This is a genomic window from Crateriforma conspicua, from assembly GCF_007752935.1.
Classification (GTDB): Bacteria; Planctomycetota; Planctomycetia; order Pirellulales; family Pirellulaceae; genus Crateriforma; species Crateriforma conspicua.
In genome coordinates this window covers 3,574,368-3,632,038 of sequence record NZ_CP036319.1, presented here as the reverse complement: position 1 = coordinate 3,632,038, position 57,671 = coordinate 3,574,368, and the positions used below count along the sequence as shown (strand labels likewise).

40 protein-coding genes (2 of these 40 cut by a window edge) are annotated in these 57,671 nt (G+C 58.1%); 26 read left to right on the top strand and 14 right to left on the bottom strand.

The window, feature by feature from the left end:
- The 3 genes from Mal65_RS13535 to Mal65_RS13525 all read left to right on the top strand — a co-directional run.
- Positions 1–588, top strand: the 3' end of a protein-coding gene (locus tag Mal65_RS13535) for a hypothetical protein (RefSeq protein ID WP_145298468.1). Its footprint begins 2,160 nt before the window's first position; the window shows 588 of its 2,748 coding nt (coding positions 2,161–2,748); the start codon falls outside the window, past its left edge; its stop codon occupies positions 586–588.
- A gap of 1,255 nt (positions 589–1,843) precedes the next feature.
- Positions 1,844–2,395 (top strand): transcription termination/antitermination protein NusG, encoded by a 552-nt coding sequence (nusG, locus tag Mal65_RS13530; RefSeq protein WP_145298465.1) that lies wholly within the window; start codon positions 1,844–1,846, stop codon positions 2,393–2,395.
- Positions 2,396–2,756: 361 nt separating this feature from the next.
- The gene (locus Mal65_RS13525; protein WP_145298463.1) at positions 2,757–3,737 is read left to right on the top strand and encodes a GDP-mannose 4,6-dehydratase; all 981 of its coding nucleotides are present in this window, start codon (positions 2,757–2,759) and stop codon (positions 3,735–3,737) included.
- Positions 3,738–4,204: 467 nt separating this feature from the next.
- On the opposite strand, the gene Mal65_RS13520 is transcribed toward Mal65_RS13525, so the two are convergent.
- On the bottom strand, positions 4,205–5,377 hold the full coding sequence (locus Mal65_RS13520) for a hypothetical protein (RefSeq protein ID WP_145298460.1): 1,173 nt from the start codon (positions 5,375–5,377) through the stop codon (positions 4,205–4,207).
- A gap of 978 nt (positions 5,378–6,355) precedes the next feature.
- Between Mal65_RS13520 and Mal65_RS13515 the strand changes: the two genes are divergently transcribed.
- The 15 genes from Mal65_RS13515 to Mal65_RS13445 all read left to right on the top strand — a co-directional run bounded on the left by Mal65_RS13515 (position 6,356) and on the right by Mal65_RS13445 (position 26,367).
- Positions 6,356–8,920, top strand: coding sequence for an O-antigen ligase family protein (locus Mal65_RS13515; protein WP_145298457.1), 2,565 nt, complete (start codon positions 6,356–6,358; stop codon positions 8,918–8,920).
- A gap of 403 nt (positions 8,921–9,323) precedes the next feature.
- Positions 9,324–10,346: an NAD-dependent epimerase/dehydratase family protein gene (locus Mal65_RS13510; protein WP_196784137.1), complete on the top strand. Its 1,023-nt coding sequence runs from the start codon at positions 9,324–9,326 to the stop codon at positions 10,344–10,346.
- A 292-nt stretch (positions 10,347–10,638) separates the two neighbouring features.
- Complete coding sequence (locus tag Mal65_RS13505) at positions 10,639–11,547, top strand: class I SAM-dependent methyltransferase (protein WP_145298451.1); 909 nt, start codon at positions 10,639–10,641, stop codon at positions 11,545–11,547.
- Between the two features lie 7 nt (positions 11,548–11,554).
- Positions 11,555–12,763: a prenyltransferase/squalene oxidase repeat-containing protein gene (locus Mal65_RS13500; protein WP_145298448.1), complete on the top strand. Its 1,209-nt coding sequence runs from the start codon at positions 11,555–11,557 to the stop codon at positions 12,761–12,763.
- 106 nt (positions 12,764–12,869) lie between these two features.
- Entirely contained in the window at positions 12,870–14,330 is a 1,461-nt protein-coding gene (locus Mal65_RS13495) for a lipopolysaccharide biosynthesis protein (protein ID WP_165701258.1), read from the top strand.
- A 30-nt stretch (positions 14,331–14,360) separates the two neighbouring features.
- On the top strand, positions 14,361–15,320 hold the full coding sequence (locus tag Mal65_RS13490; protein WP_145298442.1) for a glycosyltransferase family 2 protein: 960 nt from the start codon (positions 14,361–14,363) through the stop codon (positions 15,318–15,320).
- Positions 15,321–15,340: 20 nt separating this feature from the next.
- Positions 15,341–16,630, top strand: coding sequence for a glycosyltransferase (locus Mal65_RS13485; protein ID WP_165701257.1), 1,290 nt, complete (start codon positions 15,341–15,343; stop codon positions 16,628–16,630).
- A gap of 27 nt (positions 16,631–16,657) precedes the next feature.
- On the top strand, positions 16,658–17,971 hold the full coding sequence (locus Mal65_RS13480) for an O-antigen ligase family protein (protein ID WP_145298436.1): 1,314 nt from the start codon (positions 16,658–16,660) through the stop codon (positions 17,969–17,971).
- A 331-nt stretch (positions 17,972–18,302) separates the two neighbouring features.
- Complete coding sequence (locus Mal65_RS13475) at positions 18,303–19,061, top strand: glycosyltransferase family 4 protein (protein WP_165701256.1); 759 nt, start codon at positions 18,303–18,305, stop codon at positions 19,059–19,061.
- 8 nt (positions 19,062–19,069) lie between these two features.
- Entirely contained in the window at positions 19,070–19,924 is an 855-nt protein-coding gene (locus tag Mal65_RS13470) for a glycosyltransferase (RefSeq protein WP_165701255.1), read from the top strand.
- Entirely contained in the window at positions 19,914–21,101 is a 1,188-nt protein-coding gene (locus Mal65_RS13465; RefSeq protein ID WP_145298427.1) for a glycosyltransferase family 4 protein, read from the top strand. Before Mal65_RS13470 ends, Mal65_RS13465 begins: the two co-directional genes overlap by 11 nt.
- A 176-nt stretch (positions 21,102–21,277) precedes the next feature.
- Positions 21,278–22,000 carry an FkbM family methyltransferase gene (locus Mal65_RS13460; protein ID WP_231131132.1) on the top strand — a complete coding sequence of 241 codons (723 nt, stop codon included), beginning with the start codon at positions 21,278–21,280 and terminating at the stop codon, positions 21,998–22,000.
- 26 nt (positions 22,001–22,026) lie between these two features.
- On the top strand, positions 22,027–22,815 hold the full coding sequence (locus tag Mal65_RS13455; protein ID WP_145298421.1) for a glycosyltransferase family 2 protein: 789 nt from the start codon (positions 22,027–22,029) through the stop codon (positions 22,813–22,815).
- Between the two features lie 171 nt (positions 22,816–22,986).
- A complete protein-coding gene (locus Mal65_RS13450) occupies positions 22,987–24,321 on the top strand; it encodes a nucleotide sugar dehydrogenase (RefSeq protein WP_145298418.1) in 1,335 nt (444 codons plus the stop codon).
- Positions 24,322–25,353: 1,032 nt separating this feature from the next.
- Positions 25,354–26,367 carry an NAD-dependent epimerase/dehydratase family protein gene (locus Mal65_RS13445; RefSeq protein ID WP_145298415.1) on the top strand — a complete coding sequence of 338 codons (1,014 nt, stop codon included), beginning with the start codon at positions 25,354–25,356 and terminating at the stop codon, positions 26,365–26,367.
- A gap of 156 nt (positions 26,368–26,523) precedes the next feature.
- Here Mal65_RS13445 and Mal65_RS13440 read toward each other — a convergent pair whose 3' ends face one another.
- Complete coding sequence (locus tag Mal65_RS13440; protein WP_165701253.1) at positions 26,524–27,981, bottom strand: PQQ-binding-like beta-propeller repeat protein; 1,458 nt, start codon at positions 27,979–27,981, stop codon at positions 26,524–26,526.
- 342 nt (positions 27,982–28,323) lie between these two features.
- Between Mal65_RS13440 and Mal65_RS13435 the strand changes: the two genes are divergently transcribed.
- The 4 genes from Mal65_RS13435 to Mal65_RS27495 all read left to right on the top strand — a co-directional run bounded on the left by Mal65_RS13435 (position 28,324) and on the right by Mal65_RS27495 (position 34,236).
- Entirely contained in the window at positions 28,324–29,481 is a 1,158-nt protein-coding gene (locus Mal65_RS13435; protein ID WP_145298410.1) for an aldose epimerase family protein, read from the top strand.
- 57 nt (positions 29,482–29,538) lie between these two features.
- Positions 29,539–32,505 (top strand): CRTAC1 family protein, encoded by a 2,967-nt coding sequence (locus Mal65_RS13430; protein WP_145298408.1) that lies wholly within the window; start codon positions 29,539–29,541, stop codon positions 32,503–32,505.
- A gap of 135 nt (positions 32,506–32,640) precedes the next feature.
- Complete coding sequence (gene dapA / locus Mal65_RS13425) at positions 32,641–33,546, top strand: 4-hydroxy-tetrahydrodipicolinate synthase (protein WP_145298405.1); 906 nt, start codon at positions 32,641–32,643, stop codon at positions 33,544–33,546.
- 279 nt (positions 33,547–33,825) lie between these two features.
- Entirely contained in the window at positions 33,826–34,236 is a 411-nt protein-coding gene (locus Mal65_RS27495; RefSeq protein ID WP_145304899.1) for an endonuclease domain-containing protein, read from the top strand.
- A 244-nt stretch (positions 34,237–34,480) separates the two neighbouring features.
- Here Mal65_RS27495 and cysK read toward each other — a convergent pair whose 3' ends face one another.
- The 4 genes from cysK to Mal65_RS13400 all read right to left on the bottom strand — a co-directional run bounded on the left by cysK (position 34,481) and on the right by Mal65_RS13400 (position 40,987).
- Positions 34,481–35,422: a cysteine synthase A gene (gene cysK, locus Mal65_RS13415; RefSeq protein WP_145298402.1), complete on the bottom strand. Its 942-nt coding sequence runs from the start codon at positions 35,420–35,422 to the stop codon at positions 34,481–34,483.
- A gap of 410 nt (positions 35,423–35,832) precedes the next feature.
- Entirely contained in the window at positions 35,833–36,843 is a 1,011-nt protein-coding gene (locus tag Mal65_RS13410; RefSeq protein ID WP_145304898.1) for a 2-oxoacid:ferredoxin oxidoreductase subunit beta, read from the bottom strand.
- Between the two features lie 148 nt (positions 36,844–36,991).
- The gene (locus Mal65_RS13405; RefSeq protein WP_145298399.1) at positions 36,992–38,917 is read right to left on the bottom strand and encodes a 2-oxoacid:acceptor oxidoreductase subunit alpha; all 1,926 of its coding nucleotides are present in this window, start codon (positions 38,915–38,917) and stop codon (positions 36,992–36,994) included.
- Positions 38,918–39,766: 849 nt separating this feature from the next.
- Positions 39,767–40,987 carry a glycosyltransferase gene (locus Mal65_RS13400; RefSeq protein WP_145298396.1) on the bottom strand — a complete coding sequence of 407 codons (1,221 nt, stop codon included), beginning with the start codon at positions 40,985–40,987 and terminating at the stop codon, positions 39,767–39,769.
- Positions 40,988–41,193: 206 nt separating this feature from the next.
- Here Mal65_RS13400 and Mal65_RS13395 point away from each other — a divergent pair, with 206 nt between their 5' ends.
- Both Mal65_RS13395 and Mal65_RS13390 read left to right on the top strand, forming a co-directional pair.
- Entirely contained in the window at positions 41,194–41,673 is a 480-nt protein-coding gene (locus Mal65_RS13395) for a hypothetical protein (protein ID WP_145298394.1), read from the top strand.
- Positions 41,674–41,783: 110 nt separating this feature from the next.
- Complete coding sequence (locus Mal65_RS13390; protein WP_145298391.1) at positions 41,784–42,014, top strand: FmdB family zinc ribbon protein; 231 nt, start codon at positions 41,784–41,786, stop codon at positions 42,012–42,014.
- A gap of 140 nt (positions 42,015–42,154) precedes the next feature.
- On the opposite strand, the gene ndk is transcribed toward Mal65_RS13390, so the two are convergent.
- Positions 42,155–42,613 carry a nucleoside-diphosphate kinase gene (gene ndk / locus Mal65_RS13385; protein ID WP_145298388.1) on the bottom strand — a complete coding sequence of 153 codons (459 nt, stop codon included), beginning with the start codon at positions 42,611–42,613 and terminating at the stop codon, positions 42,155–42,157.
- A gap of 167 nt (positions 42,614–42,780) precedes the next feature.
- Entirely contained in the window at positions 42,781–44,073 is a 1,293-nt protein-coding gene (locus Mal65_RS26820; RefSeq protein WP_174820166.1) for a hypothetical protein, read from the bottom strand.
- 378 nt (positions 44,074–44,451) lie between these two features.
- Here Mal65_RS26820 and Mal65_RS13375 point away from each other — a divergent pair, with 378 nt between their 5' ends.
- Positions 44,452–44,952: a hypothetical protein gene (locus Mal65_RS13375; RefSeq protein ID WP_145298385.1), complete on the top strand. Its 501-nt coding sequence runs from the start codon at positions 44,452–44,454 to the stop codon at positions 44,950–44,952.
- A gap of 66 nt (positions 44,953–45,018) precedes the next feature.
- On the opposite strand, the gene Mal65_RS13370 is transcribed toward Mal65_RS13375, so the two are convergent.
- From Mal65_RS13370 to Mal65_RS13360, 3 genes are all read right to left on the bottom strand, one after another.
- Positions 45,019–45,684 (bottom strand): Maf family protein, encoded by a 666-nt coding sequence (locus Mal65_RS13370; RefSeq protein WP_145298382.1) that lies wholly within the window; start codon positions 45,682–45,684, stop codon positions 45,019–45,021.
- Positions 45,685–45,728: 44 nt separating this feature from the next.
- A complete protein-coding gene (locus Mal65_RS13365) occupies positions 45,729–46,409 on the bottom strand; it encodes a DUF3467 domain-containing protein (RefSeq protein WP_145298379.1) in 681 nt (226 codons plus the stop codon).
- Positions 46,410–46,524: 115 nt separating this feature from the next.
- The gene (locus tag Mal65_RS13360; RefSeq protein WP_145298376.1) at positions 46,525–48,768 is read right to left on the bottom strand and encodes a sigma 54-interacting transcriptional regulator; all 2,244 of its coding nucleotides are present in this window, start codon (positions 48,766–48,768) and stop codon (positions 46,525–46,527) included.
- Between the two features lie 248 nt (positions 48,769–49,016).
- Between Mal65_RS13360 and Mal65_RS13355 the strand changes: the two genes are divergently transcribed.
- On the top strand, positions 49,017–50,438 hold the full coding sequence (locus Mal65_RS13355; protein WP_145298373.1) for a DUF1598 domain-containing protein: 1,422 nt from the start codon (positions 49,017–49,019) through the stop codon (positions 50,436–50,438).
- Positions 50,439–50,521: 83 nt separating this feature from the next.
- Here the strand turns inward: Mal65_RS13355 and Mal65_RS13350 are convergent, their stop codons facing one another.
- The 3 genes from Mal65_RS13350 to Mal65_RS13340 form a co-directional block, all read right to left on the bottom strand.
- Positions 50,522–51,997 carry a DUF1501 domain-containing protein gene (locus Mal65_RS13350; RefSeq protein WP_145298370.1) on the bottom strand — a complete coding sequence of 492 codons (1,476 nt, stop codon included), beginning with the start codon at positions 51,995–51,997 and terminating at the stop codon, positions 50,522–50,524.
- A gap of 99 nt (positions 51,998–52,096) precedes the next feature.
- On the bottom strand, positions 52,097–57,370 hold the full coding sequence (locus Mal65_RS13345) for a DUF1549 domain-containing protein (RefSeq protein ID WP_196784821.1): 5,274 nt from the start codon (positions 57,368–57,370) through the stop codon (positions 52,097–52,099).
- Positions 57,371–57,549: 179 nt separating this feature from the next.
- On the bottom strand, positions 57,550–57,671 hold the final stretch of the coding sequence (locus Mal65_RS13340; RefSeq protein WP_145304896.1) for an alpha/beta hydrolase family protein. It continues 688 nt past the right edge of the window; 122 of the gene's 810 nt are visible here — the last part of the coding sequence; the start codon falls outside the window, past its right edge; the stop codon is at positions 57,550–57,552.

Here is a 57,671-nt window from a genome sequence, read left to right as displayed (position 1 = left end):
TGGTTCACGCTGGAAGACGAAAGCTTGACTGCGGTTCAGCAGAGTGCCAGGGACGGATTGCTGGCGTTGATCGAACCTGAGAACGATTTAATTCTGGAACTTCGCGAGGCCCTGGACTTTCGCCGCAGCGAAGTCGGCGCACTGGCGGGCCAGACCTTGTTGGCACTGGGGCAACCCGACGTCTTCTTCGGATCCGCGGGGCTTTTGAACCGTCCGCGTCAGCGTCTGCATTGGCAAAGTCACTTCGAAGCGTTGCTGGATTACGTCAACACCAGCCCGGAACACGCACAGGCGGTGTTCGACGCGATCGGGCGGATGGAAATGGCGGACCAACCGATTTTGACGGAATTGCTGATCGGGCTGACCAACAAGCAGCTGGCGGCCGGTGCCGATGCGGGCTTGGTGGGGAATCTCGACTCGCCATCGATGTCCGTCCGCGTCCTGGCCGTAGAGAATCTTCGCCAGATCACCGGCACGACCGCCTATTTTAACGCTGCGGAGACCAATCAGTCGAAACGTCAGAACGACCTCAAGAAGTGGCAAATCCGTGTCCGCAAAGGCGACATCCGCTACCCGGATTCACCCTGACGCCCCCCAACTTCCTTCACCTCCCCGTAAGCCGTGACGCGTCAGCGGCCGGGCCCCCATCCATGCACCAACCCGAACCCGCGGCTAGCGCCATGCGGCTCATAAAGACACCCTCACCCCGTGAGCCGTGACGCGTCAGCGGCCGGGCCCCCATCCATGCACCAACGCAAACCCGCGGCTAGCGCCACGCGGCTCATAAAGACACCCTCACCCCGTAAGCCGTGACGTGTCAGCGGCCGGGCCCCCATCCATGCACCAACGCAAACCCGCGGCTAGCGCCATGCGGCTCATAAAGACACCCTCACCCCGTGAGCCGTGACGCGTCAGCGACCGGGCCCCCATCCATGCACCAACGCAAACCCGCGGCTAGCGCCACGCGGCTCACATCGTCGCCTTTCGCTCCGCCGAAAGTAGCGAGCCACTGCCGCCACCCTCCCCGGAATCTCGTCCCTCGATCCCGACCCTCCCGCAAAGCAGGAGGGTGATTCGCATTTTCTTTCACCCTCCCTCCGGGAGGGTCGAGCCTAATCGAGGGGTGGGCCGTTCCCGCAAACCAACCCAAACCCGCGGCTAGCGCCATGCGGCTCACAAAGTGCCATCACCGGCCGGGCCGTTCCCGCAAACCAACCAAACCCGCGGCTAGCGCCATGCGGCTCACAAAGGCCCATCACCGTCCGGGCCCCCACACCCATCAACCTCCCTCCGCGATCCGGTCAATTCCGCCGGCGAAGTTTGCCAGAAATACCGTTCAGGAATTGCCGGTTTTTCGGTTTGCGATCTTTCTTCCTTACCGGCTCGCGCGGGTGGGCCCATTCATCGAAGATTCTCTGACCGGTTCCTTGCGGAACTAACTGCGCGAAGGCAAGCTACAGAGCGCGGCGGATGAAGCTTATCTGAACGACCCGTTCGGGTCCCAAGGGACGTCTTCCCCGGCCGTCGATCCAAATGGCCAACGCGTAAGCACAAACTCAATGTTTCACGCGTTCTTCCAGTAACGATCGATTTAGTTTGGCAATGGAAATATTGAGATGGACCCGGCAGCAAGCACAAACTTGCCGGCGAAGTCCACAGAGCCGCATCGGACGGCTGAGGTGTCACCCAAGGGGACGAAGTCCGCGCCGACCGAACGCCCCGACCCACGAAACATGATCCGGATTCAACCGGTTCGCCCACCTTGCTAGGCTTGATGCCAGCACAGGTGCACTGGTTCGCCACCGGCGGACACCAAACGCTCACACACGCACGACCGCGACACATGCCGATTCTTGCTGCCGAGCCCGACCGACTGCCAGACAACTTGTTTGAACTGGACGAAGTCACCGAACAGCCGTGGTGGATGGTCTACACCAACTCACGGCAAGAAAAACAACTGATGCGTCACCTGCGAAAGCACAACGTGCCGCACTACGGACCGCTGATCCCGAAACGATACCGGTCCCCGGCCGGACGCATCCGCACCTCGTTCTTGCCCCTGTTCACGAACTATGTGTTCGTCATGGGCGACAACGAAGCACGATACCAAGCCGTCTGCAGTGGTTGCGTTTCGACGGCCGCAGAAGTTCCCGACTCGGCGGAATTGGTGCACGACCTGCGACAGATCCATGATCTGATCGAGATGGATGTGCCGCTGACGCTGGAAAGCAAAATCGAAGCGGGCCAACTCGTTCGTGTCCGTAACGGTGCGTTCGCCGGATACGAAGGTACGGTGGTCCGCCGCGAAGGCGAAACACGCCTGCTGGTCGCCGTTCGATTCATGGAACAAGGCGTCAGCGTCGCCCTGGAAGACTGCCAAGTCGAAGCGATTTAATCCCAAAGTCGCCTTTCGCTCCGCGAAAGTAGCGTCCGCCCCTCACCCAAACACCCTCCCCGGAATCTCGTCCCTCGATCCCGACCCTCCCGCAAAGCAGGAGGGTGAATCGCAACATCCTTCACCCTCCCCCCGTGAGCCGTGACGCGTCAGCGGCCGGGCCCAAACGCACGCCACCGCCACCCCAACACAAACCCGCGGCTAGCGCCAAGCGGCTCACAAAGTCACCCTCCCCCCGTGAGCCGTGACGCGTCAGCGGCCGGGCCCAAACGCACGCCACCGCCACCCCAACACAAACCCGTGGCTCACATCGTCGCCTTTCGCTCCGCGAAAGTAGCGTCCGCCCCCAACCCACCATTCCTTGACCACCACCTCCCTGATCACCGGCATCACCGGTCAAGATGGCTCCTACCTGACCGAACGCCTGCTTTCGCAAGGCCACACGGTCCACGGAATCGTTCGCCGCAGCAGTACAACCGCCCGAGGCCGAATCGATCACCTGTATCACGACAAGAACATCTATAACCAACGGCTGTTCCTGCACTACGCCGACCTGAACGATTCCACCACCATCCGGCGAATCCTGGTCAAGACCCAGCCGGATCACATGTACCACTTGGCGGGCCAAAGTCACGTCGGCACCAGCTTCGAGATTCCCGAGACCACATCGCAGTTCACCGCGATGGGAACGCTGAAGATCCTGGAGATCCTGCGCGACCTAGAAAAACAACCGCGGTTCCTGCACATCAGCAGCAGTGAGATCTTTGGCCGCCCGGAACATTCCCCCCAAGACGAATCGACCGCGATGCGACCGGTCACGCCCTACGGTGTTGCCAAGACCTTCGCGACCCAGATGGTGCAACTATATCGAGAATCCTTCGGTTTATTCGCTTGCAACGCGATCTGTTACAACCACGAATCGCCGCGACGTGGTGAATCATTCGTCACACGCAAGATCGCTCGAGCCGTCGCTGCGATCCACGCCGGCCACAGCGATAAACTTCGACTGGGCACCATCGATTCACGCCGTGACTGGGGCTACGCACCGGAATACGTCGACGCGATGCACCGGATGTTGTGCCAAGACCAACCCGACGACTTCATCATCGCCACCGGACGCCAACACAGCGTCGAAGACTTTCTAGCGTTCGCATTCGACTCGGTCGGTTTGAACTGGAAAGACCATGTGGAACATGACGCGAAGTATGTGCGTCCAAGCGAAGTGTCCAACCTGGTCGGCAATCCCGCCAAAGCCGAACAACAACTCGGCTGGACCGCCCAAACGCAACTGCCCGAACTAGCCGCGCTGATGGTCAAACGCGAAATCGAAAGAATCACCTAACCAGAATCAACCCCCGTGAGCCGTGACGCGTCAGCGGCCGGGCGTTCCCAACATCCACCAACACAAACCCGCGGCTAGCGCCATGCGGCTCACAAAGTCGCCTTTCGCTCCGCGAAAGTAGCGTCCGCCCCTCACTGAAACACCCTCCCCGGAATCTCGTGCCTCGACTCCGACCCTCCCGCAAAGCAGGAGGGTGAACCCCAACATCCTTCACCCTCCCCGTGAGCCGTGACGCGTCAGCGGCCGGGCGTTCCCAACATCCACCAACACAAACCCGCGGCTAGCGCCATGCGGCTCACAAAGTCGCCTTTCGCTCCGCGAAAGTAGCGTCCGCCCCTCACTGAAACACCCTCCCCGGAATCTCGTGCCTCGACTCCGACCCTCCCGCAAAGCAGGAGGGTGAACCCCAAATTCCTTTACCCTCCCTCCGGGTGGCCTGACGAATCGGTGATAACTTTCGTTTTCCATCATTGTTGTGCGAAAGCCTCTCGGTAGGCGGCATTTCGTCGGGCGGTGAGGGTATTCGGTAGCGTATCACGGATCCATTGCTGAACGTCGCCGGCTTGGACGTGTTTGAATCTGGAACGGACTCTGTCGGCGGTGACTCGCCTGCAGAGTGTCGGAAGGCACGCCAACAAGCGAGTGAATCCTCCTTTGCTGTGTTGCCGTTCAAGCTGTTTGAACCGCCCGAAGAGCGATTCCAAGATCTCCGTCGAAAGCCACGCGCGAGAGCCCGCGGGAAGTTGCTGCTCGCTCGCGGCGACAAAGTCCACAAGCTTCTCGGCCATCTGCCGACCGGATTGACCTAACGGCAACTCTAACCACGACGCGAGCAGATCACGCAGCTCAGCAGTGCTATCACATCTCAGCCCGCTTTGATTGATCCACGACAGAGTTTCATTGATCACTTCCTGACACTGATTCCACTGCGCCAAGTCGTCAGCGAAGTCACGCAACCAACCAAGCTTCTCATCGATTCGCTCCTCGGTGACCCCTGCTCTCGAATCGCTTTCGGGATGATTCAGGTGGTGCATGACCATGGTCGACCAACGCAGCAGGGAGCCCAGATTCATAAAACGCGATTTCTGTTTCAGCGGTGGCGGCATAAAGTGCCCCAGTTCGGTTTGTTGAACTCGGTTTCGTGTCAGCCCGACCTGCGTCATGAACGCTTTGAACCGCTCGGATCGCCCAACCTGTTTCTCGAGCAAGTTGGCCGCGTGGTGTTTGAGGTCTTGAAGAACGATGGCTTGTTTGCCGTCTTTGACGAGATTTTTCGCCGGATCGCGAAGTTCCACCGCACCATCGCAAAGAAGATAAACCGGCGGGCCGATCTTTTCGGCCAGTCGCTGATACTCGCGATCGACATCCTCCTTCTTCCATTTCTCCCCCGGCACAATCGCGAGCACTTTGAGTTTTTCCAGATCGAGTGTTTCGCCCGGCGGTGGCAAGTCGTCGACCCGCATCCCGATGATCAGCAGGACTTTCTCTTTACCGATTTGGCTGGAGTGATCGGCCATCCAGAGAACCTCCTGAGTGCTGTCAAATGTCTCGGCCAACTCGGCAACTCCCAACCGCATCGTCCACTGAGCGATGGCATCGTGGGAGGGAACCTTCTGATCGACACCCAAAAATTCAAACATCAACTTCACAACAAACGCCGTGGCGCGAAAACCGACCCGCTTTGCCAGCTCGATGCACAAGGCGATCAACCGAACTCCAAATTGATGTCCCCGAAGAGGTCGGTCGTTGGGAAGTGCTGCAACCGGATCGGAGGGCGTGGCCAAAGAGCGATAATGCTCCAACTCGGCTCGCAGTGAATGTAGTTCTCTTTGCAGCTGCTGAGTTTTCTTGCGGTCACACGAAGTCGAAGGGTCGGCGGCCGCCCCCGGCTGACCACGCCGCGGGCTGACGACCTGCATGGCCCGATCGCCTCGAACTGATCTTCTCGCCGGAGCATTCCTATCGGATACTTGACTCATGGTTGCGTTCCTTCGCGGTAGTGATTTGGTAACCAATACCTAGCGAGGGGACGCAACCGTTTTCAATCCAGAAAAAGCCCCAGAACTCCCAGATTGCCACCGATTCGTCAGGCCACCCTCCGGGAGGGTCGAGCCTAAGCGAGGGGAGGGCCGTCCCCAACATCCACACCAAACCGCGGCTAGCGCCATGCGGCTTACAGAGTCGCCTTTCGCTCCGCGAAAGTAGCGTCCGCCCCTCACTGAAACACCCTCCCCGGAATCTCGTACCTCGACTCCGACCCTCCCGCAAAGCAGGAGGGTGAACCCCAAATTCCTTCACCCGCCCTCCGGGAGGGTCGAGCCTAATCGAGGGGAGGGCCGTCCCCAACATCCACACCAACCCGCGGCTAGCGCCCAGCGGCTCACAAAGTCGCCTTTCGCTCCGCGAAAGTAGCGTCCGCCCCTCACTGAAACACCCTCCCCGGAATCTCGTACCTCGACTCCGACCCTCCCGCAAAGCAGGAGGGTGAATCGCAACACCCTTCACCCTCCCCCAATCCGCAACCCGTCACCGGCCCACCCGTCACCCGAAAACCCTAGTTCCCAACCACCTTGTACCTCTTCCGCAACCTCACCGCCTGGACCTCCGCGACGATTCTGATGAGTCTTCCGCTACTGCTGGCGTTGGACTTCGGCGGAGTGTTGTACTGGACGCAATTGGTCGCCGCACTCGCGGTCTTCCTCGCGTTCCTGCTGGCGATCCCCAGCCTTTTCGGGCGCGACAATTCCCGAGGCCTCCGACAGCACTTGTTCCTGCTGCCGCTGGCCATCTGGATCGGGTACACGTTCTTTCAATCCGTTCCGCTGCCCTCCAGCATCGTCGGCCTAATCAGCCCCGGGTCACAAACCGCTTACACCCAGTGGATCGAACCGTTCGTTGCCGCCGACGACATGCCGTCGCTTTTCCCGATCACCGTGGACCAGTACCGCACCCGTCACGGTTTGGCGATGCTGTGCATGCTGGCCACCGTCCTCTGGACCGCGACCGTCGTCTTCAACACACGAATGCGTTTGACCGTGCTGTTGTCAGTCCTGGCCGCCAGCGCCGCGACGGTCGCCGCCATCGGTATCGGCCGGCGGTTGATCCCCGGCTTTGAAATGTGGAGTTTTGCCGGTGACATCAACGCAGGCTTCGGAACCTTCATCAACCGCAACAACGCCGCGCTGTTTTTGAACCTTGGGATCGGCTGCGGTTTCGGGTTGCTCGCTTGGCGGATTGCCGCGTTGACCGGCCAAGACCTGGATGACCCGGAATTCGACTTCAGCGACGCCTTTGCTCTGATCGGTGACCGAACATCGTTGATCGGAATCCTGGCCGTCGTCTTTTGCGGAACCGGCCTGATGATCGGCGGGTCTCGTGGTGGCGTCGTCGCCGCGATCATCGGTCTGATCCTGGCCTTCGGTTGGGTCCGCCAGCGACGTGGATTCTCCACCATCTTCGTCGTCGGACTGACCGCAGTCCTTGGCGTCGCCGTGCTGACCGTCCCCACCGATCTCAGTTTGGAATCGATCGAGCGGATGGATTTCCAAACCCAGTCCAATCAGTCGACGATTCTGCGAAACGGACGCCTGGACCACTGGCCCGACGGATGGCGAACCGCAATGGCCCACTTCCCCGGCGGATCGGGAATGGGCAGCTACGGCCACGCCTACCTGCCACACCAAGAAACGACCAAAGGCGGCTGGTTCAAACACGCCGACAACCTTTGGCTGGAATGGTTCACCGAACAAGGCGTGATGTCGATCCTGTTACTGATCGCCGGCTATGCGATCGCGATCTACGGTTTGAATCTGCTAACCGATTCACCCGATGCGATCGACCATGGAATCCGCATCGCCGGCTGGTATTGTTTGGGAGCGATCCTGATCAGCCAGTGCTTTGATTTTGGTTTGATCATTCCGTCCTGCAGCGTTTTCGTCTGCATCTTATTCGCAGCCATTTTGAACCGAGGCGTCCAGCAGGACTTGGCAACACCCGACGAAGAAAAGCGTTTTGCCGATCAACCCCGTGATAAGAAGCCGGTCAACCTGTTTGAAAAGAAACACGTGATGGTGGCTTCATGGGTCGTGCCCGGCCTACTGGTCATCCCCACCCTTTGGTCGGCCACCGTGTTGCGATCCTTGGCGACCGACCAAAGGATCGCCCGTGCCAGCGAAGCAGAATTCGAAGCGGTCAAGTACGACGTCGATCAACTGGATCAGCTCAGTAAACGCATCGACGAACGTCTCGGTCCGGTCACCAGTACCGACCTATTGCAAGTCGGCGCGTTGTACCGTGTCCAGCTGGCGCGTTTCCGCGAAGTCGAAGCGGCGGGGCCGGTCAACCGCGAACAGCAAGTCAGTTTCTATTCGCTGACCGATCCGACGACACGCAGTCCGGCCGACTATGACGACAACAGCAAGCCATTGTGGTTGCGAAATCGATCGTCCGCCGATCTGTATCGGCCGGTGCTGCAAGACGCACAATCCCAGCTGCTGGCCAACCCGTTCAGCCGTACCGCCCGCTGGCAATTCGCACGCCTGGATTTCGCCCACAGCGACGAAGAACAGGCGGCCGAGGCGGTCGAGCAGTTGATCCTGTTCAACCAAGCCGATCCGGTTCGCCTCGTGACACTAGGCCGCGAAGCAATCAACCAAGGTCAGTATGAATTGGCCAAGCAATCGTTCCGCAAAGCGATCGAAGAACGTTGGCAATACGCCCGCACACTGTTCCCTGACATCGTTGATACGCCGCAACTGACGATTGCCGAAGTGTTGCCCGACGATCCGTTGGCGTTTCGAACGATCGCCGATTTGACGGCACGCGAAGCCCTGAAGTCGGATTCGCTGATTCGCGACGGGTCGGTTCAGTTGACCCGCGACTCAGTCGACTGTGATTCCTGTGACTTGGTGAAAGACCAAGTGCGTTGTCTGCTGAATCGCTTGGAACTGGATTATGTGATGGGCGATCACGACCAGGTGTACAAGACATACGACCAGATCATCAACCTGGTGCCGGGCAACGCCAGCGTGCGATACCAGTACGCTCAACGACTATTGGAACAAGGCGAGACGGCCAAGGCGCGCAATGTCTGCCGCATCGCCCGCGACCGCTTCGGCGAGACCGATCCCCGCTTCGACCGGCTCATCACCGAAATCGCCGCCCTCGAACTCTCCGCCGAGTAGACCGCGCCGGATATGCCCCCTGAGCCGTTACGCGTCAGCGGCCGGGAAAAAATTACCGGCAATGGCCCCAGTGAGCCGCGACGCGTCAGCGGCCGGGCCAATACGGCTTTGTTCCCCCAGTGAGCCGCGACGCGTCAGCGGCCGGGCCCGCTCATCGACCTCGTCCGCGATATATCAGTCAGTAACTCACCAGCTGCCCGGGCCATCCACATCCTTCACCCTCCTTCCGGGAGGGTCGAGCCTCAGCAAGGGGAGGGCTGCCAAACGCCTAATCTCTCTCAGGCCCTACCGCACCCGATCTACCCCACCATTAATCGACGAAGATTCCCAGGTTCAGAAGATTCACGAGTATCCCAAAGACGCTCGACATCTGAAACTTCTACCGGCTCCTAGCTAGACCAAAATGGAACGCAATCCAAGTCAATCGCCAATGAAAGTTTTCGTTACAGGAGCAGCTGGTTTTATTGGGTCGCACGTTTGCCTTCGCCTCGCCGAAGATGGCCACAACGTAGTTGGAATTGACAACTTTAATGATTACTACTCACCCATTCTAAAGCGTCACCGCTCAAATGAATCGGCAAAGCATGGTATCGAAGTCATCGAAGGGGACATCGAAAACCTAGAAGTGCTCGATGGCATTTTTGCGCAGAACGGCTTCGACGCGGTCATCAACCTGGGGGCACGAGCCGGGGTGCGTTACAGCACCAAAAACCCTCACGTCTACATGAAGACCAACGGACACGGAAATCTGAATCTGTTGGAATGTTGCCGCAAACATGGTGTCGGAAAATTTGTTCTCGCATCAACGTCTTCTCTGTACGCGGGGCAATCCGCGCCGTTTGATGAAGCCAATCCAACGGTCAGGCCGCTCTCTCCCTATGCGGCCTCGAAACTTGCCGCGGAATCCATGGCCTTTTCCTATCATCACCTCTACGGCTTGGACGTCTCCATCCTCCGTTACTTCACCGTTTACGGCCCAAGCGGACGTCCCGACATGGCAGTCTTTCGGTTCATTGAATCCATCCTATCTGGGACCCCAATCACGCTCTACGGTGACGGAAAACAGTCACGCGATTTCACTTACGTAACAGACATTGCCGACGGCACTGTAGCCGCTTTGCGGCCCGTCGGATACGAACTGTTCAACTTAGGTGGCGGCCAGACTCCCGTGCCAATGAACGATGTCATTGAAATGCTTGAGCGACACACCGGCGAAAAGGCCAAAATCGAATACAAACCATTTCACGACGCCGACATGCACGTTACGCATGCCAAGAACCAAAAGGCTGAAAAAATACTGAGTTGGAGTCCTAAGGTCAGCCTAGATGAAGGGCTAAACGAAACCGTCGCCTGGCATCTCAGCAGCCGCAATCTTTTTCAGGAAATGGATTCTACACCCCTATCGGCTACATCTTTGCGAAGCTGACACGCCCATCGAACGGCAGCGAAGCAAAGGCATCGGACGGAAGCGAAGTTGCGACTTTAAACTCATTGGTTCACCTTCGGACATTCATCGTGTCTTCCTATCCAGCCAACAGAGATGAAGTTGTCCCGAAACAAGATACGATCTTTTTGGCGTCTAAGAATTGGCAACTGCACTCTCTTACTCAACCCGAAGCGAATGTCAACACGCGTGCCTAATGAACCGAACTAACGGAATACGTTTGCACCCGCATTGCTGTACGGAGCGATAGCAAAAACGCATTCAATCGCAAAACATGAGCAAGAAACGCAAAATCATAAACGATGCCAAGAATTTCTCGAGGGCGGTAAAGACTCGTTGGTACTTGCGTCATCGTCGCAAGATTGAGGCGATCCTGCGTGACGGAACGCCGCCGGACACCAGGGAGACCGATCGGAACTTTGATGCCATTCAAAACCGAACTCCAGCGCGACGTTTCGTCTACGGATACAGCCCGCTTGAGTGCTGGACTCGAGCCTCTGAACGTGTCGCAGAGTTGCTCAAGCTCGATTGTCTGCAAGAACCCGGTGCGAAGACGCTTGAAGTGGGCTGTGGTGACGGCCTAGTCTCCTTGCAGTTGTCCGCATACGGACACGACGTTGCCTGCACCGACCTGGAAGACTGGCGTTCAAAACAATGCAGGCATCTACCAAGCCACATCGGAAAGATGGAGGATGGACTGCCCTATGAAGACAATGAATTTGATTGTGCCTTCAGCTACAACACTTTTGAACATGTCGAACAGCCAGACCAGTGCTTGGCAGAGATGTCTCGCGTGGTCCGCCCGGGAGGATTGATTCTGATCTCATTCAGTCCGCTCTACTGTAGCCCTTGGGGACTGCACGCCTACCGGACGATCAACGCGCCATACGCACAGTTTCTGTTTTCTGAGAGCACTATCATCGAGAAACTCAATGAGATCGGCCATCGCGACCTAGGCCGCGAATCAACTGTGCTGCAACCACTCAACAAGTGGCGTATTGAGTCATTCTCCGAGACGTTTGGAGCAGCGTCCCAAACAAGAATCCACACGCTAGTTCGCACTTATGATTTTCTACACCTTGACTGGGTTCTGCGGTTCCCCCAGGTTTTCACCGGTCAAGAGCTAGAACTCGACGACATCACAGTGGCGGGAATCTCGTGCATATTAAGGCGTTGCAAGTAAATTCGCCATGAATTGGAAAACTCGAGTTCTTGAGTATATCAACTCGCTGAGAATCAAAGATGACGCAGGCTTTGCATCTGTCGAGGGAAAACGCAGGACTGTATATGGAACAGGATATGCGTTACAGACGTTGCACTTTCTCAACGCTCTAGATGACAGTCACAACAACGACCTCGATTGGCTACTCGATTGCCAGGACGCAGAAACGGGCTGGTTTGTCGGAGACGAATTCTCCACCATTCCTAAAGGGCAACAGCACGACATTTCGCATTTGAGCCTGCATCTCACCTGCTCATCTGCTCTTCCGGCGATTGACAACATGGGGGCACGCCCCACCCATCCATTTCGCTCGTTCGAAAGATTCCTAGATCGCTCTCACTTGCTCCAGTGGCTAAATGAAAGAGACTTATCGAACCCTTGGTATGAAGGTAATAACCTGCTATTTGTGGGGCAACTAATTGATTGGCATCAGCGAATCGAGGAAGGCAAAGAATGGAAGGAAAGACTAAGGGATTGGTTCGACTTCCACGATCAGCATTTTGACATTGAAACAGGAATGTGGGGCACGGACGAGGGAGCTTCAACGCGTGCTGCTATGTGCGGTGCCTATCATCAACTGATCTTGTATTGGCATCACAGCCACCCTGTTCGTCATTGGCAAAGACTTATCGATTGCACCCTTTCTCTCCAACATGCCGACGGAGGCTTTTCAGAAACTCTTGGGGGCGGCGCCTGTGAAGACATCGATGCCATCGACATCCTCGTCAATTGCTATCACCGTTTTGATTATCGACGCAGTGAAATTCGAGATGCACTCTTGGCGGCCAGGCGATTGATACTATCAATTCAAAACTCTGATGGCGGTTTTCCGTATAAGAGGGGCGCAACCAACGTGCATATGGGGATGAAAGACACGCGTACATCACGTGGTGGATCAGGGATTTTCCCCACCTGGTTTAGGGTACACGCACTCGCATTAATTGACCGAGTTGTTCAACAGGAAAATTTCGGCATGCAGTTCAATAACTCTGTTTGCATGGGTGGGTACTGCCAACCTGAAGGCGAACTACTTCCTTGCAGTGTAAGTCTCAGCGAACAAGAGCGTCTTCGCCGCAGGGTAAGGAACAATAAGCTCACCCGTGCAGTCAAGGAGTATTCGAAGTTGACTGTGAAGCTCCCATTCAGGGCCGTAAAGCGACTACTTGCAACGGGATAGCAACAAAACGCTCACGACACAAATGAGTAGTGCAGCAAAGCTAACGATCAATTCAATCGCGAATTACCTTCGTTTGGTCATAGTGCTCGTCGCGGGAATAGCAACCATGCGTTTTTTGCTTGACGTCATGGGAAAGCCCGGCTACGGCTTGTATTCTGCAATCTCAGCAAGTGGAACACTTCTCACTTTCATTTCTTCAGCGCTTTTGGTTGGATCTCAGCGGCAAATTGCCTATTCTATTGGGATCGACAATTTTGAAGAGCGTCGTAGGACATTCGCCGGCGTTGTCTTTTCATTTCTTGCCATAGCGGTTCTTATCGGTGGTGTAGGATTTGCGATTCGAGATACAGTCTTAAGTTCACTCGATCTCGGTGACATCTCATTTTCTGTTGCTTCGGCTACCTACTCCGCGGCAATTGTCGCTTTGGTTGTGAATGTTGCTTCAACTCCTTATCGGGCAGCCTTCACTGCGCGACAACAATTCGGTTTTACGTCAACTGTCGACAGCGGCTCCAAAGTCATCTTGTTGTTTGGAGCACTTGCCCTTCCGCTGTTCGCGACGTCGCCACTGGTGTCGTACAGTAGAATCACAGTGCTCGTTGGCTTACTGAACCTTGCACTTTATGCTTCTCTTGCAATGCGTCGCTTCAGCGAAACGCGCGTTAGGCCAAGCGATTTAAGCTTATCCACTTTGACGCCGATAGTCACTTTTGCAGGCTGGAAGCTTTGGGAGTCTATTGCTCAAGCTCTTAGGCAACAAGGATCCATTGTGGCTGTCAACTCCTTCTTTGGCCCAACGGTTAACGCAGCATATTCCATTGGTCAGCAATTCGCGGGACATATCGTCAACGTGGCGGGCGCAATAAGCGCCGTGATTGCTCCTGCTGCGGCGACAAGTGAGGGCAAGGGGCAGTCACAGCGACTTCTGCAAATGTCGGTCGTGGGAAGCAAGTACCCGGTCTTCGCGGCAAGCTTCATCGCCATTCCACTGCTGATCTGCACCAAGGAAACTCTAGAGCTGGCAATTGGCACCAAGGCGGACCAATGGATGGTAGCGTTTCTCCGCATCCTGATCATCACACGGGTAATCGGAATGATCAGCTGGGGAGAGGCTTTGGCTGCGGATGCAAAGGGAAAAGTTGCCGTTCTTTCGCTCGCTCACACCTTCCCATTCTTCCTGGCATTCGGACTTGTCATCGCGTGTTGGACAGCTGAGAAGCTGTTCTCGCCATACGTGATGCCCATCACCATGCTGATAACAACGGCACTTATCGCCGTTTGGTTCAAGCCTTGGTGGGTCGGTGCTATGCTGAATCGTCCTTACCAGAAGTATCTTTCGGACACGATTCTTCCAGTAACCAGCAGCCTGGCCGCTCCATTCGCCGTCGCGTTCGCCGTCAATGGCACGGTGCAGCACCCCTTCGCAAAGCTTATCCTCGTTTCGCTAGTCTCTGGAATCTCGCTAGTCGGATCGATATGGTTCTTTGGAATGTCACCCTGGGAACGCGACAAGTGGATCCCGCTGATCCGCTCAGCGAAAAAGCGGCTATCAACTGGTCTCCGCTGATCTGCCACGCCTAAATTTCTCCTGAAGCGAATGGCGATTACAGATAACCACAACGTGCCCAAGGTAAGCGTGTTGATGGCAGTGCGGGATGGAATGCCGTTCTTGCCATCTGCGTGCGACAGCATCTTGAAACAGAACACTGTTTCATTGGAACTGATCGTCGTGGACGATGGTTCACAGGATGGATCTAGTGACTTTTTGGCAGATTTGGAACAGCGGGTTCCCCACGTACGTTGTATCACCGCTGTGCGTCCCGGGCTTGCGGCATGCCTAAACCAGGCGGCCAGGCTGGCCGAAGGAGAGTACTTGGCTCGAATGGACGCTGACGATGTGGCGATGCCACATCGCTTCGCTGTGCAGACAAAGGTTCTGGAATCAAATCCGCAAATGGTTGCCACGTTCAGCCGGGTATTCTGTATCGATTCAGACGATGTCACAGTCGCGCCCGCTTTCTCCATCCCGTCAGAACAAATCGACCAAAAACATATCCAATCTGGATTCGGAGCCGTTTGCCACCCAACCGCTCTGATTCGTCGCTCGGCGTTTGAAGCAGTTGGTGGCTACACTGAAAAGCTCCAGACATCTCAAGACCTTGATCTCTGGCTCCGATTGGCAGAAATTGGCGAACTACACAATAACCATCAGATTCTACTCAAATATCGAATACACGACGGGCAGGTATCGACAACAAAAGCGGATAGACAGCGTGAAGACGGACGCCTGGCGGTGGAATATGCGATTTCAAGAAGAAAGATTCGCGGCATCCGCACTACGCAGCCGGCAAAAGCAGCCACAGAATATAGACCATCCCCATTAGCGCACCGCGTGATCGGAAATGGATTTCCGCAATCGCTGTTCTACTCGATGCGGTACATTGCGTACAGCAAAGCGTCAAGGCGATCATGGTCTACGCTTTCCGACGTCATCAACTACTATTTCAACGCAATACTTGTGCGTCTTCCACAACGCAAAAACCTTTCCGAGAAGTAGCTGGAAATTACGGTAAACTGTTGAGCCTTTTGAATCCGCACTGCCGAGTCAATATTGTTTCACCGAAGTATTGGAGCGGTGGCGCCGAGCGTGCCTCACGAGAATTGTCGGCTGCACTGCACGCATCCCAAGCAAATGTCACACACTACGTTGCTGTCGAGCAGTCGGACACTCCGGCGTATGTCAAGGGCATCCGAATTCCGCTAGAGAAGTACCTACGTTCATGTGATTCATCTCATAGCTGGGGTGACTGGCGTTGCATTGGCTCTGCGATGCTATTCAACAGACTGGCGAAGGAATCCAGCCGCAGCTCCGCTTCGAACCTCTTGCATTTGCACAACATTGCGCACAATCGCGGAAATTGGTGTTCATTAACCGCGCTAAAGAATGCTTGCAAAGAGATTCCCGTGGTCTGGACCTTGCACGACGAATGGGCGACTCATCCAGGCATCAGCTACGATTTGGGAAAAATCTACGCATCCGAATTTTTGAAAACAAAGTACCCCGATATCTGCCAGTACCTGGACAGATCGCATCCAATGGCGCAAAAACGAGTCAATTCCATTCTGCCCAGGATGCCACGTCCGGATGCCCTTATCACGCCGTCTGTCTGGCTCGCGGATCTTGCACAAAGTGCCGAGCATTTTTCTGGAATTCCGGTTCACGTGGTTCCCTACGGACTTTCGTTTCTTAACCAACCGGAAGTATCATGTCCTCAATTGGCTGCTAGATCGCGGCTGGGCCTGCCACAGAAGGCCAGCATCATTTTAGTTATTGCTGCCAACATGATGTCGCCCTTTAAGGGAATGGGCCATGCGATTCAGTTATTGTCTCGACCGGAATTATCAGAATACGACGTATTGATAGCCGGAAATAACGGACGATTTATCTCAGAAAGTGTACAACAACGTTGCTTTGACCTGGGCTTCATCGACGGAGATGAGAACTTAGCACTTTGTTATCGTGCTGCTGATCTTGTGCTACTACCTTCCGCGGCCGACAATCTTCCCTATACAGCTCTCGAGGCTATGGCATGCAGCCGAGCTATCGCTGCATTCGAAGTCGGTGGAATGACCGAACTTGTGGGAAATGATGAACGCGGTGTGGTTTCTAAACCATTCGACACCGACTCGCTTGCCGCGAAAATTGACAGTGCATTCCGAAGTCCGGGCATGCTTTCCGCAATGGGCGATGCCGGAAATTCATGGGTGAAAGCGAACTGCGATCCAGATCTGTACCTAAAAAGGACGACAGAAATCTATTGTGACGCATTTCGGGCAAAAGGCTTTTCGCACGTCTGTGAAGCATAGACATTTCTCCGTCGATAAAGACATCCAATGTCCAGCGCAACTTTAAAACGAAAAACCAGCGGCAATGTCCTCACCTTCGAGAATCTGTATTTCTTCGTTATGGGACTGACCGTAACCTTGCCGGTCGTCCTTGTTGGAAAAATTGCCGTTGCTGAGATACTTACAGCCCTATTCGCGGTTCATTGCCTGTTTTTTGGAAAACGCCTCGCAACTCGTGAACTCCACACATTCTTAGTTCTTGGTGGTCTCTGGCTTGCTGGAACGGCCATTTCCGGCTGGGCAAATGACTCGGATCCAGACAAGGTGCTGCGTACTTCGGCAAACGCCGTTTTCTTTATGACAAGCCTACTGGTGCTAACAACGGCATTCCAGCAAAGCCAAAGCCGCATTTTTGCATATGTGTTTGGAACGCTAATCGCTGCGTTTTTGACACCTGTTACTGATCCTGACCTAATACGCACCACCACAGACTACCGCCAAACCGTTCTCCTGCCGATGGTGTCGTCCGGTGTGTTCCTATTGCTTCTTCTCAACTGGCGGCTTGCGAAGCATTACAGCGTGCACATGGTTTTGCTGCTTTCGGCTACTGCAGTCTTCTCTGACGCACGCCTGAACTTTATTGGCTACACACTGACTGCCATCGCTCTCTTGCTTGGAGTTTCGCGTACAGAAGAATTGTCATTACGAATTCGCAAGTCATTGACGTCGCCGCGATTGATATTCTTTCTTTTCGCCACCTACATGGGGTACCTGGCGCTCGTCTTTATCTCCGAGCAAGGAATCCTAGGAGAGCATAGAAAGTCCCAAATAGCAAGAATGTACAACAAATTCAATCCTCTTGAATACGCGATGTACAATGGAAGAGGAGGCTTGGCAGTGGGTTACATCGCCATCGCAGAAAAACCACTGTTCGGGCACGGAAGCGGTGCCGATGGACGCACCTATGTCGCGAAGGCACGAAGTCGGTTTCGAGTCACTTTCGAACGAAGCGAACTGGAGAAGTACGACTGGGTTATTCCAACACACTCTATGTTGCTATCGGCATGGGTGGACGGAGGAATCTTGGGAGCGGCCTTTTTCATTTACACAATCTACTTTTTCGCAATTCGCGCTTTCGTAGAAGCCCGCCCACCCGACCGAATCAAAGCTTGGCTTACCCACGGGATCATCGCAGCTGGGCTAGCAATCATACTTTCGCCGACCACATATCGGTCACGTCAGCTCATTCCCGCGACTATTGCCGTTTGCGTCGCTACGGCACATGCGACAAGGCAATCCACAGCGTCCGCTCGCAGATTACGTTCCACAGACGGATTTGCGGCGCATCTACAGCGCGCCTGATTTTTCCATAACACTTTAGTGTCTGTGCAGTCAATTGCGTGAAATTCTAGTGCTTTACACGCGTCTCGCGCCCTATTTCCGAGACTGTCTAGAGCAGTTTTGCAATAGTCACGGGTATCGCGCTCACATTTTTCATTACAGCCCCAACCCCGATGCACCGCTAGAGTTTGAGAGCACATCGAAGTTGCAGTTGTACGACCGCGGGAGGTACCGGAGGGCGGATCTGTTGGCGTTCGCAAAGGACCTGAACCCCGACTGCGTCCTTTGTGTCGGTTGGAGCGATTCGACCTACAACTATGTCTGTAGGCACATGCGAACACCGACCATCTCAATGATCGACAACCCGTACACTCACTCGCTACGCCAGCGCGTGCTTTGTCGCGTTGCCAGACGCCATTTACTGAAGACATTTTCGCATGCCTGGGTTTGCGGTCGCTCCCACTACATGTTGATGAGGAAGGCTGGGTTTCCAGACCAGAGAATCATCCCAGGACTTTATTGCGCATCAGCGAAAACGTTTTCCCCCAATTTTGATCAAGGCATCGATGGAGAAAAGAGAATTCTCTACGCAGGACGCCTTTTGGATTGGAAGGGCGTGGAGGACCTCGTCGTGGCGTTCATGAGAATTCCTGAGTCCGAGAGAAACGGATGGAAGCTAAGAATTGCAGGGACCGGTCCATTAGCGGAGCGCATTAATCGAATAGCTTCGCAAGAATCTAGCGTCAAAGTTCTCGGATTTCTGTCGCCCGAACAACTGGCGAAGGAAATGAAGAATGCAGACGCCTTTTGCCTTCCAAGCTGGCATGAGCACTGGGGAGTGGTCGTACATGAAGCCGCTCTCTCGGGTCTATTGCTAGTGCTTTCCACCGGCGTCGAGGCCGCTTCTGAATTTCTGATCGATGGGTATAACGGCTACTCGTTCGAGCCAAGTGACACGAAGGACCTAGAAACTGCAATACGAAAACTTATTTCGACTGACGACCTCTCACATCTAAAACGTCACAGCAGAGAGCTAGGTGAACGGCATCGAGTCGAACACTGGTGCCAGCGTCTTCTATCCGTGATCCAATCAGCACACGCTGGGGATTGATGCCAAAGATGGATCAACCTGACTTTCCTGTACTCACGATCGCAACGATTTCATTCAACCAGGCTGAATTCCTCGAGCAGGCCATTGTTTCTGCATTGGAAGCCATTCCAGATGGTAAAACCGTTGACTATATCGTTTTGGACGGCGGGTCCACCGATGGGTCCGTCGATATAATCCGTCGCTATAGTGATCGATTATACCACTGGGACTCTAAGCCCGACGGCGGGCCGGCAGCGGCGCTGAAGGAAGCTGTCGAAAGGTCTCGAGCTCCTTGGTTCTACTACTTGAACGCCGATGATCTCGTTTCAAGGAAAGGATTCCGTTTGGCCTTTGATCGAATTTCCAGAGACGTCAATACCGACGTGTACTATGCCAACGGATACACGTTGAACGAAGCCACTGGTAGAGTCTGTCGCCGCGTTAGCGACACGTGGCATCTATCTAGCTATGCACGTGGCACGTGCTCGATTATTCAACAATCAACGTTTATTCGCCGAAGTACACTAATTGAATCCGGCAACTTCAATCCTGAAAATCGCTCTTGCTGGGACGGAGAAGCGATCTTTGAAATTGCGAGAAACGGCGGCCGATTTTGCCGACTCCCATTTCCCGTTGGAGTATTCCGCATCCACGAAAACTCTATCACCGGATCGCAGCAAATAGTCGATCGCTACATTAGCGATCGCCGGAAGATTGCTAGACGCATTGACCAAAACTACCTTCACCCAAGTGGCCATTCAATTTTGGCATACCTAGCTACAAGGCTCAAGCAGCCGAGTGATGCTATTCGTCGGCTTAACGCCTCCATTGCAGATCTCATCAAGCCCGTTCATTTGCAAGAGATCCTAAACGATGTCAACTAAGTCTCGCCCCTGTCTTGTCACGTCACAATTCGATAGACAGCTTGGCGGGGCGGCGAACACAATTGACAAATTTCGAAATGCACTGAATGCTGCGGTGCTGTCCTATGGGGGGGAAGAGGACTCAGATTACCCCGCCGACTATCGTGTTCCCATCCCAAAGGGGATTATGGGAAGAGCTTTCGGAATGCCTCGAGCATGTGATAGGCACTTGCCAACGGAAAATTTCAACCTGGTTTCGAGCCACCTCCTTTATCGATATCACTGTGAAGCTGCCTACCAAATCCACCGAAAGCAAAAGGCGCCGTTGTGGATCGTGCCTCACGGTGGTCTCGATCCATATGTATTCTCGTACCGACGAGCACAAAAAGCGTCATGGCTGAAATATGTTGCTTCTCGATACTTTCGATCTGCCAGCCGCGTTATCTTTGCAACCCGTGCGGAAAAGAATAAGGCGCTGAACTATGTTGCAGTTGACAAGACGGCGGTAATCAACTGGCCTGTTAGCCCAATCGAACTGTCTGATGCTCAAATCCGACGGAAGGCATTCCGTCGATCCCTTGGGATTTCAGATTCATCGCATGCCATGCTTTATTTGGGGCGAGTTTCACCAATGAAGCGGCCAGAAGAGACCATAGCTGCATTCGCGGCAGCCAAGAGGAACCAAGAAGCTGATCTTATTATCGTCGGTAACGAGTCGGGCATTACACTTTCTGATTTACATGCTTCGATACCTCCTTCTGTGAAAGATCACGTGCACATCGTAGGCCCACTATGGGGCCGTGACCGGGACAACGCTTTTCTTGGTTGCGATTCGTACATTACACTTTCGTTTCGCGAAAATTTCGGACATACCGTCGCCGAGGCGCTTTCCGCTGAATTGCCGATTGTTTCTGCGCCAGGTATCGACCTGCTTGGTGAGTTGCCGGCGAATCCGTTTGGTATTTATCTGAAATCAGATGATTTTGACGAAGCGGTTGCGGGGATTGAGGCAATGCTCGACATGGCCTACCGAGATCGCAAGCAGATCGGATCTGACGCGTCTGCTTGGGTCCGAACACATCTGACAGCTGAACGCTTTCGATCCCAGCTTTTGGACATTTATCGTCAAGATATATCATCCCCAGAATCAGCAACCTACCTTGGGCAGCGATCTGCGGCCGAGGGGACGTCTATATGACACACAAACACGGCATCTCAAACTTGTTGCGGAATGTCCTCGGACATCCCTTGAATCGTGATCGGAAAATGCACGCTGCATGGACCGTGATCGCTTGGCAATTAAGCCAGCGTCTATTTCCTTCCCCATCTATAGTTCCATTTACATCCAAAACACGACTGGTTGTATCGAAGGGCATGACCGGTGCGACGGGCAATATATATTGCGGTCTCTATGAGTTTGCAGACATGGCATTCCTATTGCATTTTTTGAGACCTGAAGATTTCTTCCTAGACATTGGGGCAAACGTCGGTGTGTACACTGTGCTGGCATCTGCACACGTCGGCGCAAGTTCGATGTGCTTCGAACCAGTTCCGGACACCCTAAAGCAGTTGCGCGACAATATTTCCACGAATGGAATCGAGCAACTCGTCGAGGTTGCTCCATATGCATTAGGCGAGTCCAATGGAAGCGTGGCATTCTCGAATGAAGAGCTCGACACCGTAAATCATATCGTCTACGATCAATCCGAGAATGCGAATGCCTTAATGATTGAAATCCGAACGCTGGATGGCCTGGAGTTGGCCCAGCAGCCAGATCTTATCAAAATGGATGTTGAGGGATTTGAATCTGCAGTGATAGCGGGTGGTGGATTCACGCTAAAGAGCGACCGCTTGGCCGCGATACTTGTGGAGCTAAACGGAAGCGGCGAACGTTATGGTTTTTCAGACACCGACACTCACAATAAGCTTTTGGACATCGGATTTCATCCGTGCTCGTACGATCCATTTGAGCGCAGTTTGACGCGGCTTGAGAATCGCTCTGGTTCAGTGAACACGCTTTATGTACGCGACTTCAATCGCGTTTCAGAGCGTCTATCCTCCGCTAGCCCAGTGCATCTACCATTTTGCACGGTGTGACTTAATTCTAACCTGCAGATTTTCCTGTGCGTCCACCTGTTAAGTTTGAGTGCATTACGGCGGTTTTCAACCGGGCGTTGACAGTCACTGATTGCCTGAATTCTATTGCGGAACAGACGCTGGAGTTTTCGATGTCGCTTGTCGTAGACGGTATGTCGACCGATGGCACGGAGGCGGTGATCGCTGAGCTTCGAGGTCCCACGACAACGGTGATCCGTGAGCCGGATGATGGGATCTACGATGCGTTGAATAAGGGGATTCGACATTCGACCGGGGATGTGATCGGGTTTTTGCATGCTGATGACATGCTGGCCGATGCGGATTGTCTGGCGGCTGTTGCCAAGGCCTTTGAGGATCCCGATGTCGATGCGGTGTTTGGGGATCTGGTGTATGTGGATTCCGTGGATACCAACCGAATCATTCGGTATTGGCGGGAGAAACCTTTCGATCGGCGGCGATTCCGAACCGGTTGGATGCCGCCGCATCCGACGGTCTATATTCGACGCGAGATCTATGAACGCTATGGTGGGTTTCGCGACGACCTGAGAACGTCCGCCGACTATGAGCTGATGGTGCGTCTTTTCTACAAACATCAGGTGCGGCTAAAGCACATCCCGAAAATCCTGGTCAAGATGCGGATGGGTGGTCAAAGCAACGCGTCTTGGTCCAACCGAAGATTGGCAAATCGTGAAGATCGCATGGCTTGGATCGTGAACGACCTGAAGCCTCCGTCCTTCCTGCGTTTGACCAAGCCGATGCGGAAACTGCCGCAATACTGGCTTCGCCCAAGCGAACCGCTGCCAAAGTTTCCGTGAAGCCGAAGTTCAGAATTGGTCAACCTTCCTCAGGCACTCCTCTAGTCAACGTCGTGAGAAGCCTATCTTCGGAATCCTAGGCAACCGCATGGCATGTTCGAAGGCTCGCGCCGGTTCGAACGACTGAACAGAGGATTTCCGACGATGGGCATCAACACGTTATCGCAGCCAATGAGTGCATCTGAACTTCTTCGCGAACGTATCGCTGATGGGACGGCGAAGGTGGGGGTGGTTGGTCTGGGGTATGTGGGCCTGCCGCTGATCAGCGCGTTTACCAATGCGGGATTCCAGTGCATCGGGTTCGATGTGGACCAGAGGAAGGTGGACGCTCTGCTGAAGGGCGAAAGCTATATCAAACACATCGCCGACAAGACGATCGGTGAGTGGATCGAGAAGAAAATGCTGGATCCGACCGCCGATATGAGCCGGCTGGCCGAGGCGGATGTGGTGCTGATCTGTGTTCCCACGCCACTGTCGGATACTCGCGATCCCGACCTGAAGTACGTGACCAGCACCACCGAGGCGATCGCAAAGGTGCTGCGTCCCGGGCAAATGGTCATCTTGGAAAGCACCACTTACCCGACCACCACGCGGGATGTGATGGTGCCGATCCTTGAAAAGAACGCCGGCGGTCTGAAGATCGGCGAAGACTTCTTCGTCGCCTACAGCCCCGAACGCGAAGACCCGGGCAACGCGAACTACACCGCCGCCGGTATCCCCAAGGTGGTCGGTGGCGTGGATGAGGCGTCCACGAAACTGGCGTGCGATCTGTATTCCAAAGCGATCGTGCAGGTCGTCCCGGTGTCATCGGCCGAGGTCGCCGAGGCGTGCAAGATTCTGGAGAACACGTATCGCAGTGTGAACATCGCGTTGGTCAACGAGCTGAAAACGTTGTACGACCGCATGGGCATCGACGTTTGGGAAGTGATCGATGCGGCGAAGACGAAGCCGTTCGGCTTCCAAGCGTTCTACCCCGGACCGGGCCTGGGCGGTCACTGCATCCCGATCGATCCGTTCTATCTGTCGTGGCTGGCCCGTCGCGAAGGCATGGCAACTCGGTTCATCGAACTTGCCGGTGAAGTCAACACGAACATGCCGCACTACGTGATCACTCGCGTGGCCGAGGCGTTGAATGACGCCGGCAAACCGATCAAAGGCAGCCGCATTTTGATCTTGGGGATGGCGTACAAGAAGGACGTCGATGATTCGCGGGAAAGCCCGTCGTTTGAGTTGATGGACTTGTTGCTCGATCGCGGTGCGGACGTCTGTTACAACGATCCTTATATCCCCGAACTGCCGCCGAAGCGTCGTTACCAGGACTTGCCGTCGCTGTCGAGCGTGCCGCTGAGTAGTGAGTATTTGCGGGCGATGGACTGTGTTCTGATCGCGACCGACCACAGCGATTACGACTATGACTTCATCGTGAAGCACTCGCCGTTGGTCGTGGATACTCGCAATGCGACGAAGGATGTTGCCGAGGGTCGGGAAAAGATCCGGAAGGCTTAGGGGTTCGGGGTGACAGGTGGGGCAGGTCGCGGGTTTGCGGGGTGACGGGGGTGCGCGGGAGAGGACGCTGCTTTCGCGGGAGCGAAAGGCCACGATGTGAGCCGCTGGGCGCTATCCGCGGGTTCGGCTTGTCGGCGCGGCGCAGCCCTCGCTTAGGCTCGCCCCTCCCAGGGGGATGGTGAAGGGGATGGGCCCGGCCGCTCACGCGTCACGGCTCACTTGGTGGGTGATGGATGTTGGAATTCACCCGCCTGCTCTGCGGGAGGGTCGGAATCGAGGAACGAGATTTCGGGGAGGGTGCTTGGGTGTGGGGCGGACGCTACTTTCGCGGGAGCGAAAGGCGGCTTAGTGAGCCGCGATGGCGCTATCCGCGGGTTCGGCTTGTCGGCGCGGCGCAGCCCTCGCTTAGGCTCGACCCTCCCAGGGGGATGGTGAAGGGGATGGTCCCGGTCGCTGACGCGTCACGGCTCACGTGGTGGGTGAAGGATGATGCAATTCACCCTCCTGCTTTGCGGGAGGGTCGGAATTGAGGGACGAGATTTCGGGGAGGGTGCTTGGGTGTGGGGCGGACGCTACTTTCGCGGGAGCGAAAGGCCACGATGTGAGCCGCTGGGCGCTATCCGCGGGTTCGGTTTGTCGATGCGGCGCAGCCCTCCCCTCGCTTAGGCTCGACCCTCCCGGAGGGAGGGTGAAGGGTGCTGGCCCGGTCGCTGACGCGTCACGGCTCACGTGGTGGGTGATGGATGTTGGAATTCACCCGCCTGCTCTGCCGGAGGGTCGGAATCGAGGAACGAGATTCCGGGGAGGGTGTTCGGGTTTGCGGCGGACGCTACTTTCGCGGGAGCGAAAGGCGACGATGTGAACCGCTGGGCGCTAGCCGCGGGTTCGGTTTGTCGATGCGGCGCAGCCCTCCCCTCGCTTAGGCTCGACCCTCCCAGGGGGATGGTGAAGGGGATGGGCCCGGCCGCTCACGCGTCACGGCTCACGTGGTGGGTGGGTGCTGGTTGGGCCGGGGGCACTTAGAATGGCGGGATGAACGAATCATCTCAGCCAGCCGACGCGGACTTTTCGGCACTCTGTGATTGGCGTGATCTGCACGCCGACGCTTTCGACGGCACCCGGTGTTTGATCACCGGAGGTGCCGGTTTCATTGGGTCACATCTGGCCCACGCTCTTGTCACCCTGGGCGCCGAAGTTGTCTTGCTGGACGACTTGTCGGGCGGATCTCGTGACAACGTGCCGCCGGGATGCAGGTTGGTCGAAGGCTGCATTCGCGACCACGACGCGGTGGCGTTGGCGATGGACCGCGCGGAGTTGGTCTTTCACTTGGCGGCACTGGGCAGCGTTCCTCGGTCGATCACGATGCCCGCGGTTTATACCGACATCAACATCGGCGGGACCATGCGGGTGCTGGAGGTCGCCAGACAGAGCGGCGTGCGGCGACTGGTCCTGGCCAGCAGCAGCAGCGTTTACGGCGAGACGCCCGAGTTGCCCAAGCATGAATCGATGCCGATGTTGGCCTTGTCGCCCTATGCGGCCAGCAAGATCGCGTGTGAAGCGTTGGTGCGGTCTTACGCCAAGTGTTACGACATCGACACCGCTTGTTTGCGATTCTTCAACGTGTTCGGACCACGCCAGAACGCCAATTCGGCGTACGCCGCCGTGATCGCCGCGTTCGGCAAAGCGCTTGCCGAAGGGAAATCACCGATCGTCTATGACGACGGCGAACAGTCGCGTGACTTCACGTACGTGGAGAACGTCGTCCACGCGAACTTGTTGGCGGCTCGATCGTCGCGGCCGATCGACGGTGCCGCGGTCAACGTGGCTTGTGGTCGTCGCGTGACGGTCAACGAGTTAGCGAAGCGAATGATGCAGTCGTTCGGTCACGGTGATTTGTCGATCGATTATCGCCCGGCGCGAACCGGTGATATTCGGCATTCGTTGGCGTCGTTGGATCGAGCGTCGGAGTTGTTGGGGTATGAACCGGTCGTCGATTTCGAAGCGGGGTTGGACGCGACGGTGCGGTGGATGCGATCGGACGTGTAGGAGGTTGGTGATTGGGGCAGGTCCCGAGGCCTGACGGCCGGCGGCTCACGGGACGGTTTGGCGGGTGAGCCGTGAGGCACCGGGAATGGAGATGGGGCAGTGGAAGGGAACAAGGGCCCGAGGCCTGACGGCCGGCGGCTCACGGGGGCGGGGAAGTCAGCGAGCGAAGGCGATGAAGCGGCTGAAGGTGGAGATGTACAGCGTGCCGGCGGAGGCGACGGGGCTGCCGTACAAACCGGTTTCAAATTGCATTTCGCTGATCAGTTTCTTTTGTCGACCGGCTTCAAAAACAAACATCGATCCTCGCTTGTTCCCCACGTAGACTTTCCCGTCGGCGACCAGTGCGGTCGACCAGAATTCTGCTTTTGTCGGGTGTTTCCAAACGGTTGCACCGGAGTCAGCATCCAGGCAATAAAACGTGCGGCCAAAGTCCCCGATGTAGACCAAGCCCTCGTGGATGGTCGGGGATGCACTGCAGTGACGCCCCAAAGGAAATCGCCACAACAAGTTTGTCGTCGTGACGTCGCCGGTGCCCGACAAATCGATGCACTGGAGTGAGGCTTCGTTCTTGCCCCACCAGATGTCGCCACCGCTACTGACGAACAACCGCTGGCCCACGACCACCGGCTGACTCATCACGTTCGTCGGACTTTCGTGTCGATTGCCGACGAAGTCGTGAACGTGTTCCTTGGGCGAACCTGGGTCCAGATCAAACTGCCAGACTTTGCGAAGCGTTCGCTCGCGATCGGGTTTCGCGTCAGACGGCAAAGGTTCGAAGCCGTAACAGATTCCATTGCCGCCGCAAAAGATAATACGATCGCGGCCGTCGACATTGGCGACCACGGGCGACGACCAATTGCAATGAAAGATCTCGTTGCCGATTCCCAAACCATCGGTCGCCAACAGCCCACCGGTGTGTCGATCCAGAACGATCAGGCTGGGCGCGTCGGGCTGGGGGATATGACTGTGCTTCGGATCGACGCCGTTGGCCGTGTTCAGGTACAGGTGATCGCCATGGGCCAGGATGATGCTGTGGGCGGCGTCGTGGTGATGCACGTCCAGCTGCTCGGTCATCGAAAAACGCCAAAGGATGTCGGCGTCATGAGGCTCCAGCGTCAACGGCGAATCGCTGCCGGCGATGATGAACGCGACTTCATCGACAAACGGGCCATCGTTTCCGTCGGCCAAGCCGTTGATGTCCAGGCACAACACCTCCGCTCGGTTGCTGACCACATAGACATGGTCACCCACGACGGTCGGCGCGGAACAGATCCCGCCGAGATGCCAATCCAGGTACTTCTTGTCCGTCAACTTCGGCACGGTCAGCTGCCAGATCAATTCGCCGGACGCTTCATCCAAGCACAACAGCGTTCCGCGGATTCCTGTGAAGCGATCGTCCATCGGCGCACTGTTATTGCCACCGATGATGACCTTGCCGTCGACGATCACCGGCGTGCCGTAAGACGAATTTCCCATATCGATCGACCACCGCAAATTTCCTGCGGCGGTGGGATCCAAGTGATCGGGAAGACCGGTTTCGCCGGAGACCAAGTTGTGGGTCCGCGCGTCGCCCCATTGCGGTTGATCGGCCGTCAGCGAGTGGAAACTGATCATGGCCAGACAGCATCCGAGGATCACGATGGGTGCTCCGGGGCGGCCTGCCGCGCACCGTTGACGTTTGATGCGGGACCGTTGGATGGTCGCGATGCTTTGGCGGAGCCTACGACAACGCACGAAATAGCCGGGAAGATTCATGGCGGGTGGTTCAGCTTTGCTGGGTGGGATGGCTCGTCGCCAGACGCTTGTGCAGCGTGAACCGTCAGTTTAGCCGACGCGCTGTGTTGGGATGCGGTTTGACATCAAGCAAGTCGGACGCTGTTTCGCGGGCTTTGGTACGATGTGCGGATCGATCAGCCGCCCTGCCCCACCGCCTTTCCCCGCCATGGGGAGCGATCCATGACCCAAATTTCTCCGTTCGCTGTGACGGTCATCCAGCGGCCCACTGCGATACTCGCTTTCGCAACCATCGTTTTCGCCACCGGAACCGCTGCATGGGACGCAGAACAGGCTGGGGCCGCCGATCAGGCATCGTCCGGATCTAAGGTGGTAACGGTAAGGGCCGAGAAGTTTGGCCAGATGCCTGATGGAACCGTGGTGAAGCGATTCACGATCGACAACGGTGTGAACGTCCGTGCGAGTGTGATGAGTTTGGGGGCCACGCTGCAGAACGTCGAAACCATCGACCGTGAAGGCCAGTGGGCCAGCATCACGCTGCATCGTGAGACGCTGGACGAGTACTTGGCCGGTCATCCGCTTTTGGGCAGTGTGGTCGGACGCTACGCCAATCGGATCTCCGGTGCAACGTTTCGCATTGACGGCGAAACGTACGATCTGACAAAGAACGCGGGAAAGCACCACATTCACGGCGGCGGCAAGACGGGCTTTCAAAACCAAGTGTGGGCCGCGGAGCCATTCACGAAACCCGATCAAGCGGGGGTGCGATTGCGGTTGACCAGCCCTGATGGCGAAGCGGGCTATCCCGGAACTCTGAGTGTCACGATGACTTACGCGGTGACAACCGAAGGGCGGCTGATCATGGATTACCGGGCGACCACTGACGCGGCGACGGTGGTGAATCTGACCAATCACGCTTACTGGAACTTGGCCGGTGCGGACACCAAGTCCACAGTCGCGGATCACGTCGTCACGTTGCAGGCGGATCGATACCTGGTGGGTGACGACAAGAAGGTTCCGACCGGCGAGATTCGGTCCGTCGATGGCGGGCCGATGGATTTTCGCCAGCCGCGTGCGGTGGGTTCGCGGCAGAGTGAAACCGATTACGGAATTTATGACCACTGTTATGTCATCCGGGACTGGGATGGCAGTTTGCGAACGTGCGCCAGTGTTCACGATCCATCGTCGGGGCGCACGATGCGGGTCCAAACCACACAGCCCGGCGTCCAGCTTTACACGGGCAATCCGCAAGGGCTGTGCTTGGAAACGCAACACTTTCCCGATTCGCCCAACCGGCCCGAGTTTCCGTCGACATTGCTGCGTCCCGGACAGACGTTTCGCGAAACCACTGTGCACACGTTTGGTGTCCGCGACGATTGAGTTCAACCTTGGTGGTGGACGCATTTCGGGAACGGCAGGATGCGATAAATTGTTCACATGAACAGAAAGCAAATTCGAATTGCCTCGGCGACCCTGTTTTCGGCGTTGATCTTGTTGGCCGGCACGACCGGGTGTGATCGGCAAACGGAAACGCCAGAGACGACCGAACGAAGGCCGGAGAGTTTTCGGACGAAGTATCGCGCGTTGATCCGTTCGGGAAACTTGGCGGCGGCCGACGAATTGGTCGTCGCGGAAATGGTTCGTCGTCCGGACGACGTGGACGTGCTGCGACTGGCGGCGGAATTATCGGCCGAGCGTGGTCAGTGGGACGAAGCAGCCCAACGATACCAAGCCTTCATCGAATCCGGCGCGACGGTCGACGATAAGATTCGCCAGCAATGGTTCGACGCGCGATGTGCCGCCGGCGACGTGATGCAGTGCATTGCGGAACTGCAACAAGAATCGAAACCGACCGAGTTTCAGCGGCGGCAATTGAGTCGTCTGGCTGCGATCGTCGGCGATGTCTGGCTTTCACAGCAAGCGATGTTGGACTTGCTCAGCGATCGGCGGATCGACCCGCTGGAGGCTGCTCTGTTGACTTGTTTTCGTCAACCACGCGAAAGCAACGAAGACTTCATCAAGGCGGCACTTGACAAGCACCCAACAGATCAGCGGCCGTCGATGGCACTGGCCGTCCGGCAATGGCTGGCCCAAGACCGTGCATCGGCAATCGAAATCTTGGAACCGATCGTCCAACAGCATGCCGACTATCGACCGGCAATCGGGTTGCTGGGTTTTCTGTACGCCGATTCCGCGGATTTCCAGTCGCTTCGAGAGTTGCTTCAGGAGTTTTCGCCCGACAGCATCGATCGCGCGGAGTATTGGTACGCCTTTGGGGTGGCCAAACAACAGGCGGGGGCCAACGAAGCGGCGATCGGAGCGTTCGCCAAGTCCGTCGACGATCCGTTTTTGGGGATGCTGGCGTCTGGACGCATGGCGACCGTTTTGGCGGCGGCGGGAAAACTGGATTCGGCAAAGGCGTTCACGGCAGACGATGCCACCTACAAGCAACTGTGCATGGCCCAGGGGACGTTTCTGAACAGCGGCCAGCAATCTCAGAAGGCATGTTTAGAGATCGCGGAATTATTGGCGACGCTGGGACGCGAACGTGAAGTCCAGTTTTGGACTCGGCTGGCGTCATCGCGAACCAGCGAGCCGGTGGATGATCTGACTGCACAGACACGATCGATCAACCGCGCGGCTCGAACCTCCGAGCGCAACAACCTTTTGGCGTCACTTCGCCAGCAGTATCCAGTCGTTGCATCGGAGCTGGAAGCCACTGGCCCCAGCGACGTCGCGGACACGGCATCGGGCCGAATTCCCAGTGTCGACTTCGAACAATTGACGCCGGTTCGGTTGATCGACGAAGCGAAACAACGCGGGCTGGAGTTCACGTTCAACCACGGCGAACGCGATGGATCGCTGGGACGATGGATTCTGCACATCACCGGCGGTGGCGTCGCGGCACGCGATTTTGATCGGGACGGATGGCCGGACATCTTGATGACGCAAGCCGGCAGCGATCCACGTTCCGGCGGCGCGACGGAGACCGCCGGAACCTCCGATGCATTGTTTTGGAACCATGATGGAACGTTCTCGCGAGCGCCCGACTGGGCCATCGATTCACGGGGATACGGCCAGGGCGTGGCGGCCGGTGACGTCAACGGCGACGGGTTTGATGACTTGTTCATCGCGACGGTGGATCGAAACCGGCTGTGGATCAACCGCGGGGATGGCACGTTTCGTGACGCGACCGAACAAGCCCAGATGACCAGCCGCCAATGGTCGTGCAGCGTGGCGATGGCTGATTTGAACGGCGATGGGCTGAGCGATTTGATCGAAACGAATTACACCGAAAAGCCGGCATCGTTGGATTTGCCTTGCTATGACGACGATGGCGAACTGACCGCTTGCATGCCGTTGGCATTCGGTCCGACGCCGGACTATCTGTGGCTGTCCAACGGCGACGGGACCTTTCGCAACGACGGCGACTGGGACGAACCGTCACGACAAGGCCGCGGACTGGGTGTTTTGGTGGCCGACGTCGATGCCAGCGGCGAACTGGACGTGTTGGTGGCCAACGACCAATCGGCCAACCATCTGTGGCAACGTCGTGACGATCGCTGGGTGGACATGGGCACGTTGCGAGGGCTGGCCGTCGGTTCAGTCGGTCGACCACAGGGGTGCATGGGCATCGCGTGGGGTGACCCGGATGACGATGGCGACATGGACCTGATGGTTACGAACTATACCAACGAGCACAACAATTTTTTCGTCCAGCAATCCGCCGGACACTTCATCGATCGGGCGGCGATGAGTGGCATGACCGATATCTCGTTGGTCATGCTGGGGTTTGGCGTCGCATTGACCGACTTGGACGTCGACGGTCGCGATGAAGTCTTCATCGCCAACGGCCTTGTGAACAAGAACACGGACCCGGGATTGCCGTTCAAGCAGCCGGCCCAGGTGTTGCGAACGTCGGGCATCCGGTTGTGGGACGATCTGCGAACCGAAGGCACCTATTTGGAAGAACCCCATGTCGGCCGCGCGATCGGACTGGCGGATTTCAATCGCGATGGCCTGACCGACATCGCGATCACGCACTTGGGTGAACCTGCGGGGCTGTTGATCAATCACAGTGATGTGGAAACGTCGGACCGCTGGATCGCTTTCGATTTGGTCGCCAACAACAGTGATCGCGACGCCGTTGGTTCGACGGTCACGGTGAAAACGAATTTGCGTGATCGCGTCATCCAGCGGGTCGCCGGATACGGTTACCAGTCGACGCACGACCGAGTTTTGAAGACCACGCTGGCGTCGGGGGAGAAGATCGAATCGGTTCAGGTCCGCTGGCGCGGTGGCGGGACGGATGACTTGGGGCCGCTTGCGACCGGAAGCGTCTGGCAGCTTCGCCAGGGCGAATCGGATCCGATTTTGCTGGGCGGATTGCCGGGCGGGCAATAGTCCGGCGGGACACCTTGGGGGACTTTTCACGGGGGCGGCTTTTCTGGATCGCCCGGCACCGATTGACCCTACAGAATCCGTGGCGGTTCCGGTAAGTTGATGCCAAAATTCAAGACTCCGACATTGAAAGCAAAGATGACGACACGCAAAGGTTCGGATTTCGCTGGCTTATCGGTCGCCATTGTGACGCCGTTCCGTGACGGCGAAGTCGACTATGGACGCCTTCGCGAACAGGTCGAATTTCAGATCGCCGCCGGCATCACTTGTCTGGTCCCCGCCGGTACGACCGGCGAGAGCCCGACGCTGTCGCACGATGAGCACGAGAAGGTGATCGGCGAGGTGATCCAAATCGCTGCCGGTCGCTGCAAAGTGATGGCGGGAACGGGCAGCAACAGTACTGCGGAGGCGTTGCGTTTGACCAAACGTGCGGCGGCCGAAGGTGCCGACGCGACGCTGCAGGTCGCCCCATATTACAACAAGCCGACGCAGGAAGGTTTTTACCAGCACTTCAAGGCGGTGGCCGAAGCCGTTGATATTCCGGTGTGCGTCTACAACATTCCCGGGCGTACGGGAAAGAATATCGAAGTCGACACGATTGCGCGGCTGAGCGATGTTCCGGGAATCACGATGGTCAAGGAAGCGACCGGTTCGCTGGACCAGTGCACCGCGGTTTTGGGGTCGACCGACCTGACGGTGTTGTCGGGCGACGATTCGCTGACGTTGCCGATGATCAGTGTGGGTGCAGAAGGTGTGATCAGCGTGGCGGGCAATATCGTCCCGGGCGAGATGATCGAATTGGTCCAAGCGGCCGTGGCCGGTGATTTGGCGACGGCCCAGCGACTGCATCACCGTTTGTATTCGCTGTGCAGCAACATGCTGGGACTGGCGACCAACCCGATTCCGGTCAAAGCGGCGATGGCGATGCTGGGGCGTGACAGCGGTGAATTGCGATTGCCGATGACGCCGCTGGACGATGCCGGCAAGGAGAAGCTGGCGGCGACGTTAAACGCGTTTGGTATTTCCGCCGCGGCGGTTTCCTGAACGTTGGGTTTGACACGTCGGAACAGGTTGCGAGCTGTTATTCGGAGCCCCGGGGTGTCAGAACAGCCTCCCTCCCCTCGGTTAGGCTCGACCCTCCCCTGGGTGGGGGAGGTGAATTCGTGTGGTCCCGGCCGCTAACGCGTCGCGGCTCACGTCGTGGTGAGGGTGTGAAGGACGGTTTGATTTCACCCTCCTGCTTTGCGGGAGGGTCGCGAAGTGAGCTCCAGCGAACTCACGCGGGGAGGGTGTGCGGTGGCGAGATAGACGAGCGAACAGCGTCTGATCGATCACGCACGTCGGCGCAGAAGTGATGCGACCACCTCCGAGGGTCTGCTGTGGAGTTTGCACCGTGGCAAGCAGTTGTGCGGACCGAAGTTCCAACGCGAGCACCCGGTTGGCTCGTATATCGCGGACTTCGCCTGTGTCACCGAGCAACTCGTCGTTGAGATCGACGGCGGGTATCACGATGAGAATGCCGAAGCCGACTTGCAACGGCAGGAAGCTATCGAACGTTTGGGTTGGCGGATCATTCGGTTCACCGACCAAGAGGTCGAACAAGACGCTGAGGCTGTTTGTCGTGCGCTCGCGAGTTTCTTGGGGATCCCGTACGACTTTCAAGAGAGGTCGCGGAATGGATCCGGGTTTCGCAGCGTTCATGCGTCGCCGGTGAAAAGACGTAGGGAGGGATGATGCGCCCCTCCCCTCGCTTAGGCTCGACCCTCCCGGGGGGAGGGTTAAGGTTGTAAGTCCCGGTTGCTGACGCGTCGCGGCTCACGTGGGAGGGTGTGAAGGACGGTTTGATTTCACCCTCCGGCTCTGCGGGAGGGTCGCGAAGTGAGCTCCAGCGAACTCACGCGGGGAGGGAGGGTGAAGGGGCTGGGGGCCCGGCCGCTGACGCGTCACGGCTCACATGGAGGGAGGGCAAAGGTGGCGACTATAGCCCCAGGTCGCCGAACAGCGGTGTGCTGAGATAGCGTTCGCCTAGGCTGCACATGATCGTGACGATTCGCTTGCCTTTCATTTCCGGTCGAGCGGCCAATTGGGCGGCAGCACACATGTTGGCACCGCTGCTGATCCCCGCCACGATCCCCTCTTCCTTGGCCAGCTTGCGGCCCCAAGCGAACGCGTCTTCGTCGTCGACTTGGATCACGTCATCAATGATTGCGGTGTCCAAATTCTTGGGGATAAAGCCGGCACCGATGCCTTGAATGCGGTGTTTTCCGGGCGACCCGCCGCTGATGACCGGCGAATGCTTCGGTTCCACCGCAATGGCTTTGAAGTCCGGATTTTGTGACTTCAGGTATCGCGCGACCCCGGTGATGGTTCCGCCGGTGCCGACGCCGGCGACGATCGCGTCGATGTTGTGATCGCTGTCTTCCCAGATCTCCGGCCCCGTGGTCGCTTCGTGGATCGCGGGGTTGGCGGGGTTTTCGAACTGTTGCGGCATGAAGGCGTTGGCCGTTTGCGTGACCAGTTCATGAGCTTTCTCGATCGCGCCGCCCATGCCGTCGGCGGCCGGCGTCAAAACCAGGTTCGCGCCCATCGCCCGCAACAGGGCTCGCCGTTCGACGGACATTGATTCCGGCATGGTCAGCGTCAACTTGTACCCTTTGGCGGCACAGACGAACGCCAAGGCGATGCCGGTGTTGCCGCTGGTCGGTTCGATGACGTGGGTTTCCGACGTGATGCTGCCGTCTTTTTCGCCGGCTTCGATCATCGCGACGCCGATCCGGTCTTTGACACTGTTCAGCGGCTGGAAGAATTCGCACTTCGCGAACACCGTCGCATGGTCGTCGGGGACCAGACGGTTGATGCGGATCATCGGGGTGTCACCGATCGCCTTGGCGACGTTGTCAAACGTGTGATTTCGCGGCATGGGGTAAGCCTCTGCGATGCTGGGTGAATGCGATGTCAATGTGCGATGAATGGGTGCGACCGCCGCGCCGCGACGTGAACGCCATGATGCGGGTACCGACAAGCAGATCTGGATGAAACCGAATCCGATTCCGCATTTCGGCCCGAAAGAGCGTCATGATACGAATTTTCAGCCGCGCGTACGGCGGGGGACACCGTCACAAAAGTGATGGCGGCATGATTCGTCGGAGACATCGGCGGTGACTTCATCCGTGAAGTGCCCGTGAATGTTCAAAAGAAAGCCGAACGCGCTCTGGACCGGTGCCCACCGGGCGATTGCCGAAGCGTCATGCCAGGGCAAGCGGACGGTGACAAGCGGACGGAGGTCCAGGAATCACCACCACCGGGGTGTCGATCGCTTGGCAAACGCGATCAGGCGACTTTCCAGGTGTCGCCCGAATGGAACAGGGTGTTCAAATCGCCTTCGCCCTTTTCCCGCTTCGCCGTGGTGACTTGGTCGTTGATCTGATCATTGTAGGTGGCAACCCCGTCGACCTGACGCAAGATCCCGAACGGTTCGGGCATCACCGGGTAACGCATGCGAGCCAGCATCATCTGGATCGACGGATCCGGGTTGTGGGCGTCGTGAATCAGCAGATCATCGGCGGGCACGTCCGCGGTGTCGACGACTTCCAGATGGTTGCCGGTCAGACGGATCCCCTTGTCACGGTTTTCGCCGAAGATCATCGGCTTGCCGTGTTCCAGTTCGATGATGTTGTTTGGACGCTGTTTCTTTTCCTGGGCGTAGGCCATCGCGCCGTCGTTGAAGACGTTGCAGTTCTGGTACACCTCCACCAGCGACGTGCCTTTGTGCTGGGACGCGGCCATCAGCATGTCGCCGAGGTGTTTGACGTGGGCGTCCATACTGCGCGCGACGAAGGTGGCTTCGGCGGCCAAGGCGATCGACAACGGGCTAAGAGGGTGATCGATCGATCCCATCGGGGTGCTCTTGGTGATCTGGCCTTCGGCGCTGGTCGGGCTGTATTGGCCCTTGGTCAATCCATAGATCCGGTTGTTGAACAACACGATGTTGATGTCCAAGTTCCGGCGGATCGCATGGATGAAGTGGTTGCCACCAATGGACAGCGAATCGCCGTCACCGGTGATGACCCAAACCATCAGATCCGGACGCGTTGACTTCAATCCGGTGGCAAACCCGGGGGCACGTCCGTGAATGCTGTGCATCCCGTACGTGTTCATGTAGTACGGAAAACGGCTGCTGCAGCCGATGCCGCTGATGAAGACGATCTTTTCACGCGGCACGCCGACGTTTGGCAAGACTTTTTTCATCTGGGCCAAGATCGAATAGTCGCCACAACCGGGGCACCAGCGGACGTCTTGATCGGAGGCGAAGTCGGTTGCTTTCAGAACGGGCAAAGACATGAGTGGCTCGGTCTTGCAGGAGAACGTTGAAATGTCGGGGTGGCAGCGAAGTGACGAAAGGGCAGATTGATTGGCGGGGGCGTCCAACGCATGCTCCGGTGCAAAGGCTTGATGCACTCGGCCATTGGACTCGCCCAACGCCAAAGTCTTATCCAGCTTTGCTCTTTCGAGCTGGTGCGGCGTGCGATCGGATCGCATCGTCCAGTTCGCCGACGGTAAACGGCTTGCCTTTGATCTTGTTGATGCCGATGCAGTCAACAAGGAATTCGCTGCGTAACAACATCCGCAGCTGTCCGGCGTTCAATTCCGGCACGATGACCTTGCGGAACGATTTCAACAGCGTGCCGATGTTGCGTGGCATCGGGTTCAGGTAACGCAGGTGCGCGTGGCTGACGTCATGTCCGTCCATCCGAGCACGGCTGACGGCGGTGTGACAGGCACCGTAAGTCCCGCCCCAAGAAACGACCAACACATCACCGCTGGTTTCGCCCAGCACGTCCTGCTCGGGGATCCGGTCGGCAATCCGAGCGACCTTTTCCGCCCGGGTTTGGACCATGTGTTGGTGGTTGTCCGGGTCATAGCTGACGTTGCCCGTGCGGTCTTCCTTTTCCAGACCGCCGATGCGGTGCATCAATCCGTCGGTTCCGGGAACGGCCCAAGGTCGCGACAGGTTTTCATTCCGCTCATAGGGCAAGAACGGTTCTTCGCCCGAAGTGGCCGGCGGATGCTGGATCGTGATCTTGGGCAACGAATCCATTTCCGGAATCTTCCACGGCTCGCTGCCGTTGGCGATGTAACCATCGGACAACAACATGACTGGGGTCATTGTTTCGGCGGCGATTCGCCAAGCTTCGATGGCCATGTCGAAACAGTCCGCGGGCGAACGTGGTGCCAACACCGGCATCGGGGCTTCGCCGTTGCGGCCGAACATCGCTTGCAGCAAGTCGCTCTGTTCGGTCTTCGTGGGCAGTCCCGTGCTGGGTCCGCCGCGCTGGACGTTGATCACGATCATGGGCATTTCCATCATCACGCCCAAGCCCATTGCTTCGCCCTTGAGTGCGATTCCCGGTCCGCTGCTGGCGGTGACGGCCATTTCGCCGCCGAACGCCGCACCGATGGTGGCACAGATCGCGGCGATCTCGTCTTCCGCTTGGAAGGTTCGCACGCCAAAGTTCTTGTGCTTGGTCAGTTCGTGCAGAATGTCGGATGCGGGCGTGATCGGGTAAGTGCCGTAAAACAGGTCTTTGCCCGAGATCTTCGACGCCGCGATCAGCCCCCAAGCCAACGCCTGGTTGCCCATGATGTTGCGATAGGTGCCCGGCTGCAGTTCCGCGGCTTCGACGGCATACGATTCACCGAACGCTTCGGTCGTTTCGCCGTAAGCCCATCCCGCACGCAGCGCCGCTTCGTTGGCCGCAACCACGTCGGGCTTTTTGTAAAACTTTTCTTGGATGAACCGCAGCGTGGGTTCCAAGGACCGGCCGAACAGCCAGTACACCAATCCCATCGCGAAGAAGTTCTTGCAACGGTCGGCGTTCTTCGCGCTCAAACCGTGTTCTTCGACCGCGGCCCGAGTCAGCTTGGTCATCGGAACCTTCACCAATCGATACGACTGGTTGATGATGTCCGATTCCAGCGGGTCCGATTCGACCTTGGCCAGCTTGAATTCTTTGTCGTTAAACCCGTCTTCGTTGGCGATCAAGATGCCGCCTTTGCGAAGATCGCCCAGGTTGGTGACCAACGCGGCCGGGTTCATCACGACCAAGGCGTCCAGCGTGTCGCCGGGTGTGAAGATTTCTTCCGAAGCGAACTGCAACTGGAACCCAGAAACGCCGGCGCGAGTTCCACGCGGGGCGCGGATCTCCGCCGGGAAATCGGGGAATGTCGCGACGTCGTTACCGGCCAGTGCGCTGGTGTTGGTCAGTTGGGTGCCCAACAACTGCATCCCATCGCCACTATCGCCGGCCAAACGAACCGTGATCCCGGTAACCGAACGCACCGATTTCGCGGCGTTGTCGGAAACTTCGGTGCCGGAAACGTTGTTGGCCAGGGGACCGGGTTGGGATGCCGTCATGGAAAAACCGTGCAAAGGCTTGAGTGATCAAATTAACAGCCGGCAATGAGGTTGCCGCGGTCAATGACGCGACAATTTTGCATCCGCCAGCGGGTTGTGGCGGTTGTGCCCTTCGTTCGAATCGGGCCGGCCGTGTGGGATGTATCGATCATTCCGGATCGGATACTTGTTAAAAATTCTATAATTCGGACCGGGCACGGCTAGTTCAGGATCACGGGAAGGTCGGATTTTCCACGCTCTTTACCCGATTTGCCAACTTTACGAGCCCGCTTCGATCTGCCGCAGCGTGGCAAATCGTCAAATTTGACGCAAGAGGCTGCTGAGAACGATTCTCAACAGAAAGAGATCGAAGTCGGGGATGATGATGCATTGCTTGCACCCTCCTGCTCTGCGGGAGGGTCGGAATCGAGGAACGAGATTCCGGGGAGGGTGAGCGGGTGTGGGGCGGACGCTGCTTTCGCGGGAGCGAAAGGCGACGATGTGAGCCGCTGGGCGCTAGCCGCGGGTTCGGTTTGTCGATGCGGCGCAGCCCTCCCCTCGCGTAGGCTCGACCCTCCCAGGGGGATGGTGAAGGTTGTAGGTCCCGGCCGCTGACGCGTCACGGCTCACGTGGGCGGGTGAGGAATGACGGTTTGAATTCACCCTCCTGCTTTGCGGGAGGGTCGGGATCGAGGAGCGAGATTCCGGGGAGGGTGTGCGGGAGAGGGCGTTCCTCCCCTCGCTAAGGCTCGACCCGCCCGGAGGGCGGGTGAAGGGGATGGGCCCGGCCGCTGACGCGTCACGGCTCACGTGGCGGATTGGGGAAGGATGTAGCGGCTTCACATCCTGCCCAGTGAGTGGTCCCGGAAGCTACTTCACGCATCGCCTGAGGACGGCATCGAATCGGTCGACCAAGGTGTCCCACCGGAAGTTTTGGCGGACGTCATCGCGAGCACGTTCGGCGACGGCGGTCGTGACGTGAACTGGGCGGATGGCGAATGCGGTGATTCCACCGGCGATGCCGGCGACGGTGTTTTCTACCAGCCAGCCGTTTTCACCATCGCGAATGATTTCTCGCGGGCCGCTGGGACAATCGACCGATACGCAAGGCACCCCCACAGACATCGCTTCCAACAACGCCGACGGAAATCCTTCGTAGCGACTGGGCAACACAAAAAAATCACACCCGGCGTACATCGGCCAGATCGGGCGGCACCAACCAGGCAACTGCACCGCCGCGTCGACACCCGAATGTTTGGCTTGCTCGATCAGCGCGTCCCGCTGGGATCCTTCGCCGACGATCCGCAACGACATCGCTTGATCGGTGTCACGACAGGCCATCGCAAACGCCTGGATCAATCGATCGAACCCCTTCTCCGTTTCCAGACGACCGACGGCCAAGATCCGGATTTCAGAATCTTCACGCGACCGCTGGCATTCTGCGCGAAGTGGACCGGCATCGTTCGGGGCCGCCACGGCCGAAGGGATCACGTCGATCGGGCGGCCGGTCATCTGGCGCAGCGTCGCGGCTTGGCCTTCGGTCTGCGCGACCACAGCGGCGGCACGACGATAGGTCGCGTTTCGAAGCCGATCGCCGACCGTTCCCAATGATTGCATCGCGGGATCGCTGCGTTCGGCAACGACGACGGGAATCCCCAGCCCCTTGGTCGCCAACAGCACTTTGACGTTGTTGGAATCACAGAACGAAAGCACCACGTCGGGCTCTGAATGCACGATGGCTTGGCGAATGGCCTTCAATCGGCTGAACGCTGCGGCGGCGCGGCGGAAGATGCCGGGCGGCGGTTCATGTTCGGCCATCACATTCAGATCAACTCGGGCAACGTTCGGGGCGACATCGTGCCGATCGTCATCGCCGCTGCCCAAGGTGATCAGGGTGACCTGATGACGCGCCGCCAGCTTTGACGCCAGCGTGGCCATGACGCGTTCGGCACCGCCACCGGCCAGCGAGTGAATGAAGCACGTGACGCGCAGCGAAGCCCCCACCGACGCGGGCTGTGACGCGTCGGAATCGGATCGGGCAAGCGGATCGGATGCATTTCCATCCAAATCGGCGGCTGAACGATCAGGCAAAGCGGGCTTCTCCGGTTAAGTCCAAATCCTCGGAATCTGTGGGCACTTTCAATTGAAGCGGTGCGGTGGGGCAATTAGCGTGGAACCTGTGCGTGGGGTGCCGTTCTGGCTTGACTTTGATGAAACCGTTCGGTCGCACGATGGTCGTCGCGATCGAATCAACAGTGATCCGCCCCCCTTTGAGGAACTTACGGAGTCCGATTCAGATGAGACGATTATTAGTTGCCGCGATTTTGACGGTCATGACGGTTGGTATGGCCGCCGACCGCGCCGAGGCGAACCAGCCTTATCCGTACGGATTCGGATTCCAACCGTTCGGATTTTATCAGCCTTACGGCGTTCGCTATCGTTCCCGCACGCCCACGCCGCCCTATTTCGCGCTGAATCCGCCGGTCTATTACGGTGCTCGGTATTCGCGACCTTATGGGATCAGCCCTTTCGCCGCCTATCCGACCGCCGCGGCACCATCGGGTTACCAGGGCCGATTGCGGACCGATTTTTATGAAGGTCCCCAGGGTTACATGAACTATCACAAAACCTTGAACCCGACCGCCAACCCGTGCATCCACGTGTCCGGTCGAGCGGATGAGCTGACGTCCAGCGTCGCCAAGGGACCGATTCGCACCAATCCGTTCGTCACCGATGCGGCGGCCAAGCCGGAAGATGACCAACTGGTGGCGAAGTAGTCGTCGCAGGATTTACACCAGACCTCTTCCCATCGCCCGCCGGTGCGTAAAATGCGTTTGGCCCGACGTTCGATCGGTGCCAGTCCATTTTGTCCGGAGAATGAACGCCCATGCCTTTGTATGAATACGAATGCAAGACGTGTGAAAAGACGGTGGAGGTCTTGGTCCGAAACGAAACCGAAAAGCCGGAATGCCCCGGTTGTGGTGACCATGACTTGGAAAAACTGATCAGCGTTCCGGCGTCGCCCGCGGTGAAATCCGCCGGCGGCAGCAGCCTGCCGATGGCGGGCGACTGTGGCGCGCCGGGTGGCTGTTGCGGTGGCGGTGCCTGCGGAATCTGATTCAGCCAAAACAAAATGCCGTTGCGAACACTCAAGGGTGATTCGCGACGGCATTCTTTTTGAAACGTGAATCTTTGGCGGCATTGGTCGATCGACCACGCCGAAGATTCGACTCAAGTGCAGCTTGGCCGGCGTGCGACCTATTCGTCGGCGGCCCGCATGAACGAAGTCAGCACGGGGTTGTACGCACAGATTTCGTCTTCGTTGAAGTACAACGCCAACTCACGTGCGGCGGCTTCTTCGCCATCGCTGGCGTGGACCAAATTCATTTGACGGCTGCTGCTGAAGTCGCCACGGATCGTGCCGGCCGCAGCGTTCAATCCGTTGGTCGCGCCCAACATTTCGCGCACAACGCGAATCGCTTCCAAGCCTTCGATCGCCATTGCCACGATCGGCGCGGAGATGATGAAGGATTCCAAACCGGGATAAAACGGTTTTTCGACGTGTTCGGCGTAATGCTCCTTGGCCAACGTCGGAGTGACCTGCAGCATCTTCATGGCGATGATGTTCAGGCCCTTCTTTTCGAAACGGCTGATGATTTCGCCCATCAGACGACGTTGGACCGCATCGGGTTTGAGCAATACGAGGGTGCGTTGCATGGTTCTTTCAAAAGTCGTGAAGGGTGATGGCGCGTGAATCGTGGGGATGATCCACGTCGCCGAAAATAGCCAGCCGGATCGTTGGCCGGCCGATGACGCGGCGTAGTATGAAACCGCAGTGCCGGATCGGGCAACGGGACTACAGCCCCGCGACCGGGCATCGGCCGTTACCAAGGCTGGCGGATGAATTGGTCGCCGGACCGCAGAACCGTGCGAGTGGAACCGTTGCCGTCAGCGGGATTCGCCCCCGTGTGCTGGCCGCCTGATGGCAACCGTGACGGGCGGTCTTGGGCGGCCGGCCGCGTGATGGGAGTGGAGCCGGATGCCGGTGTCGCGGATGGCAGCCGGACGGGTCGCAGCATTTTGCGATGCACCCTCTGTTTCCATTCCTGCCACGTCGGTTTACGAGTCTGTTGCAACAGCCGATCCAGATCGTCCAAGTCGCCCGACTGAACCGCATCGATCAACGTTTCCGCATCGTCGTCTCGCCGAGGCAGAACCGGACGTTCGCCGGCCTCGCGCACCGAGGGCGGCACGATCAGCAAGTCATCACCGTCCGTCTGGTCTCGGCCCAGCAACAAGTCGGATTCCGGTTGGTAGATCGTCGATTGTGCGGGTTCGGGCAACTCCGACTCGGGTGCATCGATCGCGGGCAAATCACTGTCAAGTGTTTCGTCCGAGGGTGACTGGATCGATTCCGCATCCGACGACTGCGGCGCGGAATCCAACAAATCATCCGCGTCCGTGTCGTCCTCCGCTTCACCGGTGTCCGGATCCAATGCCGAATCCGGTGGACCATCGGGCAGGTCATCCACCGACAAATCGCTGGGGCTTTGGATCGACGGTTCCGGTTCAGCCGGATCGGGCTGTGGGTCGATCACCGGTGGCAACAACGACGCTTCGCCAGCGTTCCACGGCGTTGACGGTGCAGGCGCTGGCGACTGCAGCATCTGGCCGCTGTCGTGCATGACCGATGGATCGGTCGGCATGCCGCAAGACCCGCACTGACACGACGAAGTTCCCAGCGATGGTTGCAGCGTGGGACCGCAGGAGTCACAGCCGGTCGACGAATCGAACAGATCATAAAAGCTGATCGCCGGCACACGGTCGCCACAGCGTCCGCAACCACACTGTCCCGCTGTGCACAGGCCGCGTTGAAACCATTGCCCGCCACATTGACCATCGGCGCAGCCACGGAACCGGTCCAGCGGGCTTCCGTACAGACTGCTGTAGCTACGCGGCGGCATGTCGGCCAACGGGCGAACGCCGGAGCTTTGACAAGCGTGATAACCGTCACCCCATCCGCAACCTTGAGCCCGCTGCCATCGCTGGAACGTTTCCGGATAACCGGCCCCAGCCACTGTCAAACCCACGGTGGCTGCGGCGGCAAGGATCGCCATCACACGGCGGGTCGCGGGCGGACATAGCCAGTGGAACAGCCGTTTTCGTCGTTCGTTCATGACAGCGTAGCCAACGGATGTTTGGGGAAGGTCGTGGGGAGGATTGCGACCGAACACCAAGCGTGTGATCGCCGCACATCAACGCTTGTTCGTCTTGCGGCCGCCCCCAGAATCAGTTGGCTGTTTCAGGTCGCAACGGCTGCACTGAACGTTCCGTTTAAAGTCGAAACGTTGCACCGGAGTTGTCGGTCACAAGGATCGTGGCGGTAAAATGGGCACCGATGCAAACTAACATCGCCAAAGGGAGAAACCTTATCCGGCAACAGAGGGGGATGTGACGTAGATTTGCCCGGATGGGATCACAGGTCGATTCCATCCGATCGGCTTTGGCCAACACATTTCAATCGAATTGCGAACTACCAAAGAAACGGGGCGGCGGTGACTGACATGCCAAAACAACAAGCCAACCGAAAACGACTGTTGATCGACCCACAGGTGCAATGGGCACTGGCGCTCCGCGTGCTGATGCACTGGGGAATGTTGATGGTTTGTCTGTTGATGGCCAACACGATGCTGACGTTGCTGTCGATGGCCGGCGAAAAACCGTTGACCGGCGCGGTGGGCGAAGCGGTCCGTCATCAAGTTCCGTTGATGCTGGTATTGCTGGTTTTGATCCCCGTCTTCATCCGCGACACGCTGAAGCTTAGCAACCGCTTTGCCGGACCGATGTACCGTCTGCGGATCGCTTTGAAAGAACTGGGCGGCGAAAAAGGCGAAGCCCGGCCACTGAAGCTGCGGGATGGCGATTACTGGCAAGAAGTTGCCGGTGAATTCAACGTCGTGCGTGACCGCATAGAACAATTGGAAGCCGAAATCCAAACGCTTCGCATGGCCGAACACCAGCCGACGGCGACGCCGGTTGAATACACATCGCTGTAACGCGAAGTCTCTTTAACAACGTGCGACGAACACGCAACGGACAAGGTTCGGTCTTGCGACCGCGGATCAGTATTGCGACCGGTCGGCCGAATCGAACGAATCGTCGCTAAGATCGACGACGGTCGACAGGCGATCAAAATCGCGCAGCATTTCTGCCAAGCGTTCCATCGGCAAACCGACGACGTTCGACTCGCTGCCAGTACCGACGATTTCCAACCAGTCGTTGCCGTCTTGAAATCCGAAGGCACCGGCTTTGCCTTCCCAGCGGCCGGAATCCAAGTGATCCGTCAGCGTCGCGTCGCTGATGGGTTTCATCTGCAATTCCGTTCGCACGACGTCCACCACACAGCGACCGTCGGTCGATCGCCACAGGCAAACGCCGGTGAACACGTCATGACGACGCCCGCTCAGTCGACGCAGCATCGCGGCGGCATGTTCGCGATCATCCGGCTTTCCCAGAACCAGTCCGTCACACGAGGCCACCGTGTCGGCCGCCAAAACGACGGCATCACCACACTTTCGCACGACATCCAACGCTTTGCGAAACGCGTAACGGGCGACCAGTTCCGGCGCGGTCACGCTGCTGCATAATCCGCATTCGGCATCATCGCTGGCGGGACGGACCGAAAATTCATAACCCGCCGCCTTCAACAACTGGCTGCGACGTGGCGAACCGCTGGCCAATACCAGTGGCAAGCCGCCGGGAATGCTCGCGTTGGGCAATCCGTTCATCAACGGCAATGCGTGTGGTGAGGACGAATCATCCGATGCCGCCATCAAACCGGCCCGTTCCCATTGTCTGCACCGGAGTCTTCATCGTCGCCGTCGGCGTCTTCGCTTGGCGGCGGTTCCTGTGGCTTGAAATCCTGATTCGGATCATACGAATGCGACTGGCCTTGCGGCGGTTCTTGGCGACGCTGGCTCAATTGATTCACCGCCCCCTTGAGCGAATCCAACAAACGTGGGACTTGGCCGGCGGACAGAAACACGCGTGCACTGACGGCGGATTGCGGGAAAAAGCTGGTCAAGAAATCGAGGCCAAACTCGTTCGCGCCGTGGCCGATCATCACACCGTTGGCATAGGTCCCGCTGAGCACTTCATCGGGCAGTTTCAAATCGTCATAGATCTCTTGCGGCGACGGCCGACGAGCGTTGGGATCCTGGGGCGGCTGGTTGGGCACCGGCGGATCACCGAAACGGTTGCGGTACAGATCGATGTTCTTTTCCAACGCATCGATAAACTGGGGCATCACGTTGTGCGGGATGACGATCCGCCGGGCAATGCGATGCGGCCGTCCGATCGTCTGCAGAAAATCGACGATGAATTCGCTGGGGCCGGTCATCACGATGGCCCCGGTGCTGAAACATCCGTCGGCGACGTGATCGGGGACCCGTGCCCGCAAGGCTTGATTGGCGGGCTGTTCGGGCTGGGACGGATCAGGTTCGTTTCCGGTCATCAAAATTCCGGCGGCATGAAGATTCGGTCAGGGCGGACGCCACGCATGGCCGCCCGCACGGGGGGCGGCATTGTATCGGCTTTGCGTGACGATCGTTACCCGCAAGCGTGACGGATCACGACTTCGACGCGTCGGCATCGTCACGCGCGTACCGCTTCAGACGTCGGTCCAGGGTGCTGCGTTCGATGCCCAAAATGGCGGAGGCTTTGGATTTGTTGTTGCCCGTGTGCCGCAGGACACGAAAGATGTGATCTTTCTCCAAATCCGCCAAAGTCCTTTCAACGGGCCCGCCGGGCACAGAACCGTTTGAATCCGACCCCGCCGACGTGTTCCGGCCGCCCGCAGTTGGCGATCCCGCAATGGGCAACACCAGATCGTCCGCGTCGATCACGGTGGTGGTGTTCAGCACGACGGCGCGCTCGATCACGTTTTTCAGTTCGCGAACGTTGCCCGGCCAAGTGTGGTCTAGCAACCGCTGTTTGGCGGCATCGGTGAACGCTTCGATCTTGCGTCCCATTTCCTGGTTGAATCGCTGCAGAAAAAAATCGGCAAGCCGCAAGCAGTCGTCACCACGCCGGCGCAGCGGCGGCATCACGATTTCGACGACGTGCAATCGATAATACAGGTCTTCGCGAAACGTCCCCTCGGCCACCATCGCTTGCAAGTCACGATTGGTCGCGGCGACGACACGCACGTCGGCTCGGATCGGACGATGACCGCCGACACGTTCAAACGGATGGCCGTCCAGGACCCGCAGCAATTTGGCTTGCAGGTCGGATTCCATTTCCCCAATCTCGTCCAGCATCAGCGTGCCGGTGTGCGCCGCTTCGAACTTGCCCTGCTTGCGTTCGGTCGCGCCGGTGAAGGCACCTTTTTCGTGACCGAACAGTTCGCTTTCCAGCAACATCGGTGACAACGCGGCACAGTTCAGGCACACCAACGGACCTTCGCTGCGGGCACTGGCGTGGTGCAGTGCTGCGGCCACCAATTCTTTGCCGGTCCCTGATTCACCGCGAACCAGCACGGTCGCGTTGGTCGGTGCGGCCAGCGAGATTTGGCGGCTGACTTCGACCATCGCGTCGCTTTCGCCGATCATGCGAACGCGTTGGCCCAAGCGTTTTTGAAGCTGTTTCAATTGGTCGCGGGTCCGATGCAACCGGCGCCCCAAGTTTTGCGATTCGGCCAAGGCACGCAGCGATTCGCCCAACACCTCCGCCGCGGTGACGGCAAATTCCAGATCCGATGAATCAAAATCGCCTCGGTCGATCCAGGCGGTCAGGTGAATCACGCCCCAAATTTGTTCCGCCGCGTCACGCACCGGCAGCACGATGACGCTTTCGACATTGATTTCGCCGCGGCTGTCTTCGGTCGCCAAGTTGGCATCGCCGGCCGCGTTGCGAGCCAAGACCGCTTCGGCGTCCGCCCGTTGGGCCGATGCGATCAACGGATCGGGTGGTCGTCGGTAACTTCGCTGAGACGTCTGGCGGGTGGCGATCAGCCGTGGCAAGTCGCCCTTCGCCGCATCGACGTCGCTACTTGCGGTGGCATCATCGGCCTTCCCGGCGACCGGCTTTTCACGCAGATACACGCCCACGGTCGACGGCCGGACGTGCCGAACCAGACAGTCCAACGTGGCTTCGGCCCGCTGGACCGCCGACGTCATGCGTCCCAGCTCAAAAGCCAAACGCAACAAAGACGCGCTGCCGCCGCCCGCATCGCCGCCGGATCGACCCGCCGAATGGCTTGTGGATTGCCCCGCCGAATTTCCGTGCAGCAAACCGCTGTATCGCTGACGCCGGGTGATTTGTGGCGTCGCAGCGGTCCCCGCGAGCGAATCGTCGGCAAAAGAAATCTGGTCCTCGGTCATTTCCGCCGACGATTCGATCGCCGCTTCGACGGCCCCCGGCGAAACGCCGGGATCGATGGTGGTGGAAAAAACGATCGCGTGGCCGCCGATTTCGATCGTGTCGCCGTCGCAAAGTGCCACCAACGGCGGGTCACCCTTCAATTCCACGCCGGAAACGCGAGTGCCGTTTCGGCTGCCCAAGTCTTCGATGCACCAGCGACCGTCAAAGAAAACGCGGGCATGACGTCGGCTGGCCTTTTCGCTGCGGATGACGATCTGGTTGGACGATGATCGCCCCAGAATCGCTTCGCCGCGTCCACCGGGTCCAGAGCCGTCAACACCCGATTGGCCCTCCTTTCCAGCCGCCGCCCCCCCGCCACCGGGTGCCTTCAGCCTGTACACGTCGCTCCACCGACCGGCCCAGCGGGCGATCAAATAAGCGGAAGTGGCGGTGACCGGGGCGTCGCGTCGCCCGGCGGTCGCGTCGTCAGAATCAGAAGCGGAAAGGTTCAAAGCGTTGGGAAGACCCCGAAGGTTCTGTTGTAAGCGGTTTTGCAGCCAATTATTCTAGCCGGTGACGTCGTCCGAAAAGATCCGTCTGGAAAGATCCACGCGACCGCCCCAAACCAGCCGTCGTCGACTTTTTGGCATCTTGCGCGGGCGGACACGACCGGATCCGTCAAACCCTTCGGGCTTTTCGATCCCAAGTGGGCCTGTTGTCCCAACTTTCCCCCCATCTTTTCAATCGTTGACCGCCACCAGTGTCGCGCCAACTTGCTTCGGAGATCCATTCGATGGAATCGGGTTCGCAACGAATTTTTCGCATTCCCACCGCCCTTCGGGCCGCCACGCTGTCGCTTGCGATGGCGTTGGTGACCGCCGTCACCGTTCATGCCGGCGGGTTCGGTGGTGCCAACAGCGGCGCCGTCGGGGGCGTGGTGATTGATTCCGAAGGCATTGTGCGTTCGGCCACGGTCGACGAACAACAAGACTTTGCCAACCGCATCCGCGCCCTGTTGGACGCACCGGCGGGTGATTGGAACGAAGCGTCCGACATGCGGGTCGTTTCCCTGCGTGGGCTGCAAGACCAAGTCGCCAAAGCACGTGCCGAAGGCCGCCCGATTCCGGACGAAGTGTCGTTGATGGCCGGCCTGACCCGCATCGAGTACGTCTTCGTCGATTCCGACCGCTCGGACATCCTGGTCGCCGGCCCCGCGGAACCCTGGAAACTGTTGCCCGAAGGCTCGATCGTCGGCACCAAGACAGGCCAAACGATCCTGCGACTGGACGACTTGGCCGTGGCCCTTCAAAGCGTTGAAATGGCCCGCCAGCAGGGCATCCTGTGCTCGATCGAACCGACCGCCCAGGGCCGCGCGAACCTGAAAAAGATGCTCAGTCGCGTCGCCTTGCGGCCCGGCCAAAACCCGTCTTACCTGGTCCCCGCGATGCGTGAGGCCTTTGGCCCGCAACAGGTTCAACTGGCCGGCATCCCCGGTGAAAGCCGCATGGCACGCACGCTGGTTGCCGCCGACTTTGAAATGAAGCGTCTGGCGATGGGATTGGTCGATTCGCCCGTCCGTGGATTGCCCAGCTATCTGGACATGGCCAAGAATTCCACCCAAAGCCGATCCAGCAACCCGCGTTGGTGGATGGCCTGTGATTACGACAACCTGCGTCGCAGCGACGACGGTTTGGCTTGGAAAATCAGCGGCCAAGGCGTCAAGACGATGACCGACAACGACTTGATCGAAGCCGACGGTCGTGCGGTCGCCGCCAATCAGAAAAGCAAAGTGGCCCAGCGTTGGGCCGACCTGATGACCCAACAGTTCAACGAATTGGCCAAGTCGATGCCGGTGTTCAGTGATCTGCAAAGCACGATGGACATGAACGTCGTCGCAACGCTGATCGTGCAAGAACGCTTGGCCGAAAAGGCCAACCTGGATCTGACGATTCTGAGCAGCGACAAAGACACGCTGGACCTGGGATCGTACTTTGTTCCCGAAGAAATCCCGCCGCACTGCAGCTTCATCCAAGGCGTCAACGGCTGGATCGTCACCGCATCGGGCGGCGTCGACATCAACGCGTTCCAGATCGTGGAAAAGCAAACGGTCGACGCGAAAGTCGCCGATGTTCGCACCGCAACCTTGGCCGCCGCCGGCGACCGCTGGTGGTGGAACAAGTAGGAACAGGGGACAGGTTAGGACGGGTCGCAGGTGACAGGTTTTTGAAAACCGGTGACCTGTCGACCTGAAATCCTGTCGACCTTCTACCCAAACAGCTTGGTGACCGCGGACGCTTTGACCAGTTCGCGGGGCTGGTTCAAGTGGTTGTAGACGATCGTTTCGGGGTCGATCCCGAACGCGTGATAGATCGTCGCCAAGATTTCCGCCGGATGCACCGGTGATTCCAGCGGTGCCGATGCGGTCTTATCACTTTTGCCGTGAACATAGCCGCGGCGAATTCCCGCTCCGGCAATCACCGACGTGTAACAGTACGGCCAGTGGTCGCGGCCGTCGTCGGAGTTGTTATTGCCGCTGGTGCTGACGCCACGCTGCGGGCTGCGGCCGAATTCGCCGATCGCCACGACCAGCGTTTCGTCCAACATTCCGCGGCTGTCCAAATCTTCGATCAGCCCGCTCAGCCCCTGATCCAGCATCGGTGCGGACTGGTCCTTCATACGTTTGCTCAGCCCGCTGTGGTGATCCCAGCTGTGGTTGTCGCTGTTGGCCACCTTCGGCCAAATCACTTCCACCACTCGCGTTCCGGCTTCGACCAAACGGCGAGCCAACAGGCAACTTTGGCCGAACGTGTTTCGACCGTAACTGTCGCGGATCGCATCGCTTTCCCGGCTCAGCTCGAACGCTTCGCGTGCCTTGCCGCTGACGATCAACGACAACGCCTGTTCGTACCGGTTGTCCAGTTCATAGTTTTCCACCGCTTGGTTGATCGCGGGCATTTGCCGGTTGACCAGTTCGCGGAGACTGGCGCGGCGTTGCAACCGCACGTCAAAGACGTTTTCACGCAGCGTCAGATCGTCGATCTTGATCCGCTGCATCTTCGCCATGTCCATGTCGTCGCCGTCGGGGTACAGCGTGTACGGATCGAACGATTTGCCAAGAAATCCCGCCGTGCCGCCTTTGCCGACGACGTTGGATTCCTGCAGCGGTCGCGGCAGCATGACGAACGGCAACATCGGTTCGTCGACCGGACGCATTTTGATGATGTTGCTGCCGAAGTTCGGAAAGTCCTTGGGCGACGGCGGTTCCAATTGTCCCGACGGGCTGACCTTGTCCGTCGTGTACCCCGTCATCATTTGGTAAATCGCCGCGGTGTGATTGAACAAACCGTTGGGCGTGTACGACATCGAACGGATCATCGTGAACCGATCGTTCAGCTGGCTTAGCCGCGGCAGGTTCTCGGTGAACTTCACGCCGGGGATCTTGGTGCTGATCGGCGAAAACACGCTCTTCACATTGTCCGGCACGTTTTCCTTGGGGTCCCACAAGTCCAAATGACTCGGCCCACCCTGCAGGTACAGCATGATGATGTTCTTGGCCTTGCCCCATCCGGGGCCGCCGACGTGTGCCGCGGGCTGCTCCGATGCATCCGCCTGTAACCGCATCAGGTTCGGCAGGGTCAGCCCCAACATGCCGATCGAACCGACACGCAGGAACGTGCGTCGCGTTCGCCCCAGGTGCGGATCACACAGGTCTTTGGCGGCATAGCCTTTGAAGGAAAGCATGGCAGTGCACCTGAAATTCTTTGGAACGAAAAATCTTCGAGAACGAAATCGATGTCACAGGGAAAAATCGACGGATCAGTGCCGCCGACAAACCCGCAACTAGCGGTTGAACAAGAACGCGGGGCTGTTGACCAACGCCCAGACCAAGTCTTCCGCCGCAGTCAGCCGCGGGCGGGACGATTGTTTTTGACTTTGGACCACGTCGCGACGCAGACGCACCAGCCGCGAATCGTCCGGTGTCGGCGTTTCCAAACGCTTCTGCTGGGCGGCCAGGCGGGTCAGTTCGGCGTCCGGCGGGATCGCCTTGTTTGCCTCGATGACCGCCGCGTTGGCTTCGGTCCACGCTTTGTCTTGCAAGCGAACGTGCTGTGCCAGTTGTTCCTGCTGGGCGTCGCTGCGGTCGGTTTTGGCGGTCCGCACGATCGCGTCAAGCGATTCGGGCAGCCCCAGTCGAACATCCGCGTCGGTCGTCACACTGATCCGGAAACGCCCCAGTCGGTGCTTGGCGGCGTTGTGGTACTGGTGAATCTTGAACGTCAACTTCGTTGAACCGGATGTCGCGGCATCACCGTGGATCGGCTTGGCGAACTGGAACGTCGCCCAGTGCGTGCGGCTGGTCCCACCGGCGACGGCCCAGCCGGACTGGTTTCGCGTCGCCTGGTCGAAGGCGCGTTTGATGTCGAAACCGTTTTGAGTGAAGTCCGCTTGGGCTTTCAATATCCCAACCTTGGTCGGCTTTTGGTCGCCCGTGCTTGCGAAGACCTCGATCTCCGTGACCACAAAGTTACCGTTGTCGCCGCGGCCGGGACCTTTGTTGGGCAAGTCGTCAGCGGCGATCGCTTCCAGTCGGAAACCGGTGATTCCGGCAATCGATGCTTGATAGGTGACCTCGTACGTTTGTTTGTCGGCATTACCGGTGGCCAAGATCGATCGATCAGCTTGGGGTAACAGTTTCGTTTCCTTCGCAGCCTTCGTCGCCACCGCAGCCAACGGATACCAATCGTTGCGGATCTTCGACGGATCCTGCTTGGCGGCTTGGCCGGTGTATCCGTCGACCCAAGCGTCAATCTTGGCGGCCAATTCCGATTCGACTTTCGCCAACCGTTCCTTTGCCGCGGCGATCCGTTGCCTGCGTTCGGTCTGCAGTTTGGCCAAGACCGGTTGGTAGTCGGCTTCGCGTTTGGCGATCGCGGCTTTGATTTCCGCCAAGCGTTCGTTGCGGATCGATTCCAATTCGGCGCGGCGGACCTTCCAATCGGCTTCGGATTCAGCCAACCGCGTTTTCATCAATTGATGATCGGCGACGACTTGATCCACCAGGTCGTTGAAGGCGGCGACTTCATCGTCGGTCGCATGCCGGGCCAGCGCCCGCAGGAAAATCTCGTCGACCAGATCCCCGTTGTCGGCAGTGCCGGCCACCAAGCTTTCCAAATCGTTCTTGTCGCTGGTGATCGCGTTTCCGATCGTCGGACCGCTGATCAACGCCATCACGGGCCCCAGTTCCAGTCCGCTGGACCGTTCGCATTCACAGGCGCTTTCACGAGCCGGGCGTCCCAAATTTTGCAGGAATCCGTCATCCAGTTTTACCCCTGCATCGCCAAGCGCCGCGGCCCGAGTGCCTGGTGCGACGCCGGGGATCGTGGAGGCCGCGCCGGTGACCGCGTGAACGGCATCAAAGATGACTTCGGCCGGCAATCGACGCGCCGTCGCGTGGCTGTAATTCAGCTGGTCATCCTGGTTCATCGCATGCGTGGCGACCGACAACTGATAGGTGCGGCTGGACACGATCGTCCGCATCAATTGACGAACGTCAAAGCCCGATTTCACAAACACGTCGGTCAGGTGATCCAGCAATTCCGGGTTGGTCGGCGGGTTGCCCGCCCGAATATCGTCGATGGGTTCGATCAGACCGACGCCCATCAGATAAGCCCAAACTCGATTAACGTAGCTGCGAGCAAAATACGGGTTGGCCGGATCAGTCATCCAGCGGGCCAGATCGCCACGCCGGGTATCGGGCAACGATTCGGCGTTGGTGGCTTTGGATTCTTGACGCCTGACCAACGTCTTCCGATCGTCTTTCGGCAGATCAAAGGGGAACGCCGGTGCGACCGTCGCTCCGGTGCGAGCATGTGTCATTTCCCCTTCGCTGCGATCGCTGATGATCTCGTACAGCGGTTTGGCACCGTCGACCGCCGTGCCGCCAATCTTCTTTCCGCCGTCGTTGGGGTCCCGCCGCAGATCGACTCGGGCGAAAAACGCCGCCATCTGATAGTACTGGTCTTGGGTCCAGCGTTCGAACGGGTGGTCGTGACACTTGTTGCAGTTGAATCGAATGCCCAAGAACAAGTGCGTGGTGTTCTCCATCGTGTCTTCGGGCGTCCGCAGGATCTTGTAATACGACGCAGGCGGGTTGTCCTTGTTGCTGCCGCTGGCGGTCAAGATTTCGCGTGCAAATTCATCGTACGGCTTGTTGTCGACGACGCTTTGTCGGATCCAATCGCGGAATGCCTTGCTGCCTTCGACACCCAAGAACTTGCGGTTCACCTGCAACAAGTCGGCCCACTTGTTGGTCCAGTATTCCACGAACGCTTCGTTTCCGATCAATTGGTCGATGACCTCGGCACGCTTCAACTGCGACGGCCGCGGGTCGGCTTCGAAACGACGTAGATCATCGGCGGTCGGCGGCAAGCCAGTCAGATCCAAGTGCACCCGCCGCAGGAATGTCAGATCGTCCGCCAGATCACTGGGCACGATCTTCATCCGCCGCCACTTTGCCGCGACCAATTCGTCGATGCGGTTGTAATAGGGAACGTCGACCGCCTGGTATTGCGAACGGTCGCCCATCACGGTCAGCGTTGTCGCCGCATAGGCGCCTTCGTAACGGGCCAAGATCGGTGCTTCGCCGCGACGGACCGCCGACAGAATCGCGCCGGACGCCACCGTCGCGACTTCCGTGTTACCGCTTTCGATAAACGCTTCGCGAGTGACATCACGCTGCATCCCGTCGGCATACGTGGCGACCACGCGAACTTGTTGACGATCGCGGGTGCTTTGGACCACCGGGTCTTTGGGGAACACTTCGATCGACTTCACCCGCGGGGTCGTCATGTCCAGCGGCGAACCGGCATGGATCCAGCGACGCAGAATGACGTGCGACGGGTCGCCGGGCTGCATCAACACGCCGCCTTCGTGCGGGGTCAGCCCCAGCGGTTTGCGCAACATCAATGATTCCGACGGGTGTGCCGGGTCGATTCGACGCGCGGCCAGATCATCGGTCAGTGCGCGAATGTCAAAGATCGGGTCGTAGCCACGCAGAGAAAGCTTGAAGCCGTTCTTGCCCGCTTGCGCACCGTGGCAGGTTCCCTGGTTGCACCCCAGACGGCTGAGCACGGGATTGACGTCGCGGATGAAGTCCGGTGTCGCTCCACCGTCGAACTCCGGTGACATTTCCGGCGTCATGTCTTCGACCGACACATCGATCGTCGCCGTGGCCTTGCCAAAGCGGATCGTCAGCGTGTCCTGACCGGTGATCACTGGACGCACCAAAGCCGTCCGAGTGCCGACCAAGATGTTTCGCCGACTTTCGTATCGGGCATGTCGCGTCAGGTCATAGGTCGACCCGTCGGCGGTATGTCCGGTGACGACCAATTGAGCGTACTGAAGCGGCGAAGTGAATCGAATCGCCGTCGGCTGGACCGTCAAACGCTCGATCACGCCAGGGTCGTCTAGCGATAGAGGTTCCGTCTCCGAAGCACTGTCATCTTCGTTGCGGACCCATTGGGTCGCGTCGAAGCGAATGCGTTCGTCTTCCTGGGCCTCGCCCAGCGGCAACGCGTCGAATCGCTGGACTTGGCCGGACGCGTCATAGCGTCGGATCGAATTGTCGCCGGCGGCCACCCACAAGCTGCCATCCGGTGCGAACCGGATCGCATAGACGACTTGATCGATGATCTGGTCCAGCACCGTCGTTGTCGCGCGTCCGCGGTACTGTTCGACTTTCTGTTTGTCTTCGGCCGATCGATCGGACACTCGTTTGCCCAAGATCTGCTTCAGCTGGTCCGACAGAGTGCCGTCAAAATCGTAGTCCCAAATGGCCACCTGCGACTTGCCGTCCAGCGTTGCCGCCGCAGCGATTCGGGTTCCCGCCGGGTCGATCGCAACGCTGAAGATTCGTCCTTTCAAGGCCGGCAAGCGGCGGATCAAGTTCGCGTCGTCTCCGATGCGTCGTGTCGTTTCGCGAAAGACGCGATACACCTTGGCCACACCGTCGGCACCGCCGACCACGACTTCGCTGCGCTGCGGATGGACGGCCACGCCGTTCAGACCGCCGGACAACGCGCCGGGAGTGATCGACGTGATGTTGTCGACGAATCGCTCCGTCGCGACTTCGGTCAGTTTGCACGACATGTCGCGAGCGACCGAAACCAAGTGCGATCCATCAGCGGTGAATCCGGTATCGCGGATCCAGTCTTCATGAGCCCCCTGGAACAACACCTGCTGGCCGGTATCCGCATCGATCGCGCGGATGACGTTATCATTCCCTCCGAAGGCCAAACGTTTGGAATCCGGCGACCAACTGGCACCCGACAACGTGTCGGCGGTGAAGTGGACCGATAACCGCAGCGACTGTGATTGCACGTCCCAAATCTGGATCTCGCCGTCTTCCCCCGGACGTCCCCCCGCCACCGCGATGGACTTTCCGTCGGGGGAAAAACGCACGGATTCGTTCCTGGGGCTTTCGCCGATCAATCGTGCCACCACATCACCGCCGGATGTTTGGCGGATCAGCACTTCGTGAAAACCGGCAATCGCAATCAAGCTGCCGTCGGGCGATATATCGATCGACGCGATGGTCGGCGGTCCGGCGTATCCAGGCGGCGAATCGGCCGAATAACGTGGCCCCGAATCGGCGGGCGAATCGTCAACCGCGCCCTCGGCAATCCAGCGACGGACCAACGCGACTTCATCGTCATCCAAAGCCTTCATCGGTGCGGCCGGCATCGCTGCCACCCCATCGATCGGCGTGATCTGTTCGACCAGATAGCTTTCGTCAGGCTTTCCCGGAACGATCGCCGATTGTTCCGATTCACCGCCGGCAACCAGCGACGCAAAATCCGTCATCCGATAATCACCCTGGTCCTTCGCCGCTTGGTGACAACCGAAGCAGTTTTGACGAAAGATCGGCAGAACATCGCGGTGATAGCTGACCGGTGCCGGATCATCCGAGTTCGATGACTCGGCCGGCAGCGCGGCGGTGGGACCAAACGCCAGCAGACACCCCAGCAGGGTGAATGGCAAAAGCACGCCATGACGCGCGGATCCGGTGGGCACGACTGACGGCAACGCCGCCATGCGTGTGGCCTTGAAATTCATTCAATCCCTCACAAATGAGCGAGATCTGAAATTCATCAATAGCCGGTCCAGCACCACATTCGCGTCAGGGCGATGCGAAAGATCTACGGCGGAACTGGTAGCCCTAGAAGCGGGCAGGCGGGGTCACTTTGGACACCTTCCAGCATACACGACAAATTGTCGCGGCGGCAAATCATTTTTCACTTGCCCGCGTACCGATGCACCATCGCAGCAATCAGATCCGCCACAAACGTCAGGTCTTTCGGTTGGCGGACCAGTAAATGGTCCGCCCCTGCCAGCGTCACCAAACTGGCCAGCGCGT

Coding starts and splice junctions, on each gene's coding strand:
- Mal65_RS13490 (WP_145298442.1), top strand. CDS start 14,361: ATGGCGATTACAGATAACCACAACGTGCCCAAGGTAAGCGTGTTGATG.
- Mal65_RS13350 (WP_145298370.1), bottom strand. CDS start 51,997: ATGCTTTCCTTCAAAGGCTATGCCGCCAAAGACCTGTGTGATCCGCAC.
- Mal65_RS13470 (WP_165701255.1), top strand. CDS start 19,070: ATGGATCAACCTGACTTTCCTGTACTCACGATCGCAACGATTTCATTC.
- Mal65_RS26820 (WP_174820166.1), bottom strand. CDS start 44,073: ATGAACGAACGACGAAAACGGCTGTTCCACTGGCTATGTCCGCCCGCG.
- Mal65_RS13345 (WP_196784821.1), bottom strand. CDS start 57,370: ATGAATTTCAAGGCCACACGCATGGCGGCGTTGCCGTCAGTCGTGCCC.
- Mal65_RS13365 (WP_145298379.1), bottom strand. CDS start 46,409: ATGACCGGAAACGAACCTGATCCGTCCCAGCCCGAACAGCCCGCCAAT.
- Mal65_RS13430 (WP_145298408.1), top strand. CDS start 29,539: ATGAACAGAAAGCAAATTCGAATTGCCTCGGCGACCCTGTTTTCGGCG.
- Mal65_RS13480 (WP_145298436.1), top strand. CDS start 16,658: ATGTCCAGCGCAACTTTAAAACGAAAAACCAGCGGCAATGTCCTCACC.
- Mal65_RS13445 (WP_145298415.1), top strand. CDS start 25,354: ATGAACGAATCATCTCAGCCAGCCGACGCGGACTTTTCGGCACTCTGT.
- Mal65_RS13475 (WP_165701256.1), top strand. CDS start 18,303: ATGATCGACAACCCGTACACTCACTCGCTACGCCAGCGCGTGCTTTGT.
- Mal65_RS13495 (WP_165701258.1), top strand. CDS start 12,870: ATGCGTTTTTTGCTTGACGTCATGGGAAAGCCCGGCTACGGCTTGTAT.
- Mal65_RS13460 (WP_231131132.1), top strand. CDS start 21,278: ATGACCGGTGCGACGGGCAATATATATTGCGGTCTCTATGAGTTTGCA.
- Mal65_RS13510 (WP_196784137.1), top strand. CDS start 9,324: ATGGAACGCAATCCAAGTCAATCGCCAATGAAAGTTTTCGTTACAGGA.
- Mal65_RS13515 (WP_145298457.1), top strand. CDS start 6,356: ATGAGTCTTCCGCTACTGCTGGCGTTGGACTTCGGCGGAGTGTTGTAC.
- nusG (WP_145298465.1), top strand. CDS start 1,844: ATGCCGATTCTTGCTGCCGAGCCCGACCGACTGCCAGACAACTTGTTT.
- Mal65_RS13395 (WP_145298394.1), top strand. CDS start 41,194: ATGAGACGATTATTAGTTGCCGCGATTTTGACGGTCATGACGGTTGGT.
- Mal65_RS13435 (WP_145298410.1), top strand. CDS start 28,324: ATGACCCAAATTTCTCCGTTCGCTGTGACGGTCATCCAGCGGCCCACT.
- Mal65_RS13505 (WP_145298451.1), top strand. CDS start 10,639: ATGAGCAAGAAACGCAAAATCATAAACGATGCCAAGAATTTCTCGAGG.
- Mal65_RS13450 (WP_145298418.1), top strand. CDS start 22,987: ATGAGTGCATCTGAACTTCTTCGCGAACGTATCGCTGATGGGACGGCG.
- Mal65_RS13390 (WP_145298391.1), top strand. CDS start 41,784: ATGCCTTTGTATGAATACGAATGCAAGACGTGTGAAAAGACGGTGGAG.
- Mal65_RS13520 (WP_145298460.1), bottom strand. CDS start 5,377: ATGTTTGAATTTTTGGGTGTCGATCAGAAGGTTCCCTCCCACGATGCC.
- cysK (WP_145298402.1), bottom strand. CDS start 35,422: ATGCCGCGAAATCACACGTTTGACAACGTCGCCAAGGCGATCGGTGAC.
- ndk (WP_145298388.1), bottom strand. CDS start 42,613: ATGCAACGCACCCTCGTATTGCTCAAACCCGATGCGGTCCAACGTCGT.
- Mal65_RS13410 (WP_145304898.1), bottom strand. CDS start 36,843: ATGTCTTTGCCCGTTCTGAAAGCAACCGACTTCGCCTCCGATCAAGAC.
- Mal65_RS13370 (WP_145298382.1), bottom strand. CDS start 45,684: ATGAACGGATTGCCCAACGCGAGCATTCCCGGCGGCTTGCCACTGGTA.
- Mal65_RS13500 (WP_145298448.1), top strand. CDS start 11,555: ATGAATTGGAAAACTCGAGTTCTTGAGTATATCAACTCGCTGAGAATC.
- Mal65_RS13465 (WP_145298427.1), top strand. CDS start 19,914: ATGTCAACTAAGTCTCGCCCCTGTCTTGTCACGTCACAATTCGATAGA.
- Mal65_RS13405 (WP_145298399.1), bottom strand. CDS start 38,917: ATGACGGCATCCCAACCCGGTCCCCTGGCCAACAACGTTTCCGGCACC.
- Mal65_RS13440 (WP_165701253.1), bottom strand. CDS start 27,981: ATGATCAGTTTCCACTCGCTGACGGCCGATCAACCGCAATGGGGCGAC.
- dapA (WP_145298405.1), top strand. CDS start 32,641: ATGACGACACGCAAAGGTTCGGATTTCGCTGGCTTATCGGTCGCCATT.